Source organism: Kocuria sp. CPCC 204721 (assembly GCF_040980945.1).
Taxonomy (GTDB): domain Bacteria; phylum Actinomycetota; class Actinomycetes; order Actinomycetales; family Micrococcaceae; genus Kocuria; species Kocuria marina.
In genome coordinates this window covers 1-46,137 of record NZ_JAVKPO010000017.1, presented here as the reverse complement: position 1 = coordinate 46,137, position 46,137 = coordinate 1, and the positions used below count along the sequence as shown (strand labels likewise).

Annotated in this window: 45 protein-coding genes; 19 read left to right on the top strand and 26 right to left on the bottom strand. The window is 68.6% G+C overall.

From position 1 onward, the window contains the following. Positions 1 to 108 precede the first annotated feature (108 nt). The 3 genes from RF637_RS12295 to RF637_RS12285 are packed head-to-tail and all read left to right on the top strand — an operon-like array spanning position 109 to position 3,249. Positions 109 to 1,407 carry a CBS domain-containing protein gene (locus tag RF637_RS12295; RefSeq protein ID WP_368844967.1) on the top strand — a complete coding sequence of 433 codons (1,299 nt, stop codon included), beginning with the start codon at positions 109 to 111 and terminating at the stop codon, positions 1,405 to 1,407. After that, positions 1,400 to 2,065, top strand: coding sequence for a DUF1003 domain-containing protein (locus RF637_RS12290; RefSeq protein ID WP_239319526.1), 666 nt, complete (start codon positions 1,400 to 1,402; stop codon positions 2,063 to 2,065). The genes RF637_RS12295 and RF637_RS12290 overlap by 8 nt, the downstream gene beginning before the upstream one ends. Then, positions 2,062 to 3,249 (top strand): P-loop NTPase, encoded by a 1,188-nt coding sequence (locus RF637_RS12285; protein WP_368844966.1) that lies wholly within the window; start codon positions 2,062 to 2,064, stop codon positions 3,247 to 3,249. The genes RF637_RS12290 and RF637_RS12285 overlap by 4 nt, the downstream gene beginning before the upstream one ends. A gap of 179 nt (positions 3,250 to 3,428) precedes the next feature. On the opposite strand, the gene RF637_RS12280 is transcribed toward RF637_RS12285, so the two are convergent. Both RF637_RS12280 and RF637_RS12275 read right to left on the bottom strand, forming a co-directional pair. Next, positions 3,429 to 3,788: a sec-independent translocase gene (locus tag RF637_RS12280; RefSeq protein WP_085107176.1), complete on the bottom strand. Its 360-nt coding sequence runs from the start codon at positions 3,786 to 3,788 to the stop codon at positions 3,429 to 3,431. A gap of 46 nt (positions 3,789 to 3,834) precedes the next feature. Continuing rightward, on the bottom strand, positions 3,835 to 4,527 hold the full coding sequence (locus tag RF637_RS12275; RefSeq protein WP_368844965.1) for a hypothetical protein: 693 nt from the start codon (positions 4,525 to 4,527) through the stop codon (positions 3,835 to 3,837). A gap of 241 nt (positions 4,528 to 4,768) precedes the next feature. Here RF637_RS12275 and RF637_RS12270 point away from each other — a divergent pair, with 241 nt between their 5' ends. From RF637_RS12270 to crcB, 3 genes are read left to right on the top strand one after another with little or no spacing between them, the layout of a single operon-like run. Next, the gene (locus RF637_RS12270) at positions 4,769 to 5,401 is read left to right on the top strand and encodes an O-methyltransferase (protein ID WP_064846071.1); all 633 of its coding nucleotides are present in this window, start codon (positions 4,769 to 4,771) and stop codon (positions 5,399 to 5,401) included. Beyond that, the gene (locus tag RF637_RS12265) at positions 5,398 to 5,832 is read left to right on the top strand and encodes a CrcB family protein (RefSeq protein WP_368844964.1); all 435 of its coding nucleotides are present in this window, start codon (positions 5,398 to 5,400) and stop codon (positions 5,830 to 5,832) included. Before RF637_RS12270 ends, RF637_RS12265 begins: the two co-directional genes overlap by 4 nt. Beyond that, positions 5,829 to 6,200: a fluoride efflux transporter CrcB gene (gene crcB, locus RF637_RS12260; protein WP_064846069.1), complete on the top strand. Its 372-nt coding sequence runs from the start codon at positions 5,829 to 5,831 to the stop codon at positions 6,198 to 6,200. Before RF637_RS12265 ends, crcB begins: the two co-directional genes overlap by 4 nt. Positions 6,201 to 6,272: 72 nt before the next feature. Here the strand turns inward: crcB and RF637_RS12255 are convergent, their stop codons facing one another. From RF637_RS12255 to dapE, 4 genes are all read right to left on the bottom strand, one after another. Continuing rightward, the gene (locus RF637_RS12255) at positions 6,273 to 6,440 is read right to left on the bottom strand and encodes a DUF3117 domain-containing protein (protein ID WP_064846068.1); all 168 of its coding nucleotides are present in this window, start codon (positions 6,438 to 6,440) and stop codon (positions 6,273 to 6,275) included. Between the two features lie 159 nt (positions 6,441 to 6,599). Further along, positions 6,600 to 7,874 carry a hypothetical protein gene (locus RF637_RS12250; protein WP_368844963.1) on the bottom strand — a complete coding sequence of 425 codons (1,275 nt, stop codon included), beginning with the start codon at positions 7,872 to 7,874 and terminating at the stop codon, positions 6,600 to 6,602. Further along, positions 7,871 to 8,842, bottom strand: a complete 972-nt coding sequence (locus RF637_RS12245; RefSeq protein WP_368844962.1) for a TIGR00730 family Rossman fold protein — start codon at positions 8,840 to 8,842, stop codon at positions 7,871 to 7,873. The genes RF637_RS12250 and RF637_RS12245 overlap by 4 nt, the downstream gene beginning before the upstream one ends. A gap of 119 nt (positions 8,843 to 8,961) precedes the next feature. Then, the gene (gene dapE / locus RF637_RS12240; protein ID WP_064846067.1) at positions 8,962 to 10,065 is read right to left on the bottom strand and encodes a succinyl-diaminopimelate desuccinylase; all 1,104 of its coding nucleotides are present in this window, start codon (positions 10,063 to 10,065) and stop codon (positions 8,962 to 8,964) included. Between the two features lie 134 nt (positions 10,066 to 10,199). Between dapE and dapD the strand changes: the two genes are divergently transcribed. Together dapD and galE are read left to right on the top strand one after the other, a co-directional pair. Further along, entirely contained in the window at positions 10,200 to 11,171 is a 972-nt protein-coding gene (dapD, locus tag RF637_RS12235; protein ID WP_085107164.1) for a 2,3,4,5-tetrahydropyridine-2,6-dicarboxylate N-succinyltransferase, read from the top strand. Between the two features lie 112 nt (positions 11,172 to 11,283). Next, a complete protein-coding gene (galE, locus tag RF637_RS12230; RefSeq protein ID WP_085107162.1) occupies positions 11,284 to 12,300 on the top strand; it encodes a UDP-glucose 4-epimerase GalE in 1,017 nt (338 codons plus the stop codon). Positions 12,301 to 12,385: 85 nt separating this feature from the next. On the opposite strand, the gene RF637_RS12225 is transcribed toward galE, so the two are convergent. From RF637_RS12225 to RF637_RS12195, 7 genes are all read right to left on the bottom strand, one after another. Next, complete coding sequence (locus tag RF637_RS12225; protein ID WP_064846064.1) at positions 12,386 to 13,687, bottom strand: citrate synthase; 1,302 nt, start codon at positions 13,685 to 13,687, stop codon at positions 12,386 to 12,388. Between the two features lie 175 nt (positions 13,688 to 13,862). Continuing rightward, positions 13,863 to 15,008 (bottom strand): succinyldiaminopimelate transaminase, encoded by a 1,146-nt coding sequence (gene dapC, locus RF637_RS12220; protein ID WP_085107160.1) that lies wholly within the window; start codon positions 15,006 to 15,008, stop codon positions 13,863 to 13,865. Positions 15,009 to 15,012: 4 nt separating this feature from the next. Continuing rightward, positions 15,013 to 15,336, bottom strand: coding sequence for a ferredoxin (gene fdxA / locus RF637_RS12215; RefSeq protein ID WP_035965353.1), 324 nt, complete (start codon positions 15,334 to 15,336; stop codon positions 15,013 to 15,015). Positions 15,337 to 15,398: 62 nt separating this feature from the next. Next, positions 15,399 to 15,884 (bottom strand): hypothetical protein, encoded by a 486-nt coding sequence (locus tag RF637_RS12210; protein WP_240505702.1) that lies wholly within the window; start codon positions 15,882 to 15,884, stop codon positions 15,399 to 15,401. Next, positions 15,881 to 16,738, bottom strand: coding sequence for a PIG-L family deacetylase (locus RF637_RS12205; protein WP_239319475.1), 858 nt, complete (start codon positions 16,736 to 16,738; stop codon positions 15,881 to 15,883). The genes RF637_RS12210 and RF637_RS12205 overlap by 4 nt, the downstream gene beginning before the upstream one ends. A gap of 50 nt (positions 16,739 to 16,788) precedes the next feature. Continuing rightward, positions 16,789 to 18,696 carry a translational GTPase TypA gene (typA, locus tag RF637_RS12200; RefSeq protein WP_064846062.1) on the bottom strand — a complete coding sequence of 636 codons (1,908 nt, stop codon included), beginning with the start codon at positions 18,694 to 18,696 and terminating at the stop codon, positions 16,789 to 16,791. Between the two features lie 101 nt (positions 18,697 to 18,797). Beyond that, positions 18,798 to 20,822: an alpha/beta fold hydrolase gene (locus RF637_RS12195; RefSeq protein WP_368844961.1), complete on the bottom strand. Its 2,025-nt coding sequence runs from the start codon at positions 20,820 to 20,822 to the stop codon at positions 18,798 to 18,800. Between the two features lie 111 nt (positions 20,823 to 20,933). Here RF637_RS12195 and RF637_RS12190 point away from each other — a divergent pair, with 111 nt between their 5' ends. From RF637_RS12190 to RF637_RS12180, 3 genes are all read left to right on the top strand, one after another. After that, positions 20,934 to 21,644: an AzlC family ABC transporter permease gene (locus tag RF637_RS12190; protein ID WP_368844960.1), complete on the top strand. Its 711-nt coding sequence runs from the start codon at positions 20,934 to 20,936 to the stop codon at positions 21,642 to 21,644. A 1-nt stretch (position 21,645) separates the two neighbouring features. Next, on the top strand, positions 21,646 to 21,945 hold the full coding sequence (locus RF637_RS12185) for an AzlD domain-containing protein (protein WP_085107151.1): 300 nt from the start codon (positions 21,646 to 21,648) through the stop codon (positions 21,943 to 21,945). 308 nt (positions 21,946 to 22,253) lie between these two features. Continuing rightward, positions 22,254 to 22,532, top strand: coding sequence for a DUF1540 domain-containing protein (locus RF637_RS12180; RefSeq protein WP_035965361.1), 279 nt, complete (start codon positions 22,254 to 22,256; stop codon positions 22,530 to 22,532). Positions 22,533 to 22,693: 161 nt separating this feature from the next. On the opposite strand, the gene RF637_RS12175 is transcribed toward RF637_RS12180, so the two are convergent. Then, a complete protein-coding gene (locus RF637_RS12175; RefSeq protein WP_368844959.1) occupies positions 22,694 to 23,533 on the bottom strand; it encodes a hypothetical protein in 840 nt (279 codons plus the stop codon). Between the two features lie 194 nt (positions 23,534 to 23,727). Here RF637_RS12175 and RF637_RS12170 point away from each other — a divergent pair, with 194 nt between their 5' ends. Continuing rightward, positions 23,728 to 25,050 (top strand): CapA family protein, encoded by a 1,323-nt coding sequence (locus tag RF637_RS12170; RefSeq protein WP_368844958.1) that lies wholly within the window; start codon positions 23,728 to 23,730, stop codon positions 25,048 to 25,050. 87 nt (positions 25,051 to 25,137) lie between these two features. Here the strand turns inward: RF637_RS12170 and gatB are convergent, their stop codons facing one another. Genes gatB through gatC form a run of 3 tightly spaced genes read right to left on the bottom strand, consistent with a single transcriptional unit; the run spans position 25,138 to position 28,543 of the window. Beyond that, positions 25,138 to 26,643: an Asp-tRNA(Asn)/Glu-tRNA(Gln) amidotransferase subunit GatB gene (gatB, locus tag RF637_RS12165; RefSeq protein ID WP_035965362.1), complete on the bottom strand. Its 1,506-nt coding sequence runs from the start codon at positions 26,641 to 26,643 to the stop codon at positions 25,138 to 25,140. Further along, entirely contained in the window at positions 26,643 to 28,244 is a 1,602-nt protein-coding gene (gatA, locus tag RF637_RS12160) for an Asp-tRNA(Asn)/Glu-tRNA(Gln) amidotransferase subunit GatA (RefSeq protein ID WP_368844957.1), read from the bottom strand. The genes gatB and gatA overlap by 1 nt, the downstream gene beginning before the upstream one ends. A 2-nt stretch (positions 28,245 to 28,246) precedes the next feature. Further along, positions 28,247 to 28,543, bottom strand: coding sequence for an Asp-tRNA(Asn)/Glu-tRNA(Gln) amidotransferase subunit GatC (gatC, locus tag RF637_RS12155; RefSeq protein WP_064846057.1), 297 nt, complete (start codon positions 28,541 to 28,543; stop codon positions 28,247 to 28,249). 106 nt (positions 28,544 to 28,649) lie between these two features. Between gatC and RF637_RS12150 the strand changes: the two genes are divergently transcribed. Continuing rightward, complete coding sequence (locus RF637_RS12150; protein WP_242670629.1) at positions 28,650 to 29,207, top strand: hypothetical protein; 558 nt, start codon at positions 28,650 to 28,652, stop codon at positions 29,205 to 29,207. Positions 29,208 to 29,320: 113 nt separating this feature from the next. Then, positions 29,321 to 30,472: a calcium:proton antiporter gene (locus tag RF637_RS12145; RefSeq protein WP_368844956.1), complete on the top strand. Its 1,152-nt coding sequence runs from the start codon at positions 29,321 to 29,323 to the stop codon at positions 30,470 to 30,472. 64 nt (positions 30,473 to 30,536) lie between these two features. On the opposite strand, the gene RF637_RS12140 is transcribed toward RF637_RS12145, so the two are convergent. Beyond that, complete coding sequence (locus RF637_RS12140; protein WP_239321399.1) at positions 30,537 to 31,235, bottom strand: maleylpyruvate isomerase family mycothiol-dependent enzyme; 699 nt, start codon at positions 31,233 to 31,235, stop codon at positions 30,537 to 30,539. Positions 31,236 to 31,374: 139 nt separating this feature from the next. Beyond that, the gene (locus RF637_RS12135; RefSeq protein WP_368844955.1) at positions 31,375 to 33,501 is read right to left on the bottom strand and encodes an ABC transporter ATP-binding protein; all 2,127 of its coding nucleotides are present in this window, start codon (positions 33,499 to 33,501) and stop codon (positions 31,375 to 31,377) included. Positions 33,502 to 33,572: 71 nt separating this feature from the next. Between RF637_RS12135 and RF637_RS12130 the strand changes: the two genes are divergently transcribed. Continuing rightward, positions 33,573 to 34,199, top strand: coding sequence for a PH domain-containing protein (locus RF637_RS12130; protein WP_368844954.1), 627 nt, complete (start codon positions 33,573 to 33,575; stop codon positions 34,197 to 34,199). 5 nt (positions 34,200 to 34,204) lie between these two features. Here RF637_RS12130 and RF637_RS12125 read toward each other — a convergent pair whose 3' ends face one another. The 3 genes from RF637_RS12125 to RF637_RS12115 all read right to left on the bottom strand — a co-directional run bounded on the left by RF637_RS12125 (position 34,205) and on the right by RF637_RS12115 (position 38,779). Then, on the bottom strand, positions 34,205 to 35,347 hold the full coding sequence (locus RF637_RS12125) for an ABC transporter permease (protein WP_368844953.1): 1,143 nt from the start codon (positions 35,345 to 35,347) through the stop codon (positions 34,205 to 34,207). Beyond that, positions 35,344 to 36,879: an ABC transporter permease gene (locus RF637_RS12120; RefSeq protein WP_368844952.1), complete on the bottom strand. Its 1,536-nt coding sequence runs from the start codon at positions 36,877 to 36,879 to the stop codon at positions 35,344 to 35,346. Before RF637_RS12120 ends, RF637_RS12125 begins: the two co-directional genes overlap by 4 nt. Before the next feature lie 106 nt (positions 36,880 to 36,985). After that, positions 36,986 to 38,779: an ABC transporter family substrate-binding protein gene (locus RF637_RS12115; RefSeq protein WP_368834913.1), complete on the bottom strand. Its 1,794-nt coding sequence runs from the start codon at positions 38,777 to 38,779 to the stop codon at positions 36,986 to 36,988. A gap of 274 nt (positions 38,780 to 39,053) precedes the next feature. On the opposite strand from RF637_RS12115, the gene RF637_RS12110 reads away from it, so the two are divergent. Beyond that, complete coding sequence (locus tag RF637_RS12110; protein ID WP_368834914.1) at positions 39,054 to 39,590, top strand: lipopolysaccharide assembly LapA domain-containing protein; 537 nt, start codon at positions 39,054 to 39,056, stop codon at positions 39,588 to 39,590. A gap of 202 nt (positions 39,591 to 39,792) precedes the next feature. Further along, complete coding sequence (locus RF637_RS12105; RefSeq protein ID WP_368844951.1) at positions 39,793 to 42,006, top strand: NADP-dependent isocitrate dehydrogenase; 2,214 nt, start codon at positions 39,793 to 39,795, stop codon at positions 42,004 to 42,006. Between the two features lie 179 nt (positions 42,007 to 42,185). On the opposite strand, the gene tpx is transcribed toward RF637_RS12105, so the two are convergent. Further along, positions 42,186 to 42,683, bottom strand: a complete 498-nt coding sequence (gene tpx, locus RF637_RS12100; RefSeq protein WP_064846049.1) for a thiol peroxidase — start codon at positions 42,681 to 42,683, stop codon at positions 42,186 to 42,188. Between the two features lie 176 nt (positions 42,684 to 42,859). Here tpx and RF637_RS12095 point away from each other — a divergent pair, with 176 nt between their 5' ends. After that, positions 42,860 to 43,846: a malate dehydrogenase gene (locus tag RF637_RS12095; protein WP_368815094.1), complete on the top strand. Its 987-nt coding sequence runs from the start codon at positions 42,860 to 42,862 to the stop codon at positions 43,844 to 43,846. 37 nt (positions 43,847 to 43,883) lie between these two features. Here the strand turns inward: RF637_RS12095 and RF637_RS12090 are convergent, their stop codons facing one another. After that, entirely contained in the window at positions 43,884 to 44,399 is a 516-nt protein-coding gene (locus RF637_RS12090; RefSeq protein ID WP_145002510.1) for an O-acetyl-ADP-ribose deacetylase, read from the bottom strand. A gap of 56 nt (positions 44,400 to 44,455) precedes the next feature. Between RF637_RS12090 and RF637_RS12085 the strand changes: the two genes are divergently transcribed. Beyond that, positions 44,456 to 45,175 carry a PIG-L deacetylase family protein gene (locus RF637_RS12085; protein ID WP_368834916.1) on the top strand — a complete coding sequence of 240 codons (720 nt, stop codon included), beginning with the start codon at positions 44,456 to 44,458 and terminating at the stop codon, positions 45,173 to 45,175. A 295-nt stretch (positions 45,176 to 45,470) separates the two neighbouring features. Here the strand turns inward: RF637_RS12085 and RF637_RS12080 are convergent, their stop codons facing one another. Continuing rightward, positions 45,471 to 45,656, bottom strand: coding sequence for a hypothetical protein (locus RF637_RS12080; protein ID WP_098054186.1), 186 nt, complete (start codon positions 45,654 to 45,656; stop codon positions 45,471 to 45,473). Then, the gene (locus tag RF637_RS12075; protein WP_368834917.1) at positions 45,653 to 46,042 is read right to left on the bottom strand and encodes a YchJ family protein; all 390 of its coding nucleotides are present in this window, start codon (positions 46,040 to 46,042) and stop codon (positions 45,653 to 45,655) included. Before RF637_RS12075 ends, RF637_RS12080 begins: the two co-directional genes overlap by 4 nt. Positions 46,043 to 46,137: the final 95 nt, after the last annotated feature.

The window sequence follows — 46,137 nt, the reverse complement described above, 5'->3', positions numbered from 1 at the left end:
CTTCCCATTCGCCAGTTCCTTCGGCATAACTCCATCCTCGTTTCCAAGGTCAGGAGCCTCCAACAAACTCAGGGCGCTTCACACAGCACGGTTCACTAGGCTGGGCGGGTGAGCACAAACCTTTCCAAGATCTTCGTCGCGAGACTCATCGGCCTGGACGTCTTCGACCCGTTGGGCGACCGCCTGGGGCGATTGCGCGACGTCGTGGTGCTGTTGCGCCCGGGTAGCAAACCGTCGGTGCGCACCCGCCCGCTCGTCGTGGGTCTCGTGGTGGAGGTGCTCGGGAAGAAGCGTGTGTTCGTGCCCATGACGCGTGTTACGAGCATCGACGCGGAGCAGATCATCTCCACCGGGCTCGTGAACCTGCGCCGCTTCGAGCAGCGCGGTGCCGAGACGCTGGCCGTGGGTGAGCTCTTCGACCGCACCGTGGTGCTGTTGGACGGTTCCTGGACCGCCACGATCGAGGACGTGGCCATGGAGAAGAGCAACAACCGGGGTGACTGGGTCATCTCGCAGTTGTTCGTGCGCAGGTCGCAGGCCACGGGAGGCTTGATCCGGCGTCGAAATCAGACGCTCGTGGTGGACTGGGAGGACGCGGACGACCCGTCCAACGCGGGGCCGCAACCGGCCACGCAGTGGATCGCGCAGCACGAGGAGGACCAGGCCGCGGACATCGCGGACGAGCTGCGGGACATGCCGGACAAGCGCAAGCTCGAGATCGCGGCGGAACTGCAGGACGAGCGGCTTGCGGACGTGCTCGAGGAGCTGCCGGAGGACGACCAGGTCTTCATTTTGACCCACCTGGACAACGAGCGCGCCGTCACGCTGCTCGCCGAGATGGACCCCGACGACGCGACCGACCTGCTCAACGAACTGCCGGAAGCGGAGGCCGAGCGGTTCATCACCATGATGGAACCCGAGGACGCGGAGGACGTCCGGCGCCTGCGCGAGTACGAGGAGGGCACGGCCGGTTCGCTCATGACGCCCGTCCCCATCGTGCTGCCCCCGGAGGCCACCGTGGCGGAAGCGCTCGCGCACATCCGCCAGGAGGAGATCATCCCGGCCGCGGCGTCCGCGGTGCTCGTGTGCCGCCCGCCGCTCGAGACCCCCACGGGTAAGTACCTGGGTCTCGTGCACACGCAGCGACTGCTGCGTTACCCACCGCCCGAGGCGATTGGTAACCTAATCGATCGGTCCATCGAGCCCGTCTCGGACCAGGCGTCCTTAGCCGACGTCGCTCGCGAACTGGCCACGTACGACCTCACGATCCTGCCGGTCGTTAACGACCAGGACCGGCTCGTGGGTGCGGTCACGATCGACGACGTCCTGGACGCCCTGCTGCCTGACGACTGGCGCACGTACGACGACGGAACCCCGGTCCGGAAGGTGGGTAAGCGGTATGAGTAATCCCCGGCGCAGCGCGTCCTCGCAGTATTCGCCCGGCCCCCTGGACCAACCGCGCGAGAAACGCCCGGGGTACCTGACCCGCTTCCGCCCCAACCCGGACGCCTTCGGGCGGCTCACGGAGTCCTTCGCCCGCTGGATGGGCACGCCCCAGTTCCTGCTGTGGATGACCGTGTTTGTCACGGTGTGGTTGGCGTGGAACACCGTGGCGCCCGAGAGCATGCAGTTCGATCCGCGCGCGTTGAACTTCACGCTGCTGACACTGATGCTCTCGCTGCAGGCCTCCTACGCCGCTCCCTTGTTGCTGCTCGCGCAGAACCGGCAGGACGACCGTGACCGCGTGGTCGCCGAGGAGGACCGTAAACGCGGGCAACAGAACCTCGCGGACACCGAGTACCTCACCCGGGAGATCGCGTCCCTGCGCATCGCGTTGCGCGAGGTCGCGACCCGCGACTACGTCCGCTCCGAGTTGCGCGGGCTGCTCGAGGAGATCCTCGAGGACCAGGACCGCCGCGCCGCCGATCAGGCCGCCGCGCAGTCCCAGGCCACCAAGTCGAAGACCAAGAAGTCCGAGGGCAAGAAGTCCGACGGCTCCACCAGGGCCCCGCGCGCGAAGAAGATCGAGCTCGAGGACCCCGAGCAGGAAGGACCGCATCAGTGAACGGGAGCACCATCGACCCCCGACTGCGCGCAGCCCTGGACGGCGTGATCGACCCCGAGCTGCGCCGCCCGGTGACCGAGCTCGGGATGATCCCCGAGGCTGTCCTCGAAGGCGGGACGGCACGCGTGACCGTGCTGCTCACGGTCTCCGGGTGCCCCATGCGCACCACGATCGAAGCGGATCTCCGTGCCGCCCTGAACGAGCTCCCGGACGTCCACGACGTCGCCGTGGACGTGGGTGTGATGACCCCGGCGCAGCGCCAGGAACTGCAGGAGAAGCTCGGGCACCACCGCACCAACCCGTTCGCGGACCCGCATTCACTCACGCGCGTGCACGCGATCACGAGCGGCAAGGGCGGGGTGGGAAAGTCCAGCGTGACGGTGAACATCGCCGCCGCGCTGGCCGCGATGGGACGCACCGTGGGCATCGTGGACGCGGACATCCACGGCTTCTCAGTACCCGGTCTGCTGGGGATCGCGCAACCACCCACGCGCGTGGGGGACATGATCCTGCCGCCCGTCGTGGAGGTCCCGGAGGGTGCGGACCGCCGGCCCGAGGACAGCGCGGCTGGGGCCGGTCACCGCTCGCGCGGGGTGCTCAAGGTGATCTCGATCGGGATGTTCGTGGATCCCGCCCAGCCCGTGGCGTGGCGCGGCCCCATGCTGCACCGCGCGGTGGGGCAGTTCCTCACGGACGTGCACTTCGGGGACCTGGACCACCTGCTCCTGGACCTACCCCCGGGCACGGGGGACATCGCGATCTCGGTGGGTCAGCTGCTGCCCCGCTCGGGCGTGGTCGTGGTCTCCACGCCCCAGCACGCCGCCGTGAGCGTGGCCCAGCGTTCGGGGACGCTCGCCGAGCAGACCGAGCAGAAGGTCACGGGCGTCGTCGAGAACATGTCCGCGATGGTCATGCCGGACGGCACGCGCATGGAGGTCTTCGGAGCGGGCGGTGGCGAGACGATCGCGAGCTCGCTGTCCGAGCGCCTGGGCTACCCCGTCCCCCTGCTCGGCAGCGTCCCCCTGGACGTCACCGTGCGGGAGGCCTCGGACCGCGGCGTGCCCGCGGTATGGGATCGGCCGAACTCCCCCGCCGCCGAGCAGCTGTGGGCCGTCGCGCGCGCCCTGGATCAGCAGGGCCGCGGGCTGGCCGGTAAGAATCTGGGCATCACGCCGCGCGGTTGAGCGATCTCCCTCGGGACGCCGCCGCCGCACGGCCCGGTTCCCGCTCGCCCGGCACCTACCCGTCTGTTCACGCGGCGTCGACCTACGCGCGGCGTCGGTCTGATGACGGGACGGCTGTCAGCTCACGCGGCGCGCGGCCGATAGCGCGGCGGCCGGTTGCTCACGCCGCGCTCGACGGCTCACGTGGCCTCGGTGTCGAACGGGGCGCGTTCGCCTCGCGCGAGCCGTCGCACCGTGGGTGCGGCCACGGTGGAGGCCTCGTACTGGTGGCGGTTCTGTTCCTCGTCGTCCTCGAGCAGCGCTTCACGCACGATCACGCGCGGGTCGTACTGCCGGGGGTCGAGCTTGCGCCAGTCGAGGTCCGAGAATTCGGGGCCGAGAGTCGCCTTGAGATCGTCCGTGGCACCCGTGGCGTAGCGCCGGATGGACTTGACCATGTCCTTGAACTTCTCGGCGTACTCGGGCAACCGCTCGGGCCCGATGATCACCAGGGCCACGATGAGAATGATGATGGCTTCCCCGCCTGAAATCCCGAACACCCGCTGAGCCTATCAACGTCGTGGAACGCCCCGGTGGGGGCGGTCCTTAACCCAAAATTTCCTTGAGTCCGTCCGCGACCGTGGCCCCGAAACTCTCGTCCTTCTGCGAGGGCAGGCTGACCCGTCCCCGGTCCTCCGCCACGACTGCGCTCACGGTCTGGGCCAGGGTGGCCGGTGCGGTGTCCGATGTGAGGGTGTACACGGCGTCCGGGCGCACCATCACCGCGCGCCACGGTTGGGAGCGGTCCACCCACAACCGCGCGCCGTCGAGCACCGACCGGTGCATGCCCTCGGCGCCCACGGGGAGCCCGGTGATGCCGTCCATGGGGTTGTCGGGATTGATGTCACCGCGCTGCTCCACGATGGTCACCGAGCCGTGATCATTGTGCAGGGCCACCGCCACGACGGGCTGGCCCCCCACCTGCGACTGTTGGATGTCCGCGACCGAGTACCCCTTTGCGGCCAGACCCGGAACGGCCCACCCCCGGGCGCGCAGGCTCTGGATGTCGGCCTCCGAGGTGGTGTCTACCATTCCCCGGGGACCGGGTGACCACGTGGCCTCCGACCGAGCGTCCGCGCTCTGGCGCTGCTGCACCTGCTTGCCCACGCTCCACACGGCGGTGGTCAGCAGGGCGACGCACACGCAGGCCGCGAAGGCGGTCATGAGACCCACGGCCCGCCGACTCGGCCGACGCCAGGGCCGGCGCACCTTGCTGCGACCCGCGACCCGTGTGGACACCCCGTCCCCCTCCCTGTTCGTCCCCTGCTACGACCGCCCTGCGGCGGCCACGTTCGACGCCCCAATTGTGCGGCAGGATTCTGACAGCGATCTGGACACCGACCGGGCGTTCCCGGCGGTGCCCTCAGACCGCGATAAGCTGAAGCACCGTGAGCCCGGACATGACGCCGGGCCCGCCACGTCGAAGCGCTGGGTCCGCGGGGATCCGGGCACACACAGCAGTGAAGGGCACGCCGCGTCCATGAGCACGGATAAAACCACGAGCTGGGCCTATTGCGAGGCCTACGCCACGGAGGACGAAACCGCTTTCCGTGCGCGCGAGCGCTCCCTGGCCCTGCGCTTGGACCCCGTGACCCCGGCCACCGCGGCGCTGCTGACCGTCCTGGCGTCGTCGTCCCGCCCCGCGACCGTGGTGGAAGTGGGCACCGGTGCGGGCGTCTCGGGGCTCGCGCTGCTGCGCGGGATGCCGTCCGAGTCCGTCCTCACGACCATCGACACCGACATCCGGGCCCTGCGCGCCGCGCGGGACACGTTCCGCGAGGCCGGTTTCGAAACCAAACGCACCCGCACGATTTCCGGTGCGGCCTCCCTGGTGCTGCCGCGGCTCACCGAGAACGCGTACGACATGGTGTTCATCGACGCGGACGTGGTCAACACCGCCGAGTACGTCATCGAGGGTGCCCGGTTGCTGCGACACGGCGGGATGCTCGTGGTCAACGACGCCCTGCACCAGGACCTAGTCCCCCAGCCCGCGCAGCGCCAGGAGGAGACCGTGATCATGCGCGACGTCGTGCGCACCCTGCGGGACGAACCGCGGTTGTCCACGGCCGTGGTGCCCACGGGAACGGGTGTACTGCTGGCCGTCCGGCTGTGAGCAGCTCCCTGTTCAAGGACGCCGGACTCGTGGCCCTCGGCGGCGCCGCGGGGAGTCTGGCCCGCTGGTGGGTGTCCCTCGTGATTCCGGCAGGATCCGGGTGGTCGTGGGCCACGTTCGCGGTCAATGCCTCCGGCGCCTTCCTGCTCGGGCTGCTGCTCGAAGCGCTCACGCGCCCCGGCCGCGAGCGCCGTGGTGCCCACACCGCGCGCATGCTGCTCGGCACCGGACTTCTCGGCGGGTTCACCACCTACTCGACCTTCGCACTGGAGCTGTGGGAGCGCGTGCACTCCGGGGCGAGCGCGGCCGCGTTCGGTGACGCGGTGCTGATGCTCGTCGCGGGGCTGGCCGCCGCGGCCGCGGGTCTCGCGGTGGGCGCCTGGCTCCGGGGACGACGCCGCGGCACGCCCACCGCGGGAGCGGCGCGGTGATCGCGGCGCCCGCCGTGGCCCTGGGCGGCGCCGTGGGAGCGGTCCTGCGTTTCCTCGTGGACCGCGGGATCACCGCCCGGTGGGCTCCCACCTTCCCCGCGGCCACACTGCTGATCAACGTGACGGGGTCGTTCGTGCTCGGTGTGGTCACCGGACTGAGCGCGGTTCTGGGACCCGTGTGGACGCTCGCCCTGGGCACCGGGCTGTGCGGTGGCTACACCACGTTCTCCACGGCCATGGTGGACGCCGTACGGCTCGCGCGAGAACAACGTGCCGGGGCCGCGGTGGTGTCGGTGCTCGGAACCGTCCTGTGGAGTCTGCTCGCCGTGGCCGCGGGGCTCACCCTCGGGAGCCACTGGGCGTTCTGAGCCCCGAACGTCGCGAGGGCCCCTCACTCGATGTGAAGGGCCCTCGCGACACGGGCGTGGGGGGTGTCGGTGCTACTGCGTCACCGAAGCCAAGCACTCGCGCAATTCCGCGGCCTCGTCCGACTTGAGTTCCACCACCAGACGCCCTCCGCCTTCCAGGGGGACCCGCATGATCAGACTGCGTCCTTCTTTGGTGACCTCCATGGGTCCGTCACCCGTCCTCGGCTTCATGGCCGCCATTTATGAGCTCCTCTTCGTGAGTACTTACGCTCGCTATCTTATCGAACGCTCAGCCAGTACCGTGACCCGGCACACGACGCGGGAGCGCTCGGAACCATCTGCGCCGTAGCGCACAGCGCGTGTGTGGACAGCGCCTGCGGCATGGGCCGCCGCGCGGGGTCACGGCGGGTAGTCGCCACCGCCGGGTAGTTGCTTCCAATGCCACAGCCACCCGACCCACACGATCTGCAGCACTGCCCCGAAGATCATGAGCAGCACCCGATAGGCGCGCGAGTCGTTCACGTGCACCAGGGCGGCGGCGAGCGGCGCCCACGGCAACAGCAACCGGAACGTGGAGCTCTGCGGGTTGAGCACGAGCAGCAGATAGCACCCGTAGGCCGCGATCCACACACGGACAAAGAACGGCAGGGCCCGCTTGACCGTGTCCGAACGCAGCAGCATCACGACCGCCGCCACGAGCACCACGGGAGCGACGAGTCCGGCGATCGGGCCCAGCAGATCAGTGGCCTCGTGGAACCACGGCAACACGGGGATCACGTGCTGGCTCCCGCGCCAGGCGGCCTCCGTCTCGGTGTAGGCCGTGGGCTCCCGCGTGACGGCCCACGCGATGGCCGGCCACGCGATGGCGGCAGCGCACGCGATCAGCGCCACCACGAGCCAGCGGTCCAGGCACCGGTACCACGCCCGACGTCGCGCGAGCACGTCCCCCACGCTGCGCCACAACCACCACACCCCCAGCGCCGCGGCCAGGGCCACGCCGGTGGGTCGGGTCAGTGCCTGCGCCACCACGAACACGGTGACCCACACGGGCCGGTCCCGCACGACGCACAACATGGCGCTCAGCAAGAACAGCATGCTCAGCGCCTCGGCGTACGGGGTCTGCAGCACGGGTGCCACGGGGTTGAACGCGAACACCGCCACGGCCCACAGTGCCGGGCGTGAGACGCCCCCGGGAGTGCGGGGCCCGGCCATCACGGGTGCTTGGCACACCAGTCGGTAGAACACCAGGGCCGCACCGAAACCGGCCACGAGGGACACCGTGGCGGCCGTGACGGCCCACCCGGTCCCGGTCAGTGCGTCGATGCCGCGCACGAGCAGCGGGAACACGGGGTAGAACGCCCACGCGTTCTCGGACACCGTGCCCAGCGAGTCCCGGGGCACCTGGAACGGATACCCCTCCCGGAAGATGGTGTGGTACCAGTCGGCGTCCCACGTGTTCACGAAATCCAGGTACCCCAGGGCGCCGTTGCCCCACGGCCCGGGACCCTGTTGGGCACCCACGACCGTGAACACCGCCCAGCCCCAGACCCGCGACACCCCGTAGACCACGAGCACGGCGAGCCACCACGGAGCCGCCGCCCACAGTCGACGCATCCTCCCCGCACGGGAGTCGTGCGCGCTGCGCGCGGGGTCCGCCACCGCCGTGGAACTCACGCGCCGGAACCGGGGGCGCGAGCGTCGTCGCCCCTGGAACGGGGTATTGCGGTGCCAGGGTCGGTGTCGCCGCGCACGGAACCGCGCGCGCCATCCGCGGGAGCGGCGTCGTCGCCCCCGGAACCGGGCGCCGCGGCGTCGACCGCTGCCTTCCCCGGGACGGGAGAGGCACCCGGGGCGGGGTCGGAGACCGGGATGCCGTCGTCGTCGGCGTGGACCGCGGTGAGGATCTCCACGACCTCGGCCACGCTGTCCGTGACCCGGAACAGTTCGAGGTCCGCGGTGGAGACCTTGCCGTCGGCCACCAGCGTGGTGGTGATCCAGTCCAGCAACGGGCCCCAGTAGTCCGTGCCCACCAGGATCACCGGGAAACGCGTGATCTTGCCCGTCTGCACGAGGGTCAGTGCCTCGAAGAGTTCGTCGAGCGTACCGAAGCCGCCCGGCAGCGCCACGAAGCCCTGGCTGTACTTCACGAACATGGTCTTGCGCGCGAAGAAGTAGCGGAAGTTGATGCCCAGGTCCACCCAGTCATTGAGGCGCTGTTCGTGGGGCAGCTCGATGCCGATCCCTACCGAGTGCGCGCCCACGTCCACCGCTCCCCTGTTCGCGGCCTCCATCACGCCGGGGCCGCCGCCCGTGACCACGGCGTAGCCGGCCTTGCCGATTTCCCGTCCCAGCTCGCGCGCGAGCTCGTACTCCGGGTGCCCAGGCGCGGTGCGCGCCGACCCGAAGACCGAGACGGCGGGGCCCAGGTTCGCGAGTGCGTCGAAGCCTTCAACGAACTCCGCCTGGATCCGCAGGACGCGCCACGGGTCGGTGCGGGTGAAGTCGTCCGGTTCGGCGGGGCGCTGGTCCAGGAAACGCTGGTCGGACGTGCGCCGATGCAGCTGTTTGCGGCGCAGCACCACCGGCCCCTTGTGACGCTCGGGGGGTAGGGAACGTTCGTGCGGTGTCTCAGGGGTGTGCATGCCCACCAGGCTACGTTCTCGTGCTGCACGACGCCGCAGAACTCCCCTGCGGCATGCAACGCGGTGAGTACTCGAGCCAACCTCCCCCGCCTCGGATCGGATACCCGATCACCCCGCGCTCAGGACAACCAGGACGCGAGCGCACGGTGGCAGGCCCGGACGGCGTCGTCGAACACGTGCTCGTCGTCGGTGTGGGCGAGCAGGGCGTCCCCGGGGCCGAAGTTCACGGCAGGCACCCCGGCCTCCGAGAAGCGGGCGACGTCGGTCCAGCCGTACTTGGGCATGGGCTCCCGCCCCACGGCGGCCACGAACTGCGCGGCGGAGGGCCGGTCCAGCCCGGGACGGGCCGCCGGCGAGAGGTCCTGCCACTCGAGCTCGTACCCGGTGAAGACCTCGCGCATGTGGTCCTGTGCCTGCTCGAGGGACTTGTCCGGGGCGAAGCGGTAGTTGACCTCGACCCACGCGGTGTCCGGGATCACGTTGCCCGCGACTCCCCCGCCGATCCGGATCGCATTGAGCCCTTCACGGTAGTCGAGGCCCTCCACGGTCACGGTGCGCGCCTCGTACGCGCTCAGCCGGGCCAGGACGTCCGCCTGCTTGTGGATCGCGTTCTCCCCGATCCACGAGCGCCCGGAGTGGGCGGCCTTGCCGTGGGTCGTGATCCGGAAACGCATGGTGCCGTTGCACCCGCCCTCCACGGTCCCGTTGGTCGGTTCGAGCAGCACCGCGAAGTCCGCCTCGAGCAGTTCGGGGCTGTTGCGCATCACGCGGCCCAGCCCGCTCGCATCGCTCGAGACCTCTTCGTGGTCGTAGAACACGTAGGTGACGTCCCGGTTGGGCTCGGTGAGTTCGTGCGCGAGCACCAGTTGGACGGCCACACCGCCCTTCATGTCGGTGGTGCCGCGGCCGTAGATCACGTCCCCGTCCGCTTCCCGACGCCGCGTGGCCGGGACCCCGCCCAGCGATCCCTCCACGGTGGGCAGGGGCACGGTGTCCAGGTGGCCGGCGAGGATCACGCGTTCGTCTCGGCCGCGGTCCGTGCGGGCGATCACGGTGTCCCCGTCCCGGTGGACACTGAGATGGGGCAGAGCGCGCAGGGCTGTTTCGACGGCGTCGGCCAGGGGGCCCTCGTGATCGGACACGGACTCCACGTCCACGAGCGCGGCGGTCAGATCCGCGGGATCCATGGTGAGGTCGAGGGTCACGGAAGCGTCTGAACTCATGCGTGCCAGCCTACAGTTCGCCCCTGCGCCCCGCAGTGGGCGTCGCGGTCGGCTGCCGCGGGGCCTCATTGACGAGCCGCGCGGGTCGGGTCATCTACCACCGGGGGTCACGGGGCATCTTTTAGGATGGGCCCATGACTTCAACGAGCGAGAGCACCGAGAATTCCCGTATCGCCTCCGGAGTGGGGCTGGCCACCGTGGTGGACTCCGGCGAGCGGGAGGGGACCGTGCTGGACGTCTTCTACCCTGCGCCGAGCCTGAGCGCCAACCCGGATACGAGCTACGAGGCGGATCTGCGCGTGGCCGCCACCACGGACCCGGATCGCAACGTGCGGTCCGAGATCGTGACCACCGTGATCAACCTGGACGAGGCACCCCAGGACGCCGCGGACGCCTACCTGCGCCTGCACCTGCTGTCCCACCGCTTGGTGCGGCCCAACACCCTCAACCTGGACGGCGTCTTCGGCAAGCTCGCGAACGTGGCGTGGACCAGCCGCGGTCCCGTGCTCGCGGAGGAACTGACCCGCTCCCTGCTGCGCCTGCGCGCCGGCGGGACCGTGACCGTGCTCGGCGTGGACAAGTTCCCGCGCATGGTCGATTACGTGGTGCCCTCGGGTGTGCGCATCGGTGACGCGGACCGCGTGCGCCTCGGTGCCTACCTGGGCGAGGGCACCACCGTGATGCACGAGGGGTTCGTGAACTTCAACGCCGGCACGCTCGGCGAGGCCATGGTTGAGGGCCGGATCTCCGCCGGCGTCGTGGTCCACGACCACACGGACGTGGGCGGCGGCGCATCCATCATGGGCACGCTGTCCGGCGGCGGCAAGCAGCGGATCACGCTGGGCCAGCGCTGCCTGCTGGGCGCCAACGCGGGCGTGGGCATCTCCCTGGGTGACGACTGCGTCGTCGAGGCCGGCCTGTATGTCACCGCCGGTACCCGCGTGAGCCTCATCGAGGGCGGCGCCGAACCCCGCGTGGTCAAGGCGTCCGAGCTCTCCGGCGTGAACAACCTGCTGTTCCGCCGCAATTCCACCAACGGCGCCGTGGAGGCGCTGCCCCGCCAGGGCAGCACGGTGGAGCTCAACGCCGCACTGCACGCCAATTGATCCCCGCCGTCGCGCGTCCACGGATCGCGACGACGACGCCGCTCGGCCGGGTCCCGCAGCTCGCGGGCCCGGCCGCGCGTTTTCGTGAGGTCCACTGGATAGGGTGGGGACCATGAAGATTCTTGTCACCGGGGGAACCGGGTACATCGGCTCGCACACGGTTCTGGCGCTGCTTGAGGCGGGGCACGACGTCGTCGTCCTGGACAACCTGTCCAATTCGTCCAAGACGTCGCTCGAGCGGGTGGCGGAACTCGCCGGACGCGACGTCGCGGCGTTCGAAGAGGTGGATCTGCTGGACCGCGAGGGTCTGGACCGCGTGTTCGCGCAGCACCGCCCGGACGCCGTGATCCACTTCGCGGGGCTCAAGGCCGTGGGGGAATCGGCGCAGAAGCCGCTGTGGTACTACACGAACAACGTCAGCGGGACCGTGAACCTGTTGTGGGCCATGGAGGAGAACGGGTGCCGCAGTATCGTGTTCTCGTCCTCGGCCACCGTGTACGGCGCCCCGGAGACCATGCCGCTGACCGAGAAGCTGTCCATGGACGCGCAGAACCCGTACGGCCGTACCAAGGAACACATCGAGGACATGCTCGCGGACCTCGCGGCCTCCGATGACCGCTGGTCCGTGGCCCTGCTGCGCTACTTCAACCCCGTGGGCGCGCACGAGTCCGGGCGGATCGGTGAGGACCCCTCGGGGATCCCCAACAACCTCATGCCGTTCGTCGCGCAGGTGGCCGTGGGCCGCCGCGAGAAGCTCATGGTCTTCGGCGACGACTACCCCACCCCGGACGGCACCGGCGTGCGCGACTACATCCACGTGGTGGACCTCGCGGACGGGCACCTACGTGCCCTGGACCGGATCAGCCGGGACCACGGCGTGCACGTGTGGAACCTGGGCACCGGCCGCGGCTACTCCGTGCTGGAGGTCCGCGAGGCGTTCCAGAAGGCCTCGGGCCGGGAGATCCCCTACGAGATCGCCCCGCGCCGCCCCGGCGACGCCGCTGTGTCCTACGCCGATCCCGCCTCCGCCCTCGCCGATCTGGGTTGGTCCGCGGACCGGGACATCGACACCATGTGCCGGGACCACTGGAACTGGCAGAAGAACAACCCGAACGGTTACGACGGCTGAGCCGAGCGGCGGCGTCGTGCCCGCACCGACGAACGAGCCCCGATCACCGAACGGTGATCGGGGCTCGTCGGTTTGACCGGGGAACTCAGTTGGCGGTCGGGTAGTGGCGCTCACCCTCGCCCACGTAGAGCTGGCGGGGGCGGCCGATCTTGGTCTCGGGGTCCTCGATCATCTCGCGCCACTGCGCGATCCAGCCGGGCAGGCGGCCGATCGCGAAGAGCACGGTGAACATCTTCTCCGGGAAGCCCATGGCCTTGTAGATCAAACCCGTGTAGAAGTCCACGTTCGGGTAGAGCTTGCGCTCCACGAAGTAGTCGTCCGCGAGGGCCTTCTCCTCCAGGCCGATGGCCAGGTCCAGCAGCTCGTTGTTGCCGCCCATCTTGGCCAGGACGTCGTGCGCGTAGCCCTTGATGATGCGGGCACGGGGATCGTAGTTCTTGTAGACACGGTGCCCGAACCCCATGAGGCGGACGCCGTCCTCCTTGTTCTTGACCTTCTCCATGAACTCGTCCGCGGAGAGCCCACGATTCTGGATCTGGTCCAGCATGGCCAGCACGGCCTCATTGGCACCGCCGTGCAGCGGGCCGTAGAGGGCGTTGATGCCCGCGGAGACGGACGCGAACATGTTGGCGTGGGAGGAACCCACCAGGCGCACCGTGGAGGTGGAGCAGTTCTGCTCGTGGTCCGCGTGCAGCATGAACAGGATGTCCAGGGTCTTGGCGACCACCGGGTCCACCTCGTAGTCCTCGGCGGGCACACCGAAGCACATGCGCAGGAAGTTCTCCGCGTAGTTGAGGTTGTTATGGGGGTACAGCTGCGGCTCCCCCACGGACTTCTTGTACGCGTACGCGGCCAGAGTGGGGACCTTTGCGAGCAGACGGATGGTGGAGATCTCCACGTGCTCCTTGTTGAACGGGTCCAGGGAGTCCGAGTAGAAGGTGGACAGCGCGGACACGGCCGAGGACAGCACGGGCATGGGGTGCGCGGAGCGCGGGAAGCCGTTGAAGAACATCTTGATGTCCTCGTGCACCATGGTGTGCGTCGTGATGCGGTGCTGGAAGTCCTCGTACTGCTCACGCGTGGGAAGCTCGCCGTAGATCAGCAGGTAGGCGGTCTCCAGGAAGTTGGAGTGCTCCGCAAGCTCCTCGATGGGGTAGCCGCGATAGCGCAGGATGCCCTGGGCGCCATCGATGTAGGTCACCGTGGAGCGCGTGTTCGCGGTGTTCACGAACCCGGGGTCGAAGCTGACGTTGCCGGTCTCCTTGAGCAGGGAACCCACGCCGTAGCCCTTGTTGCCCTCGGTCACCTCCAGCACGGGGAGCTCGAGGGACTTGCCCTTCTCGTAGTTCAGCTCCACCTTGTCGGTGGACTTCTTGGCCTCTGCCATGATGTGTCCTTCACGGTTCGCTAGGTGTTCCACGACGGGTTCGCGGTCCGGTTCACCCCCACGCCGTCGTGGCGGTTCAGGTCGGTGCGCACCGGGCGGGAACACGATGTCATTCCCCACCAACCTACCCGTTGGTGTGATCGGGATTCCACTTGCCCACCCGTGTGCGGCGGGCTCAGACGGCGCCTGAGAGCCGTTGCACGGCGGCCGCCATGCGCTCGTCGCTCGCGGTCAGGGACAGCCGCACGTAGCCGTGCCCGGCGTCCCCGTAGAAGGTCCCGGGGCCCACCACGATGCCCAGGCGCGCGAAGCGTTCCACGGTGTCCCACGTGTCCTCACCGGCGGTGGCCCACAGGTACAAGCCGGCCTCGGAATGCTCGATCGTGAGCCCGAAGGCCTCCACGGCGGGCTTGAGTGCCTCGCGCCGCTGCCGGTAGAGGTTCTTCTGCGCCGTCACGTGCGCGGAGTCCCCCAGGGCCACGCGCATGGCTTCCTGCACGGGATAGGGCACGATCATCCCGGCGTGCTTGCGCGAGTTGATGAGCGAGGGCATCAGCGCGGGGTCACCTGTGAGGAACGCGGCGCGGTAGCCCGCGAGGTTCGACTGCTTAGACAGCGAGTACGCGCTGAACAGCAGGGACGTGTCCCCGCCGCTCACGCGCGGGTCCAGGACGGACGGCACGGGTTCGCCACCGCGTGCGGGATCCCACTGACCCCAGCCGAGCTCGGCATAGCACTCGTCGGAGACCACCACGGCCCCCTGCGCGCGGGCCTGGTCCACGAGCCGCTTGAGACTCTGCGCGTCCCGCACGATGCCCGTGGGATTGCCCGGCGAGTTGACCCACACCATGCGCACGCGCTCGCGCACCGAGGGCTCGAGCTCGTCCAGCGAGTCCGCGGCCACGGCCTCGGCGCCGGCGATCTGCGCCCCGATGTCGTACGTGGGGTAGGCGACCACGGGACGCACTACGACGTCGCCCGGGCCCAGACCCAGCAACAGCGGCAGCCACGCGACGAGTTCCTTGGACCCCACCGTGGGCATCACGGCGTCCGGGTCCAGGTCGGGCACACCGCGACGATCGGCGAACCACGCGGCCACGGCCTCCCGCAGCGCGGGGGTCCCGTGCGTCGTGGGATACCCGGGGGCGTCCGCGGCGGCGGCGAGCGCATCCTGGATCACGAGCGGCGTGGGGTCCACCGGGGTCCCGATGGACAGGTCCACCACACCATCCGGGTGCTCCTGCGCGGTCCGGCGGTAGGGCGCGAGGGAGTTCCAGGGGTAGTCGGGCAGGTTCAGACCGAATCCGCGGGCCACGCTCACCGGATCAGTCCTGGTTCTGCGGGGGCAGTTCCGCGATCATGGGGTGGTCCTTGTGGGTGTTGCCGAGCTTGGCGGCCCCACCCGGAGAGCCCAGATCGTCGAAGAACTCCACGTTCGCCTTGTAGTACTCGGCCCATTCCTCGGGGGTGTCGTCCTCGTAGTAGATGGCCTCCACGGGGCACACCGGTTCGCACGCCCCGCAGTCCACGCACTCGTCCGGGTGGATGTACAGGGATCGCTCGCCCTCGTAGATGCAGTCCACGGGACATTCCTCCACGCAGGCCTTGTCCTTGACATCCACGCACGGCTGCGCAATTACGTAAGTCACGGTTGACGAACCTCTCCTTCTGTTCCCAAGTCCTCGACCATTCTAGCGGCGGGCATTCGAGGCTACCGCGCCCGCGAGCGCACCAGCCAATGTCCCGTAACAATCACGGAGGCCATGACCGCCACGAAGATCACGGCGAACCACAGCAACCCCACGATCCCCACGGGCTCGGCCCACGTGGTGACCACGAGCGCCGAGCCCTCTCGCAGGTACGCGGTGGCCCAGGCGATCACGTACGTCACGAGCCCTGGGACGGCAGCCGCCCACACGCGCCGGGTCGCGGTACCGCACCACACGCTCGCGCACAGCAGCAGCGCCCCGGAGAATACGAGCCCCCACGGGAGCCACCAGCCGTCCAGGTACCAGATGTTGGCGTGCATGGCCGTGGCCACCGCTCCCGCCACGAGTCCCGTGAGCAGTGCCGTCACCAACGACGACGCCGCTCCCGGCCGTTGCTTCTCGGCTCCCCCGGGCGCGTGGTCGCCGGCGGTCTGCACGGCCGGGGCGCTCTCCCACGGGGCGGTGCGGCGCAGTCCGGACGCGCTCATTGTCCGCCCCGGCGTAACAGGCGGAACGTCTCGGTGGCGCTGAGGGTCTGCGGCACGCCGTTGGATAGCTCGTACGTGGTACCCTGCGGGTCCTCGCCCAGGGTGATCTGTGTGGCGTGCGCCGCCATTGCGGCGCGCTTCACCGCCAGATCACCGTGGATCGCCGCTTGCGGCCGTTCGTCCGAGGGGTTCACGTCGCTCTCGATCCCCCACGTCAGGGGGACGTCCCACGCGTCGTGGGCGGTGTCCGGTGCTGACGCTGCGAGGTCCACGGCGCGCAGCGTGACCCCGTGCGTGGCCACGTGGTCCGGGTGACCGTACCCGCCGTCGTCGTCGTAGGTGATCACGGCGTGGGGGCGCACCGCGCGGATAGCTGCGGCCACGTGGGCGGCGGCCTCCTGCGGATCCGCCGCCGTGAGCGCTGCGGGTGAGACGTCCTCGGCGGGCTGCGGGCGGCCGTCGGGCCCCCAGCTCATCCCGGAATCCACGTACTTGTCCGCGCCGTTGGCGAAACCCTCGGCGGGATCGTGGGCGGGGGGCTCCCCCGCGAAGAACCGGTCCGCGAGCCCCATGGCGGCTGCGGCGGCGTCGAGCTCACCCACGCGGTAGAGCCCCAGCGCGGTGCCGTCGGTGTCCGGGCACCCGGGTTGGCCCACCTCGAGATGACGCAGGGCGGGCGGGATAACCTCACCGCGTTCGCCGCGCGTCATGGTCAGCAACACCGTGGTGGCGCCCAGCGCGCCGTAGTACCCGATGGATACGCCCGTGACGATGGCTTCGTCGTCCGGGTGGGCGTGCACCCACAACACACGAGCCCGGGCGGGGTCCACGCCCCCGGGGAGCAGTGTCTCCACCGCCCCCTCGGTCGCGTGTCCCCCGCCCGGGTATCGAGGATCGGCCACGATCAGGCGCGCGCCCGCTGCCGGGCGACCTTGAGGCGCTCGTTGGCGTCCAGGACCACCTTGCGGATGCGGATGGCCTCCGGGGTGACCTCCACGCACTCGTCCTCGCGCGCGAACTCGAGGGACTCCTCGAGCGTGAGCTTGCGCGGGGGCGTGAGGTTCTCGAAGCTGTCCGCCGTGGACGAGCGCATGTTGGTGAGCTTCTTCTCCTTGGTGATGTTCACGTCCATGTCGTCCGCGCGGGAGTTCTCACCCACGATCATGCCCTCGTAGACCTCGGAGGTGGGCTCCACGAAGAACGAGCCGCGCTCCTGCAGGTTGATCATGGCGTACGGGGTGACCACACCGGCACGGTCCGCGATCATGGAACCGTTGGTGCGGTACTCGATCTCCCCGGCCCACGGCTCGTAGCCGTCCGCGTAGGAGGACGCGATGCCCGCGCCACGGGTCTCCGTGAGGAACTTGGTGCGGAAGCCGATCAGACCGCGCGAGGGGACCTTGAACTCCATACGCACCCACCCGGTGCCGTGGTTGCTCATGCCCTCCATGCGGCCCTTACGCGCGGCCATGAGCTGGGTGATCGCACCCAGGAACTCGTCCGGAGCATCGATCGTCATGTGCTCGTAGGGCTCGTGCACCTTGCCGTCCACGGTCCTGGTGACCACCTGTGGTTTGCCCGCGGTGATCTCGAAGCCCTCGCGGCGCATCTGCTCCACGAGGATGGCCAGGGCCAGCTCACCGCGGCCCTGCACCTCCCACGCGTCCGGGCGCTGGGTGGGCAGCACGCGCAGCGAGACGTTCCCGATGAGCTCCTTGTCCAGGCGGTCCTTGACCTGGCGCGCGGTGACCTTGGCGCCCTTGACGCGTCCGGCCAAGGGCGACGTGTTGATCCCGATGGTCATGGAGATCGCGGGGTCGTCCACCGTGATCAGCGGCAGCGGCTCGGGGTTCTCGAGGTCCGTGAGGGTCTCACCGATGGTGATGTCCTCGATCCCGGCCACGGCCACGATCTCACCGGGCCCGGCGCTCTCCGCAGGCACCCGGTCCAGGCCCTTGGTGGCCAACAGTTCGGAGATGCGCACGCTCTTGAGGGTTCCGTCGTGACGCGCCCACGCCACGGTCTGGCCCTTCTTCAGCGTCCCGTTGAAGATGCGCAGCAGGGCCAGGCGACCCAGGAACGGGGAGGCGTCCAGGTTGGTCACGTGCGCCTGCAGCACGCCGTCCGGGTTGTAGGACGGCGCGGGGATGTGCTCGATGATGGTACGGAACAGCGGCTCGAGGTCCTCATTGTCCGGCAACTCGCCGTTGCCGGGCTGGTCGGTGGAGGCACGGCCGGCCTTGCCGGAGGCGTAGACCACGGGCACGTCCAGGACGGCGTCCAGGTCCAGGTCCGGGTGGTCCTCGGCGATGTCCGAGGCCAGGCCCAGCAGCAGGTCCATGGTGTCGGAGACGACCTCGTCGATCCGGGCGTCCGGGCGGTCCACCTTGTTGACGACGACGATCACGGGCAGCTTGGCCTCGAGGGCCTTGCGCAGCACGAACCGGGTCTGGGGCAGCGGGCCCTCGGAGGCGTCCACGAGCAGCACGACACCGTCCACCATGGACAGACCGCGCTCCACCTCGCCACCGAAGTCGGCGTGACCCGGGGTGTCGATCACGTTGATCGTGATGGTCTCACCGTTGGCCGCGGGGCCGTCGTAGAACACCGTGGTGTTCTTGGCCAGGATGGTGATGCCCTTCTCCCGCTCCAGGTCGCCCGAGTCCATGACCCGTTCCTCGACCTCTCCGTGGCTGGAGAACGCGTTCGTCTGCTGGAGCATGGCATCGACGATGGTGGTCTTGCCGTGGTCAACGTGGGCCACGATGGCCACGTTGCGCAGATCGGCGCGCTGGGTGGTGGTTTCAGACATGCACAGGTCTCTCTTCATGAGTGGATGCAGAGGGGAATCGTGGCGATTCTACTCCCCTCCGCCACCACCCGGAGCACACGTGATGCATGTCTCCCGTGTGCTCAGCCGAGCAGTTCGGGGCGCTGCCATTCCTCACCCAGCACGTGTTCGGCCAGGAACGCGAGCACGGTCTCGTACCACGCCCGCGAGTTGGCCGGCTTGAGGATCCAGTGGCTCTCGTCCGGGAAGTACAGGAACCGGTGGCCCTCCACCCGGGTGCGCAGCTGCAGATCGGACCACAGCTCGATGCCCTGGGAGATCGGGACCCGGTAGTCCTTGTCCCCGTGGATCACGAGCATGGGGACCTGGATCCGGTCCACGAACCGGTGCGGTGAGTACACGGCGGCCTGGGCCGGGCCCATGGCCTCACGCCACTCGGTGTTGTCCGTGGTGGCACCCATGGAGTCCAAGTTCCACAGGGACGCGTGGGTCACGATGCACCGGAACCGGTCCGCCGTCTGGGTGGCCACCCAGTTGGCCATGTACCCGCCGTAGGAACCGCCCAGCAGCGCTTGGCGCTGGGCATCGATGTCCGCCCGCTGCGTCGTGGCCTCCACGAGGGCCATCACGTCCGTGAACGGCGCCCCGCCCAGCTCTTGCTGACCGCGGTCGATCATGGCCTGTCCGTAACCCGTGGAGATGGCCGGGTCCGGGAATAGCACGGCATAACCGCGGGCCACGAACGGCCACGGATTCCAACGCCAGCTCCACTGGTTGTTGGACGCCCACGGCCCACCGTGAACGAACACGAGCAACGGGTGTTCGGTTCCCTCCCCCTCGGGCAGCGCGAGCCACGCGCGGATGCTCGTCCCGTCCTCGGCGGTCGTGGTGACCTCCTCGAGGCGGCCGGGGACGGCGTCGTCGGGCACGAGACCGTCGATCCGGGTGGGCTCGGCGCAGAACTCCCGACCGGACCACGTCACCGCCTCGAGGGGGTGGTCGTAGGTGGCCCGCAGACCGTAGAACGCGTCCCCCACGGGGTGGACCGCGCAATAGGTCCACGGCTGCTCGCCACCGCCGGCCAGGACGTCGATCGAGGAGTCCCCGCCCCGCGGGCACGTGACCCGCAGCACGATCCCCCGGCCCTGATAGTCGGACGTGCACACGAAGGAGTCGTCATCGATCCACCGGGATTCCCCCGCCCAGTATTCGTCTGTGGGCACCACTTCCGTGTCCCGACCCGTGCTCAGGTCGTGGACCCACAGCGAGATCTGCAGGTTGACGCCGTCGCGCCACACGACGTCCCGCTCCAGGACGACCCGGCTGCCGTCCGGGGAGACGGGCCCGGGCTCCCACCAGTCCTCCTCGGTGGCGTCCCGGAACAGTTCGGCCTGACCGGCGCCGTCTGCCGTGATCGGCACCCGCCACAGCTGGGACCGTTCCCAGCCCTCCGGCAACCACGCGGTCAACTGTGCGATCAGCCAGGTGCCGTCCGGGGCGACCGAGTAGCGCATTAACCGCCCGGCGGGCAGATCCACGCGGCGCACGGCCTCCCCCGCGTCCCGGGACTCGGCGAGCGCGGCGGTGTCCACGAACCACAGGGCGGTCTCGGCGGCTGGGAGGTCGTGGTCCCAGTACCGGAACGGCGCGCGGTCGTAGAGCATGGGACTCGCCCCGGATTCCTCACGCAATTCGTGCAGTTCACGGTTGCGGGCGAGCTCGTCCGCCGCACCCTTGGCACTCGGGTGCATGCCCGAGAGGAAGAACAGCATGTCCCCGCCCAGCTTGGGGTCCGAGATGCCCTCGGGCATGTCCAGCACCATGCGGGCGTCGCCGCGTTCGGGGAGCAACCACAACCGGGAGCGCTTCTCGTCGTCCCCGTCCATGGGCCGGTCGGACGTGAAGTAGAGCTCCCCCGACGGCGCCGGGCACACCTCTTGGACTCCGTGATCGCCGGAGGTCAGGGGGACAGGTGCACGATCGCCGTCGGTCGGGCGGGGTACCGACCACGCGTGTTTGACGTAGCGCTTACCGTCTGAGGACAGTTCCTGCCGCAGGGCGATCACCGGGCCGTTCCGGTGTCCGCTCAATCCGGTGAGTCGTGGGGTGGCCACGAGCTGTTCGGGAGTTTCATAACGGGGTGTCATATGAGTCACATTACAGACGTGCCGGTCACGCATAAGCGCCCACGTGTCACCCCAGCCACTAACGTGGCCCTCGGCCACGTGGCGCAGCGGTGGCGGATGGGAGTGGAACGCATGAGTTCGGACAAGGGGACGTTGGCGTGGGCGGTGCGCGTCACGGTTCCCGTGGCCATGGGATACCTGCCGCTCGGGATGGCCTTCGGCGCCTATGCGGTCTCGCTGGGGTTCGCTCCCTACCTGGCGCCCCTCACGGCTCTCGTGGTCTTCGCGGGCTCGATCGAGTTCCTGCTCGTGGGATTGGTCTCGGCGGGAGCGGGCCTGCTACAGATCGCCGTGACCACTCTGCTGGTCAACAGCCGACACATCTTCTACGGCTTCTCCTATCCCACCCACCTGTTGCGTTCGCCCTTCGCCAAGTTCTACGGCCCCTATGCCCTGACCGACGAGGCCTATGCGCTGATCAACAGCGGCGTGCGCCCCACCACGCAACACGAGCTCATGCTCATCCAGGGCATCTCCCAGTTCTACTGGGTCGTCGGTGCCGCGGTCGGAGCCGTGGCCGGCGGACTCATCCCGGAATCGTTCGACGGTTTCGACTTCGCACTGACCGGGTTGTTCACCCTGTTGTTCGTGAGCGCCCTGAGCGCGGCCTCGCAGCGCGTGATGATCGTGCTCGCCGCCCTGGCCTCCATGGCAGTGGGGCTGTTGCTGCCCCGCGACCTGTTCCTGCTCGGTGCCATGTTGTGCTACGCGGTGCTATGCGTCGTGCTCGTCAAACGCCCACGGCACGGTCGTTCGTCCCAGACCGCGGAAGGCGGCGCCTGAGATGCTCGCAGCCATCGTCGTGTGCGCCGCCGTGACCTATTCGTTGCGCCTGTTCCCCGTGTTGTTGGCCCATCGGTTCCGCGATCGCGAGGACCTGCGGGAGATCTCCGCCCTGCTCCCCGCGGGACTCATGTTGATCCTGGTCGCCTATACATTGCTGGAGGCCGATTCCGGGGTGCAGTTGAGCCGATTGATTCTCGCGGCGGTGATTTCCGTGATCGTCAACGCGGTGAGCAAGAATTTCCTGATGGCATTCATCGCGGGATTCTCGGCATATTCATTGTCGGGATTATTTCTGTAAATTGTCGAGGTAATTCGAGCGGCCCCGGAAACTCTGAGCCCCGCCGCGCAGTGAGTGAGCACACACGCCCCGCGCGCATCTGCGATGAGCCGACGACGGGGTCGCAAGCTCACTCGAACCATTAGATCAAATATTGTTTCCCTATTCTGGTGAGTGCACCCTCAGCAAACTCAGGCATACCTAACCCCAATTAGGTAACGACCTTTTACCATAAGGGTCAACTTACTGGCGCGCCCCGAAAAACACCCGTAGTGTTCATATCAGTTCATCCGACGATCAGAGCACCACCCGAATCACAGGAGAAGATCATGGCCACTCTCACCGCTGTTTCCGCTTGCACCGCCACCGGCTGCGCCTTCAACGACAACGGCTGCACCGCCCCCGCCATCACGGTGGGCGGCCAGGGCTCCGAGGCCTCGTGCACCACGTTCATCTCGCTCGACGCCCGCGGTGGCCTGCCCACCGCCAACGGCCAGGTGGGCGCGTGCCAGCGCCTCGAGTGCGTACACAACAAGGACCTATTGTGCACCGCCTCCTCGATCGAGGTCACTGCGGACGCCAACTGCGCGAGCTACGAAGCCCGCTGATCGCGGAGCTCACCGGGTAACAACTGCAGACACGAGAGGACCGCGAGTCATGCGACTCACGGTCCTCTCGTGTCTACAGTGATTGATCGAGCCCCGGCAGGTTCACACGACCGCCGGACGGCCTCGGGGTGTGACGCTGCCGCTGGGGTACCGGCGCAGTGTCACGCTGCGGCGGGGGTGCCCAGCAGGGATGCGAGGTTGTCGGCGAGGTCTTGCGCGGACGACGTCGGACGATGGAACGGGACGAAGTAGACGCTGGTAGCGGTCGAACCCTCGCGCAGAACCGTGACCCCAGTGAGATCCACGTCCACCACGAAATCCCGATTCCGGGTGTGAGCGCACCCGCCGCTCGAGGGCTTACGCGTGAGCAGGTGGGCGGGGATCCATCCGTTCTCCGCGGCATCGCACATCCCGGCCAGATCGAATGGATCCACGGACACCGCGGCGTCCAGGGCCACGGCTTCGGTGTTCACCGCGGCAATGGAATCCCCGAGCTCGCGGCCGAACGCCCGCACCTGGTCGACGCTCAGTGGCGTGGCACCGGAACCGTCATGAACCACGACCCGTGCCGTGGAGACGATCGCGAGTCGCCCGGACGCCGTGTCGGCCACGGTCGCCACGAGCTCCGGCAACTCCCCCGCCATGAGGAGTTCGTCGGTCTCGCCCGGGGTCAGCCACTCGAGACCCGCCAGGAAGTGTGCACTGGCCGCCACGATGCGTACGGAGGGGTCCGGAGCGAACTTGGCGATGTCCACACGCACGTCCACGGTCTGCCCCGCCGGGGTCAGCGCAGCGACATCGGGGTGGGGAGCCGCGGCCATGACCATCCGGCCGTCCGGCACGAACCCGTGCGCCAAGCACGGCAGTGTAGGTTGACCCTCGAGGCGGTAGGCGACCACGTTCGCTCGGCCCGCGCCCGCGAGCATGCGGTGCGCGAGTGACACGACTCGCCCCGGCACGCCCACGTACCCGAGCTGTGCACCGTTGTCGGTTCGACCCACGATCGTCCCCGCTTCCGTTGTGACCAATCCCACCGGGCCCGCCGAGAACATCCCGACCGCACCCGATCCGCAAAACTTAGGAAAGCCTAACCTTTCAAAAAGGTGGACGGAAGGGTTTGCGACGAATTTGGTCAGATTTTTATGACCCAAACGGAGGTGATTCATATCACGGACGTGTGCGATAGCATCGCAGCATGCCTCCCCTACCCCTCCGACCCCGTTCATCCCGCGCCGCCCGACGATCACGCTCGCCGCGGATCGCCGGGGCCGCGGCACTGACCGGGGTGGCTTTGCTGGTCTCCGGGTGCGGGGCCTCGGGCGGGGATGCCCAGGAGGACGCGGGGCAGGATCCCGGCGCAGCGACGTCGTCCGCCACCAGCCGGGCGACGAGCGAGACGGCCCGTGCGAGCGAGCCCGGTAAGGGCCCGGAGTGTCCCGAGGACGCGTGCTTCACCGTGGCGATGATCGGTGATCTCCTGCTGCACGAAGGCCTGTGGCGCAACTTCGCGGTGGACCCGGCCATGAATGAAGGCAGACACTTCGACTTCGACCCGCTGCTGGCCGGTCAGAAGCCGTACCTGGACCAGGCCGACGTGGCCATCTGCGAGATGGAGACCCCGGTGGCGCCCAAGGGTGGGCCCTACTCGGCCTACCCGAGCTTCAGTGTGCCGCCGGAGATCACCGTGGCGGCCAAGAACACGGGTTACGACGCGTGCACGTCCGCGACCAATCACACCGTGGACCGCGGCACCGAGGGCGTGAACCGGACCTTGGCGACCCTCGACGAGGCGAGCCTCAAGCACACCGGTTCGTACACTTCCGAGCGCGCATCCGAGGAGCCCATGCTGCTGGAGACCCCGGCCGGGACCGTGGCCGTGGTCACCGGGACCAACAGTCTCAACGGCCAGCGGGCGGAGCACGACTGGCAGGTGGACCGGCTGCGGGACCCCGCCGAGGAGCCGCAGCCCGCGCGACAGGATATCGACCGCGCCGTGGCGCAGGCGAAGAAGGCGCGCCAGCAGGGCGCGGACGTGGTGATCGCGGCCATGCACTCGATCATCGAGTACCAGGACGACGCCGACGCCTACCAGAAAACCACGGCCCACTCGCTGATCGATTCCGGTGCGTTCGACGCCGTGTACGGTCACGGTTCGCACAGCGTGCAGCCCATCGAGCACTACAACGGCAAGTGGATCGTCTACGGACTGGGCAACACCGTCACGGAGACATCCCCGGCGTACGAGAACAACAACCAGGGTCTGATCATGCGCTTCCAGTTCGCGCGCGGGGACGACGGCGGGTGGCGGGTCAGCGACCTGGCCTGGGCACCGAGCTCCAACACCCAGGACGGCCGGTTCCAGTGGTGCTCCACGGCCTCGGACCAGCCCAACGGTGTGTGCCGCTCCCCGCAGGAGGACCGGCAGATCCGCGAGCGCATCGCGGGGATCATCACCACGGACTCGGCCACGGCGAACGGGTTGCGGGAGTGGCGGGTCGCGGAGGAAACGGAAGACTGAGCGGCGGAACGTCCACGAGAGAAGGCCGGTTCCACGACCCCGTGAGGGTCCCGGAACCGGCCTTCTCCGTGCTCGTGACGGGGGGCGTCAGCCCTGCACGCCGAGCTTCCCCAGGATGATCTGGCGCACGCGTCCGGCGTCCGCCTGGCCGCGCGTGGCCTTCATGACCGGTCCGATCAGGGCGCCCACGGCCTGGACCTTGCCGCCCTTGATCTTCTCGACCACGTCCGGCATCTGGGCCATGGCGTCGTCCACGGCTGCGGTGAGGGCGCCGTCGTCGGAGACGACCGCGAGCCCGCGGGACTCCACGATCTCCGCCGGGGTGCCCTCACCCTCGACCACGAAACCGAGGACCTTCTTGGCCAGCTTGTCGTTGATCTTGCCGCCGTCGATCAGCCCGTTGAGTTCGACCACGTGGGCCGGGGTCACGGGCAGGTCCGCGATCTCGACCTCGCGCTGCTTGGCGAGGCGGGCGATCTCACCCATCCACCACTTGCGCGCCACGGCGGCGGAGGCGCCCGCGGCAATGGTCTGCTCGATCTCGTCCAGCACACCCGCGTTGACGACGTCGCGGAACTCCTCGTCCGTGTACCCCCAGTCCGCCTTCAGCCGCTTGCGGCGCTCGGCGGGGGGCTCGGGAAGGCTCGCGCGCAGTTCCTCGATCCAGTCCGCCGTGGTCACCACGGGCACCAGGTCCGGTTCGGGGAAATAGCGGTAGTCGTCCGCGTCCGACTTGGGCCGCCCCGCGGTCGTGGACCGGGTGTCCTCGTGCCAGAAGCGGGTCTCCTGCGTGACCTTCACCCCCGCGGCGAGCACGGCGGCGTGGCGCTGGATCTCGTAGCGCACGGTGCGCTCCACGGCGCGCAGCGAGTTCACGTTCTTCGTCTCCGAGCGCGTGCCGAACTGCGTGGCGCCCTTGGGCATCAGAGACACGTTCGCGTCGCAGCGCACGTTGCCGCGCTCCATGCGGGCGTCCGAGATGCCGAGGTTCTTCACGATCTCGCGGATCGCGGCCACGTAGGCGCGGGCCAGTTCCGGCGCCCGCTCCCCCGCACCCACGATGGGCTTGGTCACGATCTCGATGAGCGGCACACCTGCGCGGTTGTAGTCCACCAGGGAGTACTGCGCGTTCTGGATCCGCCCGGCATCCCCGCCCATGTGGGTCAGCTTGCCGGCGTCCTCCTCCATGTGGGCGCGCTCGATCTCCACGCGGAACTCCGTGCCGTCCTCCAGCTCGAGGTCCAGGTGCCCATCGAACGCGATGGGCTCGTCGAACTGCGAGGTCTGGAAGTTCTTGGGGGTGTCCGGGTAGAAGTAGTTCTTCCGTGCGAAGTGGCACTTCTGCGCGATCGAGCAGTTCAGCGCGAGACCGAGCTTGATCGCGGATTCCACTGCCTTGCCGTTGACCACCGGCAGCACGCCGGGCAGCCCCAGGGACACCGGGGTCACGTTGGTGTTGGGCTCGTCCCCAAAGGTGTTGGGGGCGGCATCGAACATCTTGGTCTTGGTGTTCAGCTCCACGTGCACCTCGAACCCCAGGACGGGGTCGAAGCGCTCGAGGGCTTCCTCGAAGGACAGCACGTCCTGGCTCATCACTTGCCTCCCTGCGCGGCAGTGGCCGCAAAGTCACGAACGGTGGCGGTCACGTCGGCGCGTTCCCGCCACAGCGGCCCGCCCCACTGCTCGGTGAGCAACCGCTCCAGACCGGCCCCGGCGCGGTACACGCGGGCGTCCTCGCGCGCCGGTGCCATGAATTGGATCCCCACGGGCAGCCCGTCCTCCGGTGCCAGGCCGCCCGGCAGGGAGATCGCGGGGATCCCCGCGAGGTTGGTGGGGATCGTGGCAATGTCGTTCAGGTACATCTGCATGGGATCCGCGGACTCGTCCACGCCCCCGATGTCGAACGCGGTGGTGGGCGCGGTGGGCGAGATCAGCACGTCCGCCTTCTCAAACGCCGCCGCGAAATCACGCTGTACGAGCGTGCGCACCTGCTGTGCGGAACCGTAGTACGCGTCGTAGTACCCCGCGGACAGCGCGTACGTCCCTAGGATGATCCGGCGTTTGACCTCGTCCCCGAAGCCTGCGGCGCGGGACGCGCTCATGACCCTCTCGATGGTGGGCGTGCCCTCGGGAGTGACGCGCAGACCGAAGCGCACGCCGTCGTACTTGGCCAGGTTGGAGGAGACCTCCGAGGACATGATCAGGTAATAGGCACCCAGCGCGTACTCGAAGTTGGGCGTCTGGACGTCCACGATCTCGGCGCCCGCGGCGCGCAGGAGTTCGAGGGACTCCTCGAAGCGCTGCTGCACACCGGCCTGAAAACCCTCGCCGCTCAGCTGCTGGACCACGCCCACGCGCAGCCCCTTGAGCCCACCCTCGGCCGCTCCCTCGCGCGCGGCGCGGGCGTAGGCGCCCACGGGATCCGTCAGCGAAGTGGAGTCGGCGGGATCGTGACCGCCCACGACCTCGTGCAACAGTGCGGCGTCGAGCACCGTGCGGGAGCACGGGCCCACCTGGTCGAGCGAGGACGCCATGGCAATCACGCCGTAACGGGACACCGAACCGTACGTGGGCTTGACGCCCACCGTGCCGGTCACGGCCGCGGGCTGGCGGATGGAGCCACCGGTGTCCGTGCCCAGGGCCAGGGGCGCCTGGAACGCGGAGACCGCGGCGGCGGAACCGCCACCGGAACCGCCCGGGATCTTGCGCAGGTCCCACGGGTTGCGCGTGGGACCGAACGCCGAGTGCTCGGTGGACGAACCCATGGCGAACTCGTCCAGGTTGGTCTTGCCCAGGATGGGCATGCGCGCCGCACGCAGCTTGCGGGTCACCGTGCCGTCGTACGGGCTCATCCAACCCTCGAGCATCCGGGACGCCGCCGTGGTGGGCTGGCCCTTGGTCACGATGAGGTCCTTGACCGCCACGGGCACACCCGCGAGCTCGGGCAACTGCTCACCCTTGGCGCGTGCCTCGTCCACACCACGGGCCACGTCCAGGGCCTCCTCGCGGTTGCGGTGCAGGAACGCGTTCAGCCCGTCGGTCCCGTGCGAGCGGTCCTGGGCGTCCAGCGGGGTGCCGTCCGTGGCCTCGATCTGCTCGAGGTGCGCGGTCACGGCGTCCACCGAGGAGACCTCACCGGAAGCCAGCTTGGCCGCGAGGTCCGCGGCGGACAGTTCTACGATGCGCTCGCTCATGCTCACTCCCCGTCCAGGATCGCCGGGACCCGGAACTTGCCGTCCTGGCTGTCCGGTGCGTTGCTCAGGGCTTCCTCCTGCGTGAGGGTCTCCCCCACCACGTCCTCGCGGAAGACGTTGTGCAACGGCAGGGGGTGGCTCGTGGCGGGGACGTCGTCCCCGGCGGCTTGGCTGACCGAGGCCACGGATTCGACGATGAGATCGAGTTCACCGGCCACGCGGGCCAGTTCCTCGTCCGACATCTCGATGCGCGCGAGTTCGGCCAGGTGCGCCACCTGCTCGCGATTGATCGCAGACATGCATGCTCCTGGTATTCGCTGATTGGTTCCGATCCAGTCTAGCGAGCGCCTACCCTGGACTCAGCACTCCCGTTCTCCCGCCGATCTCCCGAAGGGGTCCCACTTCGTGGCTCAGTCCTCCGCCCGTTCATCACGACGCCGCTCCACGCCTTCCAAGGGCACCTCCCGGATGACCCGGGCGGACGCCGCGCGCGCCCGCGTGGATCACGACAACGCGTGGCGCCAGTGGGTCTCGGACTCCGCCGTGGAGACCGTGGACACCGCACTGAGCCACGTCCAGGCGGTCGTGGAGGAACAGGTGCGCCAGTACGGAGCATTCCCGGCCTTCCTGGTCACCGGCGCCAAGGACGGGGAGTTCGAACTGGATTCGGTGGACCCGTCTCGTGTGAACGATCTGGCCCCCCAGGACGTGCTGGCCGAACTGCGGGACATCGCGCGAGAGAAGGCCTCCGGATTGCTCGTCGCCGCACTGGCCTACCCCGCCACCCTCCCGGACCGCTCCGGTGCCACCGCGGTGATCGTGGAGGTCGCCCACCGCGAACGGCTCAGCCTGGAAGTTATCCAGGAATACAATGTCGTGGAGGCCAAGGGCCGCACGTTCGTGAACTTTGGCGATCCGCACACGGATCGAGCGGATCCGTGGTTGTTCGCGGTGCGTGACTGAGACCCGGACATCGCCTCCTCCGACGGGACGACCCGTCAGCACACCGGATAGCTCGGGGACGACCCCGGCCGGACCGGGGCGCGCACAGTCCCGAGAATCGAGCTGACGCTTCCATGTCCCCCATATGTCGTTCCATCCTGACTCCGGGAGCCCTGGCCCGCGTGATCGCGGGATGGGGATTCTTCGTGCTGCTTCAACTCTCCGGCTCGCTGCTGGCCCCACCCGTGTCCTCTCCGCTGCTCGTGGGGGCGCTCGTGGTGATCGTGGGCGTGATCCTGTACGCGGCCACGGGCGTCGTGCGGCAGGCCGAACACCTGGCCCACCGACTCGGCGATCCGTACGGTTCGCTGGTGCTGACCCTGTCCATCGTCGTGATCGAGGTGGTGTTGATCTCCGCGGTCATGCTGGGCCCCGGTGAGCACGCCACGATCGCGCGGGACTCCGTGATGGCCGTGGCCATGATCATCCTCAACCTGGTAATCGGTCTGTGCCTGCTCGTGGGCGGCCTCAAGCACGGGGACATGGCCCACAATCGGACGGGAACCTCCAACTACCTGGCGCTGCTCGTGGTCCTGAGCGCCCTGACCTTCGTGCTACCCGCGGCGCTCGGCACCGACGGCGCGTACCAGCCGTGGCAGGAGATCTCCATCATCGCGGTCACCGTGGCGATCTACGCGTTCTTCCTGTACCGACAGACGGGCGCGCAGGCCGTGGACTTCACCGAAGTGGACCCCCGGTTGCGCCCGGGTCCGGAGACCGCGGCCCGGGAGACGACGACGCATCCTTCCCTGCGCTCGGTCCTGGCCGAGCACCGCACCGAGATCCTCGCGCGCCTGGCATTGCTCGTGATCACCGTGGTGCCCATCGTGGTGCTGTCCCACGACATGGCCTCGCTGTTGGACGATGGGATCGGCCGTGTGGGGGCACCGCCCGCGCTGGCCGGCGCGCTGATCGCGGCCATCGTGTTCCTGCCCGAATCCCTCACCGCGTTGCGCGCCGCCCTGGCCGGGGAGATCCAGCGCGTGAGCAACCTGTGCCACGGGGCGCTGGTGTCCACGGTGGGGTTGACCATCCCGGCGATACTCGTGATCGGGCTGCTCACCGATCAAACGGTCGTGCTCGCCGAGAGCCCCGCGAACCTGGTGCTGCTCGGGATCACGCTGGGACTGTCCCTCACCACGTTCGCATCCTCCAGGGTCACGTCGATCCACGGTGCGGCGCACCTGGTGATCTTCGCGGCCTACGGGATCACGGTGTTCTCCTGATGCGCGACTGACCCCGCTGGGAGGCCCAGCGGGGTCAGTCCGACAGCGGATCAGCGAGCCGCGTTCACCACGCGGGGAGCTCGGGCAGGGCGCCCTCGGACTCCACGAACTCGTCGTCACCGCGGGCCAGCCACCGCAGCATGCCCTCGCGGTCGGAGGTGATGAGCTGACCGCCGTCGCCGATGATCCACTCGTCCCGCTCCTCGGTGCGCAGGGTCATCCCCGGGGCACCCTTGGCCCGCATGGTGCGCACCGCGGCCTCCACGGCGTTGAGCAGGGAGTCCGGGTCCGCTTCCTCCACGGTCCACGTGGTGTCCAGGTCGTGGTGGTGCACCACGACCTCCGCGATCCGCACCGCGGGCACGGACGTGGCCGGGACGGGCTTACCGTGCAGGTCGAGCTCTTCGGTGACGATGTCGCCCGTGAGACGCTCGCACTGCTCGGCGAAGAACTGCGCGTTCTGCTTGAAGGTCTCGATCAGCTCGTCCTTGGGCAGCGCGGCGAGCTCGTCGATCTCCTGCTCGCGCGCCTCGTGGGACTCGTAGGGCTGCTGCGGTTCACCCGTGGTGGCCCAGTCGATGAGCTTGACCAGGGCGCGGGCGCTGGAGGCCAGGTGCGCGATCACGTGCGCGCGGTCCCAACCCTCGCACAGGGTGGGGCCCACCATTTCCTCGTCCGAGAGGGACTCCACGGTCGCGAGGAACATGTCGGTCTCCCGCCTCAGACGGGAGAGGTCGGAGTTGAGGCGTGCCCGTTTCATCATGGCTCCCACTGTAGTAATTCCCCACGCGAGCCAGCGCACGATGGCAGGGCTCAACACATACGCATATCGTCCGAGTCCCCCATGGGCGGAGCCCCGGGCTGCCGCGCGAACCGCGCTGCTCCCGGGGCTCCGATCATGCTCAGGACACCGTGTGGGCCAACTGCTGACGCAGTTCGCGGCGCGTGCGCTGGGCCTCGGGCGAGGGCACGGGCACCGCGGCGAGCAAGCGCTTGGTGTACTCCTGCTCGGGGTGGCGCAGCACCGCTTCGCGCGAGCCCTGTTCCACGATGTGCCCGTGCTGCATGACCACGATCCGGTTGGCGAGCCGGTCGATCACCGCGAGGTCGTGGGTCACGAACAAGCACGCGAAGCCCATCTCCGCTTGCAGCTGCTCAAACAATTCCAAGACCGTGGCCTGCACGGACACGTCCAACGCGGACGTGGGTTCATCCGCCACGAGCAGTTTCGGCTTCAGGGACAGGGCCCGGGCGATGCCCACGCGCTGCTTCTGACCGCCCGAGAGCTCGTGCGGGTAACGGTTGCGGTAGTTGCGCGGCAACCGCACCTGGTCCAGGAGTTGCTCGATGCGCTGCTGCAGCTGCGCCCCTTTAGCCTCGCCGGCCAGGAACATGGGCTCACCAATCGACTCACCGATCGGCAGCCGCGGGTTCAGCGAGGACGCGGGGTCCTGGAAGACCATGCCCACGTCCTTGCGCACCGCGTTGAGCTTGGCGCGCGGCGCACCGTGCAGTTCCACGCCGTCCACCACAAGCGATCCCTCGACCACGGGCAGCAGTCCCACCGCGGCGCGGCCGATCGTGGTCTTGCCGGAACCGGATTCACCCACGAGACCCACTGTCTCCCCGGCCGCCACGGTGAGGCTGACGCCCTCGACCGCGCGGAACGCGGGGTTGCGGCCCTGCTTGGGGTACTCGATGGCCACGTCCTTCAACTGCAGCACCGGTTCCACGACCCGCTGGGCGAGCGTGTCCATGGACGCTGCCTCCGCCGTGCTGCGGTCCACCACCATGGGCATGACCACGGAACGCTCGAGCGCGGCGACCATGTCCACGGACTCGTCGTTCTCGTTGCCCTGGCCCAGGTGGGGCACGGCCTCGAGCAACGAGCGGGTGTAGGGGTGGCGCGGTGCGGTGAAGATCTGCTCCGCCGTGCCCTGTTCCACGATCACGCCCTTCTGCATGACCGCGATGTTGTCCGCGAGGTCCGCCACCACACCCATGTCGTGGGTGATCAGGATGACCGCCGAGTCCAGCTGGTCCTTGAGGTTGCGGATCAGGTCCAGGATCTCCGCCTGCACGGTCACGTCCAGGGCCGTGGTGGGCTCGTCCGCGATCAGCAGTTTGGGGTCGCACGAGAGGGACTGCGCGATCATCGCGCGCTGCCGCTGACCACCGGAGAGCTGGTGGGGGTAGGAACGGAACGCCTTCTCGGGGTCCGGCAGTTCCACCATGGTGAGCATCTGCCGGGCACGTTCGGCGGCCTCGGCGGGTGAGATGTCCCGGTGCAGGCGGATGGTCTCCACGATCTGCTGGCCCACCGTGTACACGGGGTTCAGCGCGGTCATGGGCTCCTGGAAGATCACGGCGATCTCCTCGCCACGCACGCGCCGCAGCGCGTTGCCGCGCAGCCCGATCAGTTCCTCCCCGGCCAGCACGGCCGAACCGCGCACGCGCGCGTTGGAGGGCAGCAGCCCCAGCATGGACATCGAGCTCGCGGACTTGCCCGAACCGGACTCGCCCACGATCGCGAGCACCTCCCCCGCTGCGACGTCGTAGTTCAGGTCGATCGCGGCCGGAACCCAGTCACGGTCCACACCGAAGTCCACGGACAGCCCGCGCACGCTCAGCACGGGTTCACCGCGGGCCACGGTCCTGCGGGCCGGGCCGCGCCGCACGGTGGGTTCGTTGCGCTGCGCCCGCCGACCGCGCCGATTCTGCGCGCCCACGGCGGTGGCACCCGCCGCGGCACTGCCGCCGGCGGCTGCACCCGCGGCCGCGGTTCCGTCGGCGCGACCGGTGACCGCAGCGGCGTCGGCGGCCGTGGCACCGGACGATCCGGCGGCGCGAGCGTGAGCCGCGGAGGGGTTACCGGGGCCTTCGGTGGCCACCCGCCCGTCGCCGCTCGGCGTGCCGTCCCACGGGGCGTTGTGCTCGGCGGCCGTGGCCTCGTGCGACGACGCCGCGTTCGGGTCCTGCGCCGCGTCGTGGGGTCGCGGGGTGCCCTCGGGCTGGTTCGAGGTGCTCATCGTGTGTGCTCCATCGTGTCGAGAACTGGGCGCGCGGCCGCGGCACGCGCGCATTGCCTAGCATGGGGGTCATGACCCGAGAACCCGCCAGCGAGCCCGAAACCTACCGAGCGTCGTCGGCCCCGTGGCTCACGGGATTCCTGGTGGTCCTGGGTCTGGTGGTGTGCTTCGCGGGCTGGGGCCGCACCGTGGCGCACCACGCGGGCGCCGTGTTCGGTGGTCTCGCCCTGGCGGCGCTCGGGTACGCGCTGTACTGGCGCCCACGGCTCGAGGTGCACGCGGACGAGGTGCGCGTGGTGAACCCCCTGCGCACGGTGAGCATTCCGTGGAGCCGGATCGTGGACGTGCGCACCCGTTTCGCGGTGACCATCGCCACGGACCAGGACACCCACTCGTGTTTCGCCCTGCCCTCCGCCGGTGCGGGCGCCGCCCTGCGCTCCGGTGTGGACGCCGTGAACCGCAATCACCCGATCGCCCGACCGGGCGGCGCGGTGCGCGTGGGCGACCTGACCTCGACCGCTTCCGGCGCCGCCGCGCACCGCGTCCGCGACACGTGGCAACGCAAGGTCGAGACCGGTGAGCTGGACGTCTTCGCCCGGGACGCCGCACCCGAGCCGGTGCGGGTCCGCTACGTGCCCGGCCCGCTCGCGGCGGTCGTGCTGCTGGCCGCCGCGAGCGCCGTGCTGTTCACCGTGTGAACTGATCATCGTCCGTCCCGGCCGGTGTCCCCGCGCGTCCCGGTCTCGGCCCCGGCGTTCACCGCGGGCTTCGTCCCCGGCTCGGATGCGGTGAGCGCGTCCGGGTACTGGTCCGTGCGCTCGCCGGTCTCGCGGGCGCGCTTGGGGTTGAACTTGCGCTGGCGCGGATCGAACGCGTCACGCAGACCGTCACCGATGAAGTTGATGGTCAGCGCGATCGCCACGATGAACACACCGGGCCACCAGAACAACCACGGGCGGGTCGCGAAGGCCGTCTGGTTCTCGCTGATCAACCGGCCCAGGGACCAGTCCGGGGCCTGGATACCCAGACCCAGGTAGGACAGCGCGGTCTCCAGCAGGATCGCCGAGGACATCAACAGCGTGATGTTCACGGTGATCACACCCACGGTGTTGGGCAGGATGTGCTTGAAGATGATCCGCCCGCTCGAGGCACCGGCCAGTCGCGCGGCGTCCACGAACTCGCGTTCGCGCAGCGTGAGGAACTCACCGCGCACCAGGCGCGCGAGCGGCGGCCACGAGGCTAGACCGATCAGTAGACCCAGGGCGATCACCGTGGCGAACGTGGGCAGGTTGTGGGTGCGCACCCACGAGATGGCCAGGCGGCCCAACAGGGCTGCCAGGATCACCAGGGGGATGATGATGATCACGTCGGTCAGACGCATCAGCACGGCCTCGGTCCAGCCCCGGAAGTACCCGGAGAGGCCACCCACCACGGTGCCCACGAGGCCCGCGATGATGCCCACCACGATCATGACCACCAGGGAGTACTGGGTGCCCTGCATGGCCATGGCGAACAGGTCACGGCCCAGGTTGTCCTGGCCGAACGGGTGCTCCCCGAGCGAGGGCGGGAGCAGGGACAGCGTGGGCCGGCCACCGTTGAGCACGGTTCCCGTGGCGTCCGGGTTCCACTTCCACCATCCCGGGATGGGACCGACACCCAGCGAGGTGACGGACAGCACCACGATGAACAACAGGACGATCAGGGACACGACGGCGCCCGTGTTGCCGAAGAACCGCTGGCGTACCAGCTGTCCCTGGCTCTTGCCGCGCACGTACTCGGGCTTCTCGCCGGTCTGCGGGTTCTGTTCGACCCGCTGGGGGACGTCGATAGGTTGTGGCTGGCTCATGCTTTCACCCTCACGCGCGGGTCGAGTACGGAGTACACCAGGTCAGCGATCAGGTTGAAGACCATGGCGACAATGCCGGTGATCAGGAACACGCCCATCACCGGGTTGGGGTCTACGTTGCGCACCGATTGGATGAACAACTGCCCCATACCGGTGAACGCGAACACGGATTCCGTGATGATTGCGCCGCCGATCAGACCGCCGATGTCGTAGGCCACGAGCGTGGCCAGCGGGATCAGCGCGTTGCGGAACGCGTGACGCATGACCACGGTCCGCTCCGACAGGCCCTTGGCGCGCGCGGTGCGCACGTAGTCCTGGCCCATGATCTCCAGCATGGACGCGCGCGAGTACCGCGAGTAGGACGCGAGCGCCAGCAGGGTGATACAGATGGTGGGCAGCAAGAGGTGGGTGAACCGGTCCAGGCCGGTGATCCAGAAGTCACCCGACAGGCCCGGGGTGGAGGAGTTGGCCGTGGCGATGGGCCGGCCCCGGATGTGACCGGAGTTCACGTAGTCCGGCCACGACTGCATGAAGCGGTCCAGGATGATCAGCAGGGCCACGAAGAAGCCGGTGACCCCGCCCACGCGGGCGCTCTGACCACGGTCGTAGCCACCGGCGACGTAACCGGCTCCCACACCCACCAGGATCATCACGACGACCAACGCCAGCAGGGTCAGCAGCCCGCCCCCGACGAAGAGGGCCTGGACGGGGAAGTACAGCACGAGACCCACCACCACGGTGGCCAGCCCGGCGTACAGGGCCCGCTTGTTGCGTAGTCCCGCCATGAGGACGGTGGCGGTCACGGCCACCAGAATGCCGGTCAGTGCGATCAGCGGGATGCCCAGGAAGGGGTGCGCTAGCCAGTTGGTCGCGAGCACGAAGTAGATGATCCCGAAGGTGACCACGAAGCCCAGGACACCCATGAGGATGCGGGTCCGCATGCGCCCGAACGAGACCAGGAACCAGATGAGCCCGGCCACCACGGAGATTGCGAGCAGCGCCCCGATGGACAGTGACGGGTTCTGCAGGAAGTCGTTGAACTGAATGGCCGCCACTTCCTTGAGCAGCACCGCGAGCCAGAAGCTCGGCAGCGAGAAACACAGGAAGGTCAGGAACGTGATGCCGTAGTCCAGGCCCGAGTACTGCCGCAGTGCGGAGACGATACCCAGGGTGATACCCACGACGATGGCCAGGATGGTACCGATCGTGACCAGCATGATGGTCTGGCCCATGGCGAAGGAGAGCAGGCTCGTCACTTCCTGGCCCTCGCGGCTCACGCCCAGGGAGCAGGTGTCCGCAAAGGGCACGAGGCACCCGAGTGCCCCGCCGAGCCACGTGAAGTAGCGCAGCACGGGCGGTGTGTCCAGGTTGAGGGCCTCCACGCGGGCGGGGATCAGCTGTTGGGCGTTGGGGTTTCCGTACAGGTCCCACAGCGGGTCGCCGGAGACCGCCGTCATGAGGTACACGAGGAACGATGCGCCCAGCAGGATGAGGACGGCGGTGATGAGCCGTCTGAGGATGTAAGAAATCATGATGCTGCCTCTGAACGAGTGGTGATCACGACGCTGCGCGGACACGGCGTTCCGCGCCCGCGCAGCATCATGAGGGGAAGGACTCGGTCAACCGAGGTCGACCGTCCTACTTGCGGCTCCACTCGGAGACGTTCCAGAACACACCGGTCTGGTTCGGCTGGTACTGGTCCACTCCGGCGATCTTGTCCGAGGTGGCCACGTAGCCCACGGACTGGAACAGCGGGAGGCCGTAGGCGTCCTCGAAGGTGTGCTTGTCCACCTCAGCGATCTGGTCGTTGCGCGAGGACTCGTCCAGGTTGGCGCGGGCCTCGTCCACGAGCTTGTCCACGTCCGCGTTCGAGTACTCGTTGTAGTTGCCGCCGCCGCCGGTCTTGAAGATCTGCGAGAGCATCTCGGTGCCCACGCCCGGGGAGACCCAGCCGTACAGGGACGCGTCGTAGTCGCCGTCCGCGAGCTTCTCGGACCAGTTGGGATCGCCCAGGTCCTCGACCTTGAACCCGGCCTTCTCCGCGGACTCCTTGATCAGCTGGAAGGTGTCCACGCGCTGCGGATTGCCGTTGTTGTAGAGGATCCGCACGGTGGGGGTCTTGCCGTCGAGCAGCTTCTTGGCGCCGTCGATGTCCACGTCCCCGTAGAGTTTCTTGGCGTCGTTCTTCTCCACGGCCTTGGTGTAGGGCTCGCCCTGGCTGGAGACGAACATCTGCGAGTTGAGCACCTCGGCGTCCTCCTTGACCGGCTTGACCAGCTGGTCGAGGATCTGCTGGCGCGGGATGGTCTTCAGGAACGCCTCGCGGGTCTCCTTGTCCTTGAAGGTGTCCGAGCCGAAGTTCAGGTCCACGTGGTCGTACGCGAGCTGGTCGCCCTGCTGCACGTTCACGTTCTCGATCTGCTTGACCTGGTCCATCGTGTCCTTGTTGACGTTGTTCGGCTGCATGATGTCCACTTCGCCGTTGCGCAGCGCCTGGATCTGAGCCGTGGCGTCGCCGATGGTGCGCAGGGTGATCTCGTCCAGCTTGCCGGGCATGCTGCCGTTGTAGTTCTCGTTCTTCTTGAGCGTGACCGAGTTGTTCTCCACCACATTGTCGATCGTGAACGGACCGTTGGACACGAGGACGTCCTTGTCGTCCGGGGTGGACGTGAAGTTGAAGGAGGTGTCCCAGGCCTTGCCGATCTTCTCCAGCTCGGGCTGCTTCTGGGGGTTCTTGGGATCGCCCTTCTTCTGGTTCTCGAGCACCTCCAACAGCTGCTCCTCGGACATGCCCGCCTTCTTGGCGACCACGTGGGCCGGCATGAGCGAGTTGGAGTCCAGTCCGATCTCCCAGTCCGCGTTGGGCTTGGCCCACTTCAGGGTCATGGTCTTGCCGTCCTCGGAGAACTCGGGCTTGTCCGTGGAGCCCAGGATGTCCGTGGAGCCGGCGATCGCGAAGTAGTCCTTGCCGGCCTTGCCGTCCTCGCTCGCGTCATTGGCGTAGCCGGAGAGCAGGGACCACCACAGCATGAGGTCGGCCTTGTCCACCGCGTTGCCGTCGGACCACTTGGGGTCCTTGATCGTGTACTCGACGGTCAGGGGATCGTCCGAGACCTTCTTGTACGTGCCGAAGCCCTCGTTGGGGTGGATCTTCTGCTCCGGGTCCACCGTGATGAACCCTTCGCGGGTCATCTGGGCCACGTGGCCGTTGATGTCCAGGTTCGTCTTGGTGTAGCCCGGATTGGCACCCGAGAACTTGTTGGTCTCGGCGACATTGACCACGCCGCCGCTCTGGGCGCTTGCGCTGCTGTCACCGCCGCCGCCGTTGCTGTCGTTGCCGCCGCCGCCCACGCTGGCGCAGCCGGTCAGCGTGAGTGCAGCGATTGCCGCGACGGACACGGCAGCCTTCCCCTTGAAGGTGTACTTTCCCATGACGTTTCCTCCCGATATGGTGTCCATGGAATGTGCGTTGCACCCCGGTGGTTGTTACCCCGAGCCGGGGTCGGCATCACCGATGGATTGTGGTGCCTCTCACGATGAAGCACAGGTTACTCGCGGATAACCTTTTCGGGGAGAAACTTTCCGCGTGTCTCGGGAGTGTCGGATGATTTCGTCGTGGCGCGGGCAATGCCGAGCATCGAATCACATTCCGTGATATTGGCCGTACGCTGTTGCCATCATCACTTCGCCCCGTCAGGAGGCCCCCGTGACCAACACACCGCACGAGCCCCGTAACGCGCCTCGTCTCCCCCCGGACGACGCCGCACGCCCGCCTCACACTCCCGGCTCCCGTTCCGCGGGCAAACCGCTGCGCGAGGGGTACGCGAACGCGCACGCGGCGCCGTCGGCCCCCGTGGACGCGCAACGTCCCGGGACGGCGGTCACAGACAGCGGGACCGCGCACTCGGCCTCGGGGGCAGGGGGGACGGCCTCCCCCGTGGATCCCTCGCTGGACAAGCCCGTCAAGCGCGGCGTGTCGGGGACCGTGTGGGCGGCGCTGATCCTGGGCGTGATCGTGCTGATCCTGTTGCTGGTCTTTATCATCCAGAACAACGTGGGCACGCGATTCGAGTACATGGCGTGGACGTTCAGCCTTCCGTTGGGCGTGGCCATGCTGCTCTCGGCGATCGCCGGGGCCCTGATCATGGCCCTCGTGGGGTCCGTGCGGATGTTCTCTTTGGGTCACCGCGTGCGCAAGCTCGAACGCGAGCGCGAGCGGATCAGGACCTCGCTGCACGGCTGAGAGCCCACTGCACCACGGCGCGCGGCGCCGGTCGATCGGGACCGGCGCCGCGTGTCGTCGTACTCCGGGGAGTGCGCGAGCGTGACAGCGCGTAGGGCGCGTGGTGACCAGCCGGTGGGCCCGCCGCACACGGAATCGGGCGCGGGCCAGCGGGTATCCTGGGAGGCAGCCCAGTGACCGTCAACGCAAGGAGCCATCGCTCATGCCCAAGATCATCTACACCGAGACCGACGAAGCACCCATGCTCGCTACGTACTCGTTCAAGCCGATCGTGGAGGCGTTCGCGTCCACCGCCGGTGTGGAGGTGGAGACCCGGGACATTTCCCTGGCCGCGCGCATCCTGGCCCAGTTCCCGGACCGCCTCACCGACGAGCAGCGGGTCCCGGACACCCTGGCCGAGCTGGGCGAACTCGTGGAGACCCCGGAAGCGAACATCGTCAAGCTGCCGAACATCTCCGCGTCCATCCCGCAGCTGAAGGCCACCATCAAGGAGTTGCAGGCGGACGGCTACGACCTGCCGGACTACCCCGAGGTCGCCACCTCGGACGAGGCCAAGGACATCCGCGCGCGTTACGACCGTGTCAAGGGCTCCGCCGTGAACCCCGTGCTGCGCGAGGGCAACTCGGACCGCCGCGCCCCCAAGGCCGTGAAGAACTACGCCCGGCAGCACCCGCACTCCATGGGCGAGTGGAGCAAGGACTCCAAGACCAACGTGGCCACCCTCGGCCACGACGACTTCCGCAGCAACGAGAAGTCCGTGATCATCCCCGAGGACGACACCCTGACCATCCAGCTCGTCACCGACCAGGGCACCACGGTGCTCAAGGAGTCCTTGCCCGTACTGGCCGGTGAGGTCGTGGACGGCACCTTCATGAGCGCCGCCGCGCTGGACGCGTTCCTCGCGGAGCAGGTGGCCCGCGCCAAGTCCGAGGACGTCCTGTTCTCCACCCACCTCAAGGCCACCATGATGAAGGTCTCCGACCCCATCATCTTCGGCCACGTGGTCACCGCGTTCTTCCGGGACGTCTTCGACCGCTACGGAGAGGACCTCGCCAAGGCGGGGCTGTCCCCCAACGACGGCCTGGGTGGAATCCTCTCGGGCCTGGACGCCCTGGACAACGGCCAGGAGATCAAGGCCGCGTTCGACAAGGCGATCGACGACGGCCCTGAGTTGGCCTACGTGAATTCGGACAAGGGCATCACCAATCTCCACGTGCTCTCGGACGTGATCGTGGACGCCTCTATGCCCGCCATGATCCGCACGTCCGGAAAGATGTGGGGTCGCGAGGGCGAGCAGAAGGACACCCTGGCCGTGTTGCCGGACTCCTCCTACGCGGGGGTCTACCAGGTCGTGATCGACGACTGCCGCGAGAACGGCGCGTACGATCCCACGACCATGGGTACCGTCCCCAATGTGGGTTTGATGGCACAGAAGGCCGAGGAGTACGGCTCCCACGACAAGACCTTCGAGATCCAAGACGCTGGCACCGTCCAGGTGGTCAACGGTGCCGGTGAGGTGCTGCTGTCCCACGAGGTCCAGCCCGGTGACATCTGGCGTGCGTGCCAGGCCAAGGACGCCCCCATCAAGGACTGGGTGCAGCTGGCCGTGCGGCGTTCCCGCGACTCCGGGATGCCCGCCGTGTTCTGGCTGGACGAGTCCCGCGCCCACGACCGCAACCTGATCACCAAGGTGGAGCAGTACCTCGCGGAGGAGGACACCGACGGTCTGGACCTGCGGATCCTCTCCCCCGCGGAGGCCACCAAGTTCACGGTGGAGCGGCTGCGCCGCGGCGAGGACACCATCTCGGTGACCGGCAACGTGCTGCGCGACTACCTCACGGACCTGTTCCCCATCCTGGAACTGGGCACGTCCGCCAAGATGCTGTCCATCGTGCCGCTCATGAACGGCGGTGGCCTGTTCGAGACCGGCGCCGGTGGTTCCGCGCCCAAGCACGTGCAGCAGCTGCAGGAGGAGAACCACCTGCGTTGGGATTCCCTGGGTGAGTTCCTGGCGCTCGCCGCGTCCTTCGAACACCTCGCCAGCCGCTACGACAACGCCAAGGCGCAGGTCCTCGCGGATACCCTGGACCGCGCGACCGGGACCTTCCTCAACGAGAACAAGTCCCCGTCCCGGAAGGTCAAAGAGCTCGACAACCGCGGTTCGCACTACTACCTGGCCATGTTCTGGGCCGAGGAGCTCGCGCAGCAGACCGAGGACTCCGAGCTCGCGCAGGCGTTCCAGAAGGTCGCTTCCGAACTGCGCGAGAACGAGGACACCATCAACGCCGAACTGCTGGACGTGCAGGGTTCCCCCGCGGATCTCGGCGGGTACTACTGGCCCGTCCCGGAGAAGGTCTCCGCGGTGATGCGCCCCTCCGCCACGCTCAACGAGATCGTGGACGGGCTCAGCGCCTGACGTTCCGGAGTGTCTCGCGCGTGTGACGGACCCAGGTTCGCGCACGCGCAGCAACCGACGACGACGCCGCGTCGCCTCCGTACGGGGGCGGTGCGGCGTCGTTCGTTATCCGTCCCGAAAGATCCGGACATGCGAAAGGGGCGGGGCCGCACGGCCCCGCCCCTCCTCCGGTGAGCTGATCAGGAGACGGCGGCGACAGCGGCGTCGTAGTCCGGCTCCTCGGTGATCTCCTCGACGAGCTGGGTGTGGACGACCTTGCCGTTCTCGTCCACGACCACGACGGCGCGGGCCAGCAGACCCTCGAGCGGGCCGTCCGTCTGGGTCACACCGTAGTCCTCGCCGAACGACGAACGGAACGCGGACGCGGTGGTGACGTTGTCGATGCCCTCCGCGGCGCAGAACCGGCCCTGCGCGAACGGCAGGTCCTTGGAGACACACACCACGGCGGTGTTCTGCAGGGACGCGGCGCGCTGGTTGAACTCGCGCACGGACTGGGCACACACGCCCGTGTCCAGGGACGGGAAGATGTTGAGCACCATGCGCTTGCCCGTGAACTCGTCCGAGGCCACGGGGCTCAGATCCGCTCCCACGAGGTCGAAGGACGGCGCGGACTCTCCCTGGGCGGGCAGCTCGCCGACGGTGTGGACGGGGTTTCCTTGGAATGCAGTAGTAGCCATGTCTCCATTGTGGTGCGCGCCACTGGCCCGTGACACGCATGTCCGCCGTGCGCTGAACCGGGCTCGCTGATAGCCTCTGTGCCACCCTGCCCCGTGAGACGAGTCACACGGGTACCCCGCATCAGAGTCGCGTGACCGCCGGGCACCCCGGAGCGCGCAGCCCAGGAGGAATCACCGTGAGTACCACTCCCGTCACCGTGGCCGTGACCGGCGCCGCCGGCCAGATCGGATATAGCCTGCTGTTCCGGATCGCCCACGGGGACCTGCTCGGCCCCGAACGCCCCGTCCGGCTGAGGCTTCTGGAGATCCCGCAGGCCCTGCCCGCCCTCGAGGGAACCGTCATGGAACTGCAGGACTGCGCGTTCCCGCTGCTCGCGGACGTGGAGATCGATTCCGACGCCCGCACGGTGTTCGACGGCGCTCAGCTCGCCTTGCTCGTGGGTGCCCGCCCGCGGGCCAAGGGGATGGAACGCAGCGACCTGCTTGAGGCCAACGGTGCGATCTTCACCGAACAGGGCCGAGCCCTCAACGACGTGGCCCACGACGACGTGCGCGTGGTCGTGACCGGCAACCCGGCCAACACCAACGCGCTGATCGCCCAGCGCAACGCCCCGGACATCCCCGAGTCCCGGTTCAGCGCCCTGACCCGGTTGGACCACAACCGGGCCGCGGCCATGCTCGCCGCTGAGACCAAAACCTCGGTCGCGAAGGTCAAGAACCTCAGCGTGTGGGGCAACCACTCCGCCACGCAGTACCCGGATCTGGACCACGCCATTGTGGCCGGGCGGCCCGCCCTGGACCTGGTGTCCCGCAAATGGGTCACGGACACGTTCATCCCCACGGTGTCCCAGCGGGGTGCGGCGGTGCTGCAGGCCCGCGGTGCGTCCTCCGCCGCATCCGCGGCGAGCGCGACGCTCGATCACGCCCGCGACCTCATGCTCGGTAACCGCCACGGGGACTGGACGTCCATGGCCGTGGTCTCCGACGGTTCCTACGGTGTCCCGGCCGGCCTGGTCAGCTCGTTCCCGGTCACCACGTCCGGGGGCGACTGGTCCGTGGTGCAGGGCCTGGAGATCTCCGAGTTCTCGCGTTCACGCATCGACGCGTCCGTGGCGGAACTCGAGTCCGAGCGCGACGCCGTGCAGCAACTGGGCTTGATCTGAGCCCGGCCCTGACCCGCACCGCCGTGTGTGGGGCGGGTCAGGAGTTCTCGGCCAGGGCGTCGCGGAACGCTTGCTCGGCGGCGTCGGAGAAGGGGACGAAGACGACGGTGTCCACGGAGGTGTCCGCGGCGAGGACCGTGCGCACGGCGATCCGGGCGGCGTCGTCCATGGGCCAGCCGTAGATCCCGGCGGAGACCGCGGGGAAGGCCACGGACACGGCGCCGATCTCGTCCGCCACGCGCAGCGACTCGCGGTAGCACGAGGCCAGGACGTCACTGCGATCGGTCTTCTTCGCGAACACCGGGCCCACCGTGTGGATGACCCACGTGGCGGGCAGGTCATACCCCTTGGTCGCCACGGCCCCGCCCGCGGGCAGCCCGTCCGGGAGGGTCGTCTCCCGCAACTGCTTGCACTCGGCGAGCAGCTGTTTCCCGGCGGCGCGGTGGATCGCCCCGTCCACACCGCCTCCGCCCAGGAGCTTGGAGTTGGCCGCGTTGACGATCGCGTCCGCGTGGACTTTCGTGATGTCACCCTTGCGAATCTCGATGTTCATACGGCCACACTAGTCCCGCCCTGTCACCGAACCCCATGGGCCCCTAGGCTGGGAGCATGGCCGATCTCGAACTGTTCGACGATTCAGGGGTCCACACCGTCCTGTGCGTGGTGGCCCACCCGGACGACATGGAGTACGGGGGTTCGGCCGCCGTCGCCCGCTGGACCCGGCGCGGCGCGACGGTGAGCTACCTATTGTTGACCGCCGGGGAGGCGGGGATCCGGGACCGCGATCCGAGCGACGTCGGCCCGTTGCGGCGGGGCGAACAGGAAGCGGCGTGCCGGGCCGTGAGGGTCACCGATCTGCGGGTCCTGGACCTGCCGGACGGGACCCTCCAATACGGACTAGACCTGCGGCGCAGGATCGCGCGGGTGATCCGCGAGGTCCGCCCGGACACCATGGTCACGATCGACTGGTCCGTGGAGGCCGGGTGGGGTCTCAACCAGGCCGACCACCGCGTGGCCGGGATGGCCGCGCTCGACGCTCTGCGGGACGCCGATAATCTGTGGGTGTTCCGGGAGCTGCTTGAGGACGAGGGGCTCGAGGCGTGGGGCGCCGAACGGTTGCTCGTCACGGGCGCGCAACCCGATCATGCGATCGAACTGTCCGAGGAGGACATCACCGCGGCGGTCGAGTCGCTGCGCTGCCACAAGCAGTACCTCGCCGCGCTGGACGGGCACCCGGATCCGCACGAGATGATCACGGGCATGACCGAAGGCGCCGGGCGCGCCGCGGGTGCGGACCACGCTCTCGGGGTGCGGGTTTTCCCGCTCTGACGTCCTCGGAGTTGTCCGCGGAGACATCACCAGGAGCGACGGCGCTCGTGCCCCCGCGGGGACGCTGGCACTGGCGCCGTTCGCCTCCCCGCAATGTCTCGTAGCAGTCAGCCCCTCCCCCGGGCGAGCACGTCACGGGAACGGTCTCCCCCAGCGCGATGAGACACACCGCGACCACGTTGGTCCCGGCCACCCCGGTGAAGAACCCGAAGGCCCGGGCGGGGACGTGCAGGTCCTCGAGAACCCGCTGCGGATAGGCGACCACGCGCCACGCGGTGAGGACCACGAGCATCGCCTAGACCGCGAGTGCGAACCCCATGACCACGGTGGTGGGTCCGTGGAATCCCAGGTGGTACGCCCCCACGGAGACGATGCCGGAGGCCATGACCACCGCAAAGCACGACCGCGGCAGGCTCGCCACATTGCTCTTCAGCGCACCCAGTGCCCGTCCGGTGATCCCTGCCGTGGCTGTGCCGCTCACGCGTCCTCGACCGGTGCCGCATAGAACCACCGGCCTGCACGCCTGGCGAACCGTGAGTTCTCGCGCAGCACGCCCGGACCGTCGGGACCGCGGTAGTTGGCCTCGAACTCGACGGTGCCGGCGGCGTCGTCCTCCCCGCCGGCCTCCGTGCGCACGATCGTGAGCCCGGTCCACTCGACCCGGGGATCGCTTGCGGTGTCCGCGGGACGGTGCGCGGGGTGCCACGTGCGGAACAGGTGGTCGTCGTCGCCCGTGGCGAACGCGGTGTAGCGCGAACGCATGAGGGCCTCCGCGGTCACGGGCCACCGCTCGTTACGCACCGCGGGGCCGCAGCACTGTTCGAACGGGGCACCGGCGGGCAGCCCACCGCAGGGACAAACACTCATGCGCGGGAGTTTACCCCCGCGCTGCCCCGTTACCTTTTTCGTGGCGCTTGCCTCCGGGAGGATGTAGGCGTAGGTAGCCAGCCGGTCCCGGCATG

Excerpts from the sequence above, each read along its gene's own strand:
- RF637_RS12290 (WP_239319526.1), top strand. The coding sequence starts at position 1,400 with ATGAGTAATCCCCGGCGCAGCGCGTCCTCGCAGTATTCGCCCGGCCCC.
- RF637_RS12270 (WP_064846071.1), top strand. The coding sequence starts at position 4,769 with ATGAGCACGGATAAAACCACGAGCTGGGCCTATTGCGAGGCCTACGCC.
- RF637_RS12255 (WP_064846068.1), bottom strand. The coding sequence starts at position 6,440 with ATGGCGGCCATGAAGCCGAGGACGGGTGACGGACCCATGGAGGTCACC.
- RF637_RS12245 (WP_368844962.1), bottom strand. The coding sequence starts at position 8,842 with ATGCACACCCCTGAGACACCGCACGAACGTTCCCTACCCCCCGAGCGT.
- dapE (WP_064846067.1), bottom strand. The coding sequence starts at position 10,065 with ATGAGTTCAGACGCTTCCGTGACCCTCGACCTCACCATGGATCCCGCG.
- dapD (WP_085107164.1), top strand. The coding sequence starts at position 10,200 with ATGACTTCAACGAGCGAGAGCACCGAGAATTCCCGTATCGCCTCCGGA.
- galE (WP_085107162.1), top strand. The coding sequence starts at position 11,284 with ATGAAGATTCTTGTCACCGGGGGAACCGGGTACATCGGCTCGCACACG.
- RF637_RS12225 (WP_064846064.1), bottom strand. The coding sequence starts at position 13,687 with ATGGCAGAGGCCAAGAAGTCCACCGACAAGGTGGAGCTGAACTACGAG.
- RF637_RS12210 (WP_240505702.1), bottom strand. The coding sequence starts at position 15,884 with ATGAGCGCGTCCGGACTGCGCCGCACCGCCCCGTGGGAGAGCGCCCCG.
- typA (WP_064846062.1), bottom strand. The coding sequence starts at position 18,696 with ATGTCTGAAACCACCACCCAGCGCGCCGATCTGCGCAACGTGGCCATC.
- RF637_RS12195 (WP_368844961.1), bottom strand. The coding sequence starts at position 20,822 with ATGACACCCCGTTATGAAACTCCCGAACAGCTCGTGGCCACCCCACGA.
- RF637_RS12190 (WP_368844960.1), top strand. The coding sequence starts at position 20,934 with ATGAGTTCGGACAAGGGGACGTTGGCGTGGGCGGTGCGCGTCACGGTT.
- RF637_RS12185 (WP_085107151.1), top strand. The coding sequence starts at position 21,646 with ATGCTCGCAGCCATCGTCGTGTGCGCCGCCGTGACCTATTCGTTGCGC.
- RF637_RS12180 (WP_035965361.1), top strand. The coding sequence starts at position 22,254 with ATGGCCACTCTCACCGCTGTTTCCGCTTGCACCGCCACCGGCTGCGCC.
- RF637_RS12170 (WP_368844958.1), top strand. The coding sequence starts at position 23,728 with ATGCCTCCCCTACCCCTCCGACCCCGTTCATCCCGCGCCGCCCGACGA.
- gatB (WP_035965362.1), bottom strand. The coding sequence starts at position 26,643 with ATGAGCCAGGACGTGCTGTCCTTCGAGGAAGCCCTCGAGCGCTTCGAC.
- gatA (WP_368844957.1), bottom strand. The coding sequence starts at position 28,244 with ATGAGCGAGCGCATCGTAGAACTGTCCGCCGCGGACCTCGCGGCCAAG.
- gatC (WP_064846057.1), bottom strand. The coding sequence starts at position 28,543 with ATGTCTGCGATCAATCGCGAGCAGGTGGCGCACCTGGCCGAACTCGCG.
- RF637_RS12145 (WP_368844956.1), top strand. The coding sequence starts at position 29,321 with ATGTCCCCCATATGTCGTTCCATCCTGACTCCGGGAGCCCTGGCCCGC.
- RF637_RS12140 (WP_239321399.1), bottom strand. The coding sequence starts at position 31,235 with ATGATGAAACGGGCACGCCTCAACTCCGACCTCTCCCGTCTGAGGCGG.
- RF637_RS12135 (WP_368844955.1), bottom strand. The coding sequence starts at position 33,501 with ATGAGCACCTCGAACCAGCCCGAGGGCACCCCGCGACCCCACGACGCG.
- RF637_RS12130 (WP_368844954.1), top strand. The coding sequence starts at position 33,573 with ATGACCCGAGAACCCGCCAGCGAGCCCGAAACCTACCGAGCGTCGTCG.
- RF637_RS12125 (WP_368844953.1), bottom strand. The coding sequence starts at position 35,347 with ATGAGCCAGCCACAACCTATCGACGTCCCCCAGCGGGTCGAACAGAAC.
- RF637_RS12120 (WP_368844952.1), bottom strand. The coding sequence starts at position 36,879 with ATGATTTCTTACATCCTCAGACGGCTCATCACCGCCGTCCTCATCCTG.
- RF637_RS12115 (WP_368834913.1), bottom strand. The coding sequence starts at position 38,779 with ATGGGAAAGTACACCTTCAAGGGGAAGGCTGCCGTGTCCGTCGCGGCA.
- RF637_RS12105 (WP_368844951.1), top strand. The coding sequence starts at position 39,793 with ATGCCCAAGATCATCTACACCGAGACCGACGAAGCACCCATGCTCGCT.
- tpx (WP_064846049.1), bottom strand. The coding sequence starts at position 42,683 with ATGGCTACTACTGCATTCCAAGGAAACCCCGTCCACACCGTCGGCGAG.
- RF637_RS12090 (WP_145002510.1), bottom strand. The coding sequence starts at position 44,399 with ATGAACATCGAGATTCGCAAGGGTGACATCACGAAAGTCCACGCGGAC.
- RF637_RS12085 (WP_368834916.1), top strand. The coding sequence starts at position 44,456 with ATGGCCGATCTCGAACTGTTCGACGATTCAGGGGTCCACACCGTCCTG.
- RF637_RS12075 (WP_368834917.1), bottom strand. The coding sequence starts at position 46,042 with ATGAGTGTTTGTCCCTGCGGTGGGCTGCCCGCCGGTGCCCCGTTCGAA.